Genomic DNA, 56696 nt, shown 5'->3' with positions numbered 1-56696 from the left:
AATGCGTCGGCGGCCTCGGCGACGTCTGCCGCGAAAACCAGATGCGTGTTCAGCAATTCGACCAAACCGGGCGACGCCGCAATGTCGTCGACGTTGAGCTGCACGGCCAGAAACGTGGCTTTGTTCATCCCCAACTCCTCGCTGAATTCAGGCGTTTTGCTTACGGCGCGTTGCGGCAGCATGACTGAGTATAGGCGAGGGCTGAAAGGATTCAATAATCACACTAATGCTCCTGGGCGGCCGCATGTCGGCGGCCATGCTTGCCGCAGCACCTATAATGGGGCCAGTCGAAGCGCGCGATCCTGCCGGGCCGGGCACGCCGGTATGCAGCACGGATAACGTGCCGGCAGCGTAAGTTTCTCAACCAGCTATCCGCCATGAAGATCATCCGCAGCAAGAGCTTCACCGCGACGCGTCCCTGGGGCGCGCTCGATATCGCCAATATGCGCGGCATCACAACGCGTCTGCATTGGACCGATCAGCCTTACAAGTGGCATGTCAACGACGGCGAGGAGGTGTTCGCCGTGCTCGATGGCCGCGTGGAGATGCGCTATCGCGAGGGCGGGGTCGAGCAGTCGGCGATTCTGGAAACAGGCGACGTGTTCTACGCGTCGGTGGGCACCGAACATGTCGCGCATCCCATTGGCGTGGCGCGCATTCTGGTGGTCGAGGCCGAGGGCAGCGTCTGAGGGACGTCTCACCCATGCCCATGGCGGAGCCTTAGCCGGCGCACACGGCGGCATAATGGACAGTCGCCGTGACGCCCGCACCGTGCGGCACGGCAAATGCTTCGGGCTGATCGAATCCGGTTGAATCAAAATGTCGAGGAAAATCACATGACAAGACAATGGCAATTCACGGCGACCCGGTTGCTGATCGCGGCGACCCTCGGCGTACTGATCAGCGGCTGTACGACGATGCCGTGGGAAAGCACGCCGTTCTACAGCAGCGCGCCGTCGCGGCCGACCACGCTTGCCACGGTCCCGGTGCCGGCCGGTTACTACCGCGTCAATCCAGGCGACTCGCTGGCGGCCATTGCGTCAGCATACGGCCGTAAGCCGCAGGAGATTGCGGCGTGGAACGGTCTCGCAGCGAATTCGCCGGTCAATCCCGGACAAGTTCTGCGGGTAGCTCCGCCGATGGCGTCGGGTAGTGTCGTGACACCGCCGGTCAATGTTGCCGGTCAGAATAGTGCGACCGCGACACCGGGTGCGCCCGGCGAAGCCGACGTCGCGCAGCAAGGCGTGCTGCAATGGCCGTTGCGCGGTCCCATACTGAAAGCCTTTGCGCCGGGCAAGTCGAACGGCATCGTGATCGGCGGCCATCCGGGCGACCCGGTCAAGGCGGCCGCGACCGGCCGGGTGGTGTATGCCGGTACGGGGATCGAAGCGTACGGCCCGCTTATCATCATCAAGCACGACGACTCGCTGATTACCGCCTACGGACAGAACAGTACACTGCTGGTCAAGGAAGGCGACGCTGTCGCGCAAGGGCAGACCATTGGCGAAGTCGGCGTGGATAGCCGGGGCGTGGCGTCGATCCAGTTCGAAGTGCGCCATAACGGCCAGCCGGTCGATCCGCTTGCCTGGCTGCCGAAGTCGGGCGGATAAGCTAATTTTTTGATACAAACTCGGGACACCTCGGGACACACAAGGCTCTCACCATGATCGATTTGCGCAGCGATACCGTAACCCGTCCCACCCCGGCCATGCTCGCGGCGATGTCGGCCGCCGAAGTGGGCGACGACGTCTGGGGCGACGACCCCACCGTGCTGCGTTTGCAGGCAACGGTCGCGGAGCGCGCCGGCAAGGAAGCCGGCCTGTTCTTCCCGAGCGGCACGCAAAGCAATCTGGCTGCGTTGATGGCGCATTGTGCGCGTGGCGACGAATACATCGTCGGCCAGTTGGCACACACCTATAAGTACGAAGGCGGCGGCGCGGCGGTGCTGGGCAGCATCCAGCCGCAGCCGCTCGAAAATGCCGCCGACGGGTCGATCCCGCTCGAGAAGATCGTCGCGGCGATCAAACCGATCGACAACCACTTCGCGCGCACGCGGCTGCTGGCGCTGGAAAACACCATTGGCGGCAAGGTGCTGCCGGCGGGTTACGTCGACGAGGCGGTGCAGTTGGCGCGTCAGCGCGGCTTGTCGGCTCACCTGGACGGCGCCCGGGTCTACAACGCGGCAGTTGCGTCGGGCAAGCCGGTCGCGGCGCTGTGCGCACCGTTCGATTCGATCTCGATCTGTTTCTCGAAGGGGCTGGGCGCGCCGGTCGGCTCGGTGCTGGTCGGCAGCCAGGCGCTGATCGAGGTGGCGCATCGCTGGCGCAAGGTGCTGGGCGGCGGCATGCGTCAGGCCGGCGTGCTGGCGGCGGCTTGCCTGTACGCGCTGGACCACAACGTCGAGCGTCTCGCCGACGATCACGCGAACGCCGCGCATCTGGCGGCCGGTCTGGAAGCGATCGACCACGTCAAGGTGCAGTCGATCGCGACCAACATGGTGTTCGCGCAGTTTCCGCAGCAGGATTGCGCGCCGCTCGAGGCGTGGCTCAAGGAGCGCGGCATCCTCACGCAGATGCTCTACGCGTCGCGTTTCGTCACGCACAAAGATGTGTCGCGCGCGGATATCGATACCTTTATTGCCGCCGTGAAGGGGTACTTCGCCGCGCGCTGAGCGGTTGCTCAGGCAGAGGCAGGTAGCTGAAAAAACGGGCGCGCTGCCACCGCAGCGCGCCCGTTCTGCTTAGTCCGCCGAGTCCACCTAATCCGCCGACGCCTTTGCATGCACGCCCGCGCGATGCGACGGCGCGAACAGCCGCAGCCCGCTCGCGAGGCTCGCCGCGCCGGCGAAGAAGGCGCCGGTACTGAGCGCGAGCGTCGGTCCATGCCGGCCCGCAATGCCGAAGCTCAGCGCGACCAGCGCGGCGCCGGTAGTTTGCCCAAGCAGCCGCGCGGTCGCGACGATGCCGCTGGCGCCGCCGCTGCGCTCGGGCGGGGCGCTCGCCATCAATGCCTTCAGGTTAGGCGACTGGAAGAAGCCGAAGCCCGCGCCGCAAATCGCCATGCGAATGCCGATGTCGAGCACGTGCGGATGCACCGGCAGCAAGGCCAGCGACGCCATCCCCGCCGACATCACCGCGAGGCCGATCGCGCCGAGCAAGCCCGGCGGGTAGCGGTCGGACAGACTGCCCGCCAGCGGCGCGGCCAATGCCACCACCACCGGCCACGGCGTCATCAGAAAGCCGGTCTCGACCTGGCTGCGATGCAGCACGTCCTCGAAATAGAAAGGTAGCGACACGAACGCCAGCCCTTGCGCGGCGAACGAACACACCGCGGTCACCGCCGACAACGCAAACACCGGCCGCTTGAATAGATCGACCGGCAGCATCGGCGCAGGGTGACCCGCTTCGCGACGAATCAGCAGCACACCGAACACCACGGCGATCGCCGCGGCGCTCAGCACCAGTTGCGTCGACGCGCGCTGGGCCGCTTCGCCAAGCGCGAAGATCAGTGCCGCGAAAGTGATGACGTTGAGGAGCGCCGCAACCGGATCGAAGTTGTGGGTGCCGCGCTCGGTGTGCGGCAGCGCGGGCCACGCGAAGGCCAGAGCCAGCAGGCCGAGCGGCACGTTGACCGCGAACAGCCACGGCCATGCGGCCACCGACAGAATCAGCGACGCCACCGTCGGCCCGACTGCGAACGACACGCCGACGATCAACGCATTGGTGCCGAGACCCCGTCCGAGCCGATGCGGCGGATATAGATAGCGGATCAACGCCGTGTTTACGCTCATGATCGCGCTTGCGCCGAGACCTTGCAGCACGCGCGCGGCGGCCAGCATCGGCAGCGTCGAGGCGAGCGAGCACGCGAGCGATGCCAGTGTGAACAGCGCAATGCCGCCGATATAAATCCTGCGATGCCCGACGATGTCGCCGAGTGCGGCGAGCGGCAGCAGTGTCGCGACCATCGCGAGCTGGTAGGCGTTGATGATCCACACGGACGCCGCGGGCTGCGCATGCAGATCCGTGGCAATGGCGGGCAGGGCGGTATTGGCGATCGCGGTATCGAGCGTGGCGAGCGCGACCGCGAGCATGATCGCAGCCATCGCGCGGCGGTTGGCCGCGCTCATCGGACCGTCTGCCGGCAAGGTCTGGTCAAGTGTCGCGCTGCGGGCAGTGCTGGGTTTGTCGGACAAGGCGTGGCTCGTCGGGTTAGGCATGGCGCAGCACCGGGCGCGTCCGAAGGACAGCGCGGCGCGCCAGTGGCAGGGTTGCATGGAATGAAGCGCGCAGAGGCCGAGTGCAGTGTTCCAGGCGGCTCGCGCGGCGAATGAAGCGATTGTTACAGAGACGCGGAAATCGTGCTGGGAGCCTGGCGGGGCGGAGGCGCTTTGTAAGCTGCCTATGACGCAGCGAAACTGCAGCTAACACGCAACTAACGGTCACCCCGGCCTCGCGTCTTCGAACTGACGCGCGTTTCACCTTGTCACACCTCACTTCACATAACCGTTCAGCAGACGAGGTGCTCCGATTTGACCACGCATCGAATCAGTCAACGCATTCATCGGCCAGTCACACATCGAAAAAATAATCGTGCATGCTTCTGCGACGCAGGGGGCCTTCACCCCTCGCCATCGCCTGCCTGTTTTGCGGGCCGATGCACGCGCGCAGTGCCGCGTGCGGGCGGTTTGCACCGCGTCCGTGCGCAAAATCCGTGAAGCGCCACCTTCCAGTAGGCATGGCATGTGCGTGAACCCCCGCTCTGGCTCGCCGATGTTCACGGGCCGTAAAATGTCCTACTCTGCTTATTAACCCGCCAGACCGGCACGCGCCTCCCGTCCGTCATCCATGCGGTTTGCGTAGGTCGTGTCGCTATTTCCCGGAGGCTTCGATGACAGCCGTCGATCTGGAATTCGACCAGCTCAACAGTACCGTCGACGCGCTACGGCGCTCAATTTCCAATCGCATGATGTACGGTGTCGGCAAGGACGCCGTTACCGCTCACCCGCATGACTGGCTGCACGCCGCCGCACTCGCCGTGCGCGACCGGCTGGTCGCGCGCTGGATGAAGACCACGCGCCTGCAATATGAACAGGACGTCAAGCGCGTCTATTACCTGTCGATGGAGTTCCTGATCGGCCGAACGTTTACGAACGCGTTACTCGCGCTCGGCATTCACGATCAGATGAAGGAAGCGCTCGCGAGTCTCGGCGTCGACATGGAGATGCTGGTCAACATCGAGCCGGACGCTGCCCTCGGCAACGGTGGCCTCGGGCGGCTCGCGGCCTGTTTTCTCGATTCGATGGCGACGCTCGGCATTCCGGGTTTCGGTTACGGCATCCGTTACGAATACGGCATGTTCCGCCAGGAGATCGTCAACGGCGAGCAGGTGGAGGCGCCGGACTACTGGCTGCGGGCGGGCAATCCGTGGGAGTTTCCGCGGCCTGAGATCAAGTACATGGTGCACTTCGGCGGACGTACCGTGCAGCGCGGCGAGCATGTCGAATGGATCGACACCGAGCATGTGAATGCCACGGCCTACGACACGGTGATCCCCGGTTACGCGACCAGTGCAACGAACACGCTGCGCCTGTGGTCCGCGCGTGCCACCGAAGAGCTCGACCTGGGTGCATTCAATCGTGGCGACTACCGCAACGCGGTCGACACCAAGAACATGTCTGAGAACGTCTCACGGCTGCTCTATCCGGACGATTCGACACCGGCCGGCCGCGAGTTGCGGCTTCGTCAGGAATACTTCTTTGTTTCCGCGACGATGCAGGATCTGATTCGCCGCTATCAGCGCACGCACAGCACGTTCGGGCGTTTCTCCGAAAAAGTCGCGGTGCATCTGAACGATACGCACCCGGTGCTGGCGATTCCGGAGCTCATGCGTTTGCTGGTGGACGTTCACCATCAGCCATGGGACAAGGCATGGCAGCACGTTACGAAAATTTTCTCGTACACGAATCACACCTTGATGCCCGAAGCGCTGGAAACGTGGGACGTCGAGATGCTTGCGCGGCTTTTGCCGCGTCATCTGGAGATCATCTTCGAGATCAATGCGGGATTTCTCAAGCATGTCAGCGAGCAATCGGGACATGACGGCGAGATGATCCGCCGCATTTCGCTGGTCGACGAATATGGCCAACGGCGTGTGCGGATGGCGTATCTGGCGATTGTCGCGAGTCACAAGGTGAATGGCGTATCGAAATTGCATTCGCAACTGATGACGCGCGATATCTTCGCCGACTTCGCGCGCATCTATCCGGACCGTTTCACCAACGTCACCAACGGCATCACGCCGCGGCGCTGGCTGGCGCAGGCGAATCCGTCACTGTCATCGCTGATCGATCAGCAGATAGGCAAGGATTGGCGCAGCAATCTGCTCGAGCTGGACCAACTGCGCACGCTGCGCAACGACAGCGCGTTTATCGACGCTTTCCGCGAAGCCAAACGGCAGAACAAACTGCGGCTCGTGCAGCGGCTCGCGCATCACACGAAGCTGCATTTCGATCCCGATGCGTTGTTCGATCTGCAGGTCAAGCGCATTCACGAATACAAGCGGCAGTTGCTGAACGTGCTGCACGTGATCGTCCGCTACAACCAGATTCGTGCGAATCCGGAGCGCGATTGGGTGCCGCGCGTGGTGCTGTTTGCCGGCAAGGCCGCTTCCGCCTATCGCATGGCGAAGACGATCATCAAGCTGATCGGCGACGTCAGCGAGAAGGTCAATCACGATCCGTTGATCGGCGATCGTCTGAAGGTGGTGTTTGTGCCGAACTACGGCGTGAGCGTGGCTGAGTTGATCATTCCGGCGGCCGATCTGTCGGAGCAGATTTCGATGGCCGGCACCGAAGCCTCGGGAACCGGCAACATGAAGCTCGCGCTGAACGGCGCGTTGACAATCGGCACGATGGACGGCGCCAACATCGAGATCTGCGACGCCGTAGGGCGCGACAACATCTTTATCTTCGGCCATACCGCTGACGAAGTGGACAGCCTGCGCGCCACCGGCTACCGGCCGCGACAACTATACGAGGAGAATCCGGAACTGCGCATGGCGCTCGACCAGATTCGCACGGGCTTCTTCTCGCCGGACGATCCACTGCGCTTCTCGGATATCTTTCACACGTTGGTGGATTGGGGTGACCACTATATGGTGCTTGCCGATTTCGCCGCGTTTGCGAAAGCACAGGACGAAGTGGACGCGCGGTTCATTGACCGGCGCGCATGGGCCGAGAGCGCGATCGAGAATGTCGCGGGCATGGGGCAGTTTTCGTCGGATCGCACCATCGGCGAATATGCACGCAACATCTGGCACGTGAATCCGCTCAATATGGCGTGATACGAACGCGGTTGTGGTGCGTGTTTAAAAGAAAAAAGGCCGTGCGATTTTTTTCGCACGGCCTTTTTATCGAGCGATGAATCTCACGGGGCGAATCGTTCGCTTTGCTGGGCCGCATACAAACCGAGCTGCCGGTTCGCGAAGTCGAATAGAACATCGATATTTTGCATAGCCATCAAACCGACCACGATCCGGTTCGCATCCGGCTTCGCCTTGACGATCGTGACTTGCGCTTTTTCGTAACGATGCACCCATGAACCCGTGCCGATAGCCGCTTCATAGTTGCCCTGGTCGAGCACGCTGCCCGCTTCACCGTCGCCGGTCCAGTTGGGCGCTTTGTCGGTTTCGATGCGGATCATGCCCGTGCTGCCGGTGGCGAACACCAGCGGCGCGCAGAAGGTCATCTTGCCGCCTACGTTCACGCAGCCCCGCGGCCATTGCGCCGTACCGTCTTTCGAGACTGTCATCGGCGCCATCGTGTAGTCTTTGGTAAGCGTATTCGACGGGCTCAACACCATATACGGCTTCGCGAAGTTGGCGTGCACCAGATAGCGTTGACCGATGTTGCCGGGCAACGCGCGCAAGGGTTGAGTGCAGCAACTATCGTCCGGCTGCGCGGCGCCTACGCCGACGATGCCCGAAAACGCCCAGCCGAATTCGCCGGTGTAGCCATCCATCCCGGCGCATTTGCGAGCGTTCGGCAGGCAGCGCACGACGTCCACCGCCTGCGCGGCGATCAGCGCTGGCTTGGTGCCGGCCACGCTGAACGGCAGCTTGATGGACGAGCCGAGAATTTCCACGCCGTTCGCGAACGACAGCGAGCTCACCCCGCCGGCACTCGGATAGTTCGAACCGGGCAGCACCGATTTCAGCACCCGCGTGCCTTGCGTTCCGGTGTCGAGCGCCATGTACAACGCCTTGCCGTCGAGTTGGATCGGCAGGCCGAGACGCGCGTGATCTTCGTCCGCGCGCTCCACATGCAACGGAATCAGCATACCGTCGTTGCCGCCGTTGATCAGCGCGGCTTGAGCGGGCGGCGGTGTGGGGGTAGGGAAGGTGACGGAGCAGCCGGTCAGTGCGGCGAGCGCGCCCACTGCGATCAGCGCTGCTGCGGCTGAACGACGGAGTTGAGCAAGGAAATCAGAACCGGCATGCCGGCGTGCGGCATCGAGAGACGACAAGGACATAGGATCACGCTTTGCAAAAGGCGGGTCCCTGGCGAAGGCGATGCATGGTGAGCTGCGGGGTGGACAACTCGAACAGCACTGATGGCAATCTCACTGGATTGCCGTGGCGTGGGCGGGGAAACCGGGACGCTTGCGAGGGCCTGCGGGAGGGGACACGCGGTAACAGGAGCGGCGACTCTACATGGCCACTCGCGGGCAATTGCAAAGATGTGTAAAGATCTGCGGACGACTAGCCAGTCGTCCGTGCAAACTTTGATCTATGTCAAAAGACGCGCGGGCGGCGGATCACGGTGGCTTGCGCGCGACCGAGCGTGGCGCGATCGAGGGTGGCCGCCAGCAGGCCGATCACGTCGTCGAGCGAGCGCGAGGTGACTTCGACACGAAAAGTCACGCGCTCGTGCTGCCGATCGACGGTCACGATGTAGAGACGCAGATCGTCTCCGAGCGCGGCATGCAACGCGCGCCGTCCATTGGCCGACGAGGTGCCCGGCACGGTGACGTCGATGATGACGAGCGGCACGACGATATGCGTGCGGCGGGGAGTGTGTAATTCGCGCGGTGCACGGGGTGCGCGAGTGGTGGAGATTTCAGGCGTTGCTACTGACGTGAGCATCATGGTTGCGCCGATTCGGCGAGGCGGCGCGCGTTGTTGATACCCAACCACTCTAGCGGCGCGCACCTCAACGACGCGCAAAAGCTGCCGCGCCGCGAATCAAAATTGTGTTAACGCGCGCCGGCGTTCTGCGTGCGTCCGCGACTCAGGCCTTTGGCGCCGCAGCGGCTGCCTTCGCCTCGTGCACGGCCGCCGCAACGCGTTCGACGAACTCGCGGTCGATGCTCATAAGGGCTTCACGTTCTCCATTGCCGGTCTGCACCATCAACCGGTGCGTGACGTCCTGGGTTGCCCACGTGAGCCAGCCAACCACGATCAGCATCGTGCCGCACACCATGCCGACGGGCGAGCGCCATATGCCGCCGACAATCGCGCCCGCGAGTCCGAAGAGCGAGATCGTGTATGGCAGGACCTTGTTCTTCTGCACGGTGACGACCTGCACGTCGACAATGTCGCGTAGCGGAAAGACCTGGCCGGCCGATGAAAGTGCGTTACGCGTGACCGACACGCCGCGATCGTTGAAAGGGGTATCCATCGGGTCCAATGCAAGCGGTAGCAAAGGGCGCAGCGTACCAGACTTTGGCTGACTAATATTATGGATTTGAAGCCGGCCTGATGGGCGTCCGATTTCAAGAAATTGGCTGCCCGCATCGGGTCGGAATCGCCCCTTCAGATGCATATGTCGACATAGTGAACTAGACTTAACCGCAAGCCAGTCAATCCGCGCAATTTTGTAGAAGCGTTTCCCGAGTCCTTAGGTGTGTAAAGCGAAAGAAATGTGGAGGGAGTATGCGGTCTCTTATCGGATTGTTGGCTGTTTGCTTCATCAGTGCCGGCGCGTTGGCGGATGAGGGCGAGGCGCTAACGCGCGAGCAGGCGCTTTCTACGGTGCCGGGATCGACCATGAGTCGCATCGGGCAGAACGGTGGCGTTCGTGAATGGACCAATGGCGCGGACGGCACCGCGACAGTTAGCCGACTTCCAAAGCCCGGGTCGAAACAGGGAGTACGCAAAGCTGCGGCCCGTTGGTCGATTGCCGATGACGGGCGGTATTGTCTGGACGAAGACTGGTCTACGGAGCAGGGTGGACCGCTGCATTGGTGTTCACGCATTGCGCAGGACCCGGACGGGCGGTTGCGGTTACTCCACTGATCATGTACAGGGAACATCGCGTTCGCGGGCGTCGGCTGGAAATGACAATGGGTGAAGTCAATCTTTCGGAAGTGTACCGAGACTATATTGCCTGCCTGAACGCGCAGGACTGGTCGAAGCTCGGACGTTTTGTCAGCGACGACGTGAGATACAACGGGAAAACGATCGGCGCATCAGGGTATCGCGAGATGCTTGAAAGAGATTTCCGCGAAATTCCGGACTTGTTCTTCGAGATTGAACTCCTCGTTTGCGAGCCGCCGCACATTGCCAGCCGTTTGCATTTCGACTGTGCTCCCCTCGGTGCGTTTCTCGGACTTCCCGTGAACGGCAAACGGGTTGCGTTCGCCGAAAACGTCTTCAATAAGTTTCGCGGCGACAAGATTCAGGAAGTCTGGTCGGTCATCGATAAGGCTGCAATTGAAAAACAGCTGTAACGTCATGTAGACGCTGACGTCGGCACGAGTCAGCGCTCGTCTGTTGGGCGTTCAGCGCCGGATCGATGGAGCGACTAGCGGCGGAATAGGTATTCTCGACTGACGCATGTTCCTTCTGCTACGCGAGTCCCGGTGACAGCGGAATGAAAAAAATAAAATGTTGACATTTTTGTGGCGGCTCCCTAGACTGCATTTCATGGAAACCGACCACAATCCTGCCACCGTCTCTCTGGCTGACTTTCGGGCGAACACGCTGACCGGTGTCGTCCAGCACGAGATCGAGCGAATGATCCTGAGCGGTGAGCTCAAACCTGGACAACGGCTGAACGAAAAGGCTGTTGCCGACAAGCTTTCCGTAAGTCGCGGTCCTGTACGGGAAGCGTGTCGGTCGCTAGCCGAATTGGGACTCGTATACCTGATCCCGCAACGAGGCGTATTCATCCAGCGCGTAACGCGCGACGACGCGATCGAAGTCTACGATCTGCGCGCGGGGCTTACGGCATTGGCAGCGTCGTTACTTGCGCCGATTCTGACGCAAGAAATGGCAAATCAACTCGATGCGTATGTCGACCAGATGCAGGAAGCCGCGGAGAAAGGCGACTTCTCGCGCTTTGATCCGCTGAATCTGGAGTTCCATGATTACATGGTGCGCTCGACCGGCAATTCGCGGCTGACGAAGCTGTATCGCGGCTTCGTCAAGGAATTTCATCTGTTCCGCGTGCACGGACTGGTTCAGCGCGGTGCGCTGTTGCAGTCGAATGAAGAGCACCGCGAAATCGTCAGTGCCTTGAAGTCCGGGAATGCGACCCTGGGCTATGAAACGAGCTTCAGTCACGTGTCGAAAGGCAAGGAGCGGATGCTTATGGCGCTGGACGGAATGGCGACCGCCGGAGCGGATGGGGATCGCCGGGAAACCAGTAGCGCAACGCCTTGACGAAGTGGAGCGGTGCAAGTCGATAGTGATTCACAGGACCTGACGGATACATATGGCTGCTCTAGCAACGGTCAAGTGCAAGCGGATTAATTTGTACTCCATATTGGTAGTAGTGCAAAAAATACTTTGACGGCTGTGCTCGGGTTTCACATCAACCTACGGCAATTTTTCCTATGCTTGAACTATCACTGGCTTGCCAGGTTACCGATCGAACGCGCGCTCTGCTTGACGGAAAGGTCGTGATCGAAGGTTGCAAGATCAATTTTATGAGCGGCCCTGCTGAAGCGATTTTTCAGCGCGCATTTCGGCACGCCGAATTCGACATCTCCGAGTTATCGCTCGGCACGCATCTACTGACTACGGCGCGTGAAGAAAGCCGCTATATCGGTGTGCCAGTGTTTTTGTCGAGATCGTTTCGCCATTCAGCGATCTATGTGCGCACCGATCGCGGTATCGATTCTCCGCAAGCGCTCAAGGGCTGTCGCATCGGCGTGCCGGATTTCCAGCAAACTGCCGGAATCTGGGTGCGCGGCATGCTCGGTGACGAATACGGTGTTGATAGTCGCGATGTAAGCTGGATTGTCGGGGGGCTGGAACAGGCGGGCCGTGAGGCGCGTGTCCCGTACAGCGTGCCGGAAGATATCCGTATCGAGCCGATAGGCGCCGAGCAGACGCTCTCAGGAATGCTTGATGCCGGTGAGATCGATGCTGTAATCGCGCCGAAGCCGCCGTCGTGCTTCGGTCGCAACGAACGCGTACAGCGGCTCTTTCCAGACTTCAGGAGTGACGAGGAAGCGTGGTTCGGCAAGACAGGCCTTTTTCCGCCCATGCACATGCTCGGCATCCGTCGGACGTTAGTCGAGCAGCACCCATGGCTGCCGGTCAACGTATATGCGGCGTTCAGGAAGTCACGGGATCTGGCGTTGGCTGAACTTGCGGTCACCGACACGTTGCGCGTCATGCATCCGTGGATCACTTCCGAATTCGAGCGTGTGAAATCGGTGATGGGTAACGACTACTGGCGCTACGGCGTAAAGGAGAATCGCGCCGATCTCGATACATTGCAGCGTTACGCCAAAAGCGACGGTCTGATTCGCGAGGAGGTGCCGATGGAGCGGCTTTTCGCTGCCAGTACGTTTGACTCATTCAATTTCTAAGCGACTACAGAGCGCCAAAAAAACAGGAGACGATGTAATGAGAAGGAGACTTGGAAGAGCTGGCGTCATGTGGGGGGTCTGCGCGGCGCTGATCTCAATCTATGCCGCACATGTCCGCGCGGCTGACGCGTGGCAACCGCATCGGCCGATTGAGATTGTCGTGCCGAGCGCGCCAGGCGGTGGGCTCGATCTCGTAGCCCGCACGCTTCAGAGCGTCATCCAGCAGGAAAAGCTGTCGAGTAAACCGGTAACCGTCATGAACCGGCCAGGTGGCGGCGGCACGGTCAGCATCGCTTACATCAATTCACACGAAGGCGACGGCCATTACGTCTCCGTCCAGGCGCTGCCCCTGATCACGAACCGCATCACCGGACTGAGTACCGTCGGCATCGACGATGTAACGCCGCTGGCCGTGTTGGTCACGGAGCAGGTGGTGTTCTCAGCGCCCGGCGATTCGCCGATCAGGTCAGGCGCGGATCTGATCCAGATGCTGAAGAAGGACCCCTCGTCGGTCACGATGGGGGTGTCGAGTTCCCCGGGCGGGCAGAGCCACGACGCGGCGGCGCTTGTCGTCAAGAGCGTGGGTCAGGATCCGAAGAAGATGAAAGTCGTGTTCTTCGACTCGGGTGGCGAGGCAATGACCGCGCTGATGGGCGGGCACGTCACCGTCTCCGCGACTCCGGCTGGGGTTGTGCTCGGGCCGAGCCAGGCGGGCCGAGTGCGCCTGATTGCAATCTCCGGCGACAAACGGGAAGACGGCGCGCTGGCGATGGTGCCGACCTGGAAGGAGCAGGGCGCGAACGTCGCCTTCACGACGTGGCGCGTACTGGTCGGTCCGAAGAACATGACGCCCGCGGAGATTGCATGGTGGGATAACGTCCTTCAGAAAGCGACTGCGTCGCCGCTGTGGGCCGTGGCCGTCAAGCGTAATCTATGGACTGCAGACTATCAGAGCAGTACGCAGACACGAGCTTTCCTTCACGGCGAGCGTGATCGCCTCAGCCCGCTGCTGACCGATCTCGGCCTCGCCAAATAACGCGCTTTCCCTTAACCCGTAGCACCTACCGACATGGAGAACCATATGTCACGCATCGTTCACCTCGCAGTCAAGGTCGATGACCTCGAGGCGGCCACACGTTTCTACACGGAAGTATTTGGTTTCACGGAAGTGAAGACCGGGCGTAATCGCGAACACATCTCGCGCCACATGACCGACGGCCACATAGACTTCACCCTCATGAAGTACGACAGCGAGGATTCGCATGAGGCTCAACTAGCCGGAGCCGGTCCGCGTCTGCATCACTGGGGCGTCACAGTCGACGACCAGGAAGCTGCCGCTGAGCGGATCAAGCAATACGGCGGCGAAATTCTGTCCGCGAAGGGCGAGGGTGCGCTCAAGTTCCGCGCGCCGGACGGCACGATCGCTGAAGTCGTGAGGCCTGGCCGCTACAACGAAAAGTGAAGCGCCGGATATAAGGCGCGAATGGCACTGGCAGCACGCAGTGGATGACAGGTAATCTGCAGCGGCTTGCGCGGCCCCGCTTGCTATACGAACCGGCGGCGACTGCCTTTCTGGCTGTCGTGCCGGGATCGAATCGGAGGAGACATGAAAAGCATCAAGGGCGACGTGTGGCTCGCATTCTGCGTGATTACACTGGCCGTCGTCTATCTTTACATGGACATGCGATTGCCGGAGGTCAGACTGAGCGACCCGCTCGGCCCTAAGGCGTTTCCGGCACTTGTCGGTGTGGGGCTCATTGCGTCCGCACTAACGTTGCTGCTTGAAGGGCGTAACAGGCATCGCTCGCATTCGCATATCGATACGCCCGTGAGACCTGCGTCCGCAGCGTCTGCCGAAGTACAGCACGCTAGTAGTGCGCGTGAATCGAAAAATCATCCGCTCATCCTGATTGGAATGGTGGCATGGACGGCGCTTTACTACCTGGCTTTCGAACGCGTCGGATACCTCCTTGCTACGTCGATCTTCCTGTTCGGCCTGCTCATCTATTTCAATCGCAACCGTCTAAAGACGAATCTCGCGATCGCGCTGGGTGTTACGGTGTTTTTTGACCTGCTGTTTTCCCAGCTTCTCGGTGTTCCGATGCCGACGGGCTTCCTCCCTTTCTGAGGCGCTCGCATCATGGACAGTTTGCATGGCATTTTGCATGGACTCGCGGTCGCCGCGACGCCTATGCATCTTCTCTACACGCTCATAGGCGTATTCATCGGTACGATGATCAGCCATCTGCCGGGCATCGGCCCGTCTGCCGGCATCGCGCTGCTGATTCCGGTCACGTTCGGCATGGACCCGACCTCCGCGCTCATGATGCTCACCGGCATCTACTACGGCTGCATGTATGGCGGCGCGGTCACAGCCATTCTGTTAAATACGCCCGGCGACGCGGCCGCGGTGATGACTGTGCTCGACGGCTACCCGCTCGCCAGAAAGGGCCGCGCGGCTGCGACGCTGGCGATTGCGGCTGTCAGTTCGTTCATCGCGGGGATGATGGGCGTGACTGCGCTCTCGTTCGTTGCCGCCCCGCTTGCAGCCGTCGCGTTGCATTTTGGTCCTGCGGAGTACTTCGCGTTGATCTGTTTTGCGCTCTCGACCGTTGGCGCGCTGACTGGCGATTCACTAGCCAAGGGCATGATGGCGGTGTTCATGGGTCTCGGCCTGGCGACGGTCGGTATCGATCTGCAAAGCGGTGTACCGCGCTTCACGCTCGGTTTGACACAGTTGCAGGACCGCGTGAACTTCCTGGTCGTTGTGGTTGGCCTCTTTGCGATTTCGGAGGTCAGCCGGATGGTTGAAGGGACGCTCGGCGGTACGATGCATACGGTGCGGGTGGAAGGCAAGTTGTGGTTCACGCGCAAGGAGTGGCGCCGCGCTCGTCCGGCGATCTTCCGTGGCTCGATTGTGGGTTTCATCTGCGGTGCGGCGCCCGGACTCGGCGGCACGTTGGCGGCGATGCTCTCGTATGTGCTCGAGAAGAAAATCTCGAAGCATCCCGAGGAATTTGGTCAGGGCGCGATCGAAGGCGTCGCGGCGCCGGAGGCGGCGACCAATGCGGATACGTGTGGCGCATTCGTGCATCTGTTGGCCCTTGGCGTCCCCGGTTCCGGCGCGACCGCGGTGATCATGGGTGCGTTCATCATGTACGGTATCCAGCCCGGGCCGATGCTGTTTCATACCCAGCCGGATCTTGTGTGGGGACTGATAGCGAGCATGTATATCGGCAACATCATGCTGCTGGTACTCAATTTGCCACTCGTCGGGATCCTTTCGCGCATTCTGTATGTTCCGCCTGGCGTGCTTCTTTGTGTGATTTTGGTCATCGCTTCGGCTGGGGTTTACTCGTTCAACACTGATGTATTCGATCTGTTTCTCGCGCTTTTCTTTGGCATCGTCGGCTACGCGTTCCGCAAGTTCGACATCCCGAAGGCGCCGTTGCTGTTTGGCCTGATTCTCGGTCATACGCTTGAACAGTCGTTCCGTCAGGCGCTGACGATTTCAGGGGGCGATCCGAGCACGTTCGTACGCAGTCCCATCGCGGCCGGCCTGTTTGGTTGCGCGGCAATTAGCGTCATCGCATCGATCTGGAGCCGTCGTAAGCGGTCGACGAAGCTGCTGCATGAAGCTGAGGAGCAGATGGCGGAGCATCGACTCGCCAACGAGCGGCATTGAATGAGTTCCGGGTGCGCTGCGCACCCGGTCTGAGTCCCTCTCCCGGACAACAAAGGTAGACAAACGTGCAAGCAGCGACGAGACGTGATGCGACCGATGCTTCGTTGCTGCAGATCCTGCTGCTGTTTGCGCGTGTCGGCTTGACGAGCTTCGGGGGCGGCCTATCCGCGTGGATCTATCGCGAAGTCGTCACGCAGCGTGGCTGGATGAACGAGGAGGAGTTTCTCGGCGCGCTGACGCTCGGGCAGATCTTGCCCGGATCCAATGTCGTGAATCTGTCGATCTACGTGGGTTACCGAATGAAGGGTGCCATCGGCAGCGTGGTGGCGGTTACCTCGTTGCTCGTCCCGCCTATGGGTGTAATCGTGTTGCTCGCGACGATATTTCACGAGTTTTCACAGCTTGCGTGGCTACACCGGTTTCTTGAAGGTGTAGCCGCTGCCGCGGTGGGGATGACCGCGTCGGTGGGATTGCGCACCGCGCGTGCGCTGCTTGCGGATCAGCGCTGGCCGCTGGTGTTGATCCTTGCCGTGTTCCTTGCTGTCGGTATCCTGCGCTTGCCGCTAGTGCCGGTCGCGATCATCGTTGGCACAGTGGGTTTGGTCATTGCTTCGAGGAGTGGGCAGCGTGCGCGATAACCTGTATCTGCAATTGATCGTTGTGTTTGTACCGCTTTCTCTGCTGTCGCTTGGTGGCGGCCAGAGTATCGTCGCCGACATCAACCAGCAGGCGGTGGTGATTCACGGCTGGGTAACACAGGCCGAGTTTGTCGATATGTTTGCCATATCACGGGCCGCCCCCGGGCCTGGCGCGCTGCTCACTACGCTGATCGGCTGGAAAGCGGCTGGCTGGCCTGGCGCGGCTGTCGCTTCGCTGGCGCTTTTTGTCCCGTCGTCGGTACTTGCGTACGGCGCAACGCTTGCGTGGACGCGGCACCAGCAGCACCCGTGGCATCGAACGGCCGAGCGCGGACTTGCACCGGTCGCAACCGGGCTGATTCTCGCCAGTGCGTTTTCGGTGCTGCGTTCGTCGTCCGCAACGTGGACTGTCTGGGGCCTCGCGGCCATTGCGTTGTTCCTATTCGTGGCGCGGCCCAGAATGAATCCGCTCGCCGTGCTGTTTGCGGCAGGGCTTGTGCATGCCGGTCTGGGCGCAATGATTTGATCGGGAGATATCCATGGAACTGTATGGCAGACGTAATTCGATCAACGTCCAGAAGGTCATGTGGTGTCTGGCAGAGCTCGGTCTGAATGAAGGACGTGATTTTCAGCGCATCGACGCAGGCCTGCAGTTCGGCGTGGTAGATACGCCGGAGTTCCTTGCGCTAAATCCGAACGGTCTCGTGCCGACACTTGTTGACGGTGACGTTGTGTTATGGGAGTCGAACACTATTGTTCGTTATCTCGCGTCATCGCGCGAGGAGAGGGCATTGTTGCCGGTCAATCCGGCGGCGCGTGCCGAGGTCGAGCGCTGGATGGACTGGCAACTGGGGACGCTGTGGGCCACATTGCGGGTCGCATTTCTGGGCCTCACGCGAGTGCCGGAAGCCGAGCGCAATTACGACGCGATAAGAGCCTCGCATCTGGAAGCTGCTCGTCTGCTCCGAATTGTGGATGATGCGCTGAGTCACCAACTCTTTCTTGCGCAGCGGCACTTTACGGTTGCGGATATAGGCGTCGCGCTGGCCGCAGTTCGCTGGTTCGACCTGGCGCTGGAGTTCGCCGATGTTCTCGGGACGTACGCCCAACGGCCGTTCCTCGTGGACTGGCTGGGAAGAGTAATTGATCGTCCAGCCTATCGCATCGCCGTGCAGCGATGACGATGTAAGGGCAATGGCGGCACGTACAGCGCTATCGGCCAATTGAACGGTATGTCGCGTCGAATGTATGGTCCTCGAGTCGGCCGGCGCATAAAAAAGTAAAGTGTTGACATTACGCATTTGACAACCTAGACTGAATTTCAGTGATCCTAATAAAAAGCAGGGCTGTTTCTTTAGTCCACGAGGTGGGGAATGGCTTGTGAGTTCTAGTCAATGAAAGGCCGGTGCTGTTCGAGTCCTATGTCGATGCAGCGCAGGCAGCCGAAGGTAAGGACAACACTTCGTGCTTTGAACGGCTAAGCCGTGAGATGCGCGATGGACTCGTGCGCTCAATAACCAATTCACTGCCACGCGAAATGCAAAGAAGTATGGTCGGCGCTTTACCTGCAGGTGCCGTATAGCGAGGAGAACACACCGCGCATAGCCAGACGCGGCACCCGTAGCAATTCAGTGATGCCGTTTCATAAGGTAAGCAGAGAAAAGCCGGACAATAAAAGTAGGCATCCTAATAATCTAACGATTTGAGATTCGAATAAGCCTGTGCAGCCGGTGGGACCATCAAGATCGAAAACAATCAGGAGACATCATGCGTCGTATTTCGAAACTCGCAGTTATTGCCGTCGTAGGAGCAGTTGCATTGACCAATGCTTGCTGGGCGAGCGCGCAGTCCCACTATAAGCTTGTCAAGACAATCGCCCTGCCTGGAAATGGAGGGCATGGCGATTGGGTGACTTTCGATCCCCAGACTCGTACCGCCTGGATCGTGCAGTCGCCCGAGCACAATGTCGTGGTCATTGATGCAGACAAGCTGACCGTCAAGGCGGTGATCGGAGGAATCGAGGATGGTAACGGGATCGCCGTTGGCGACAAGTATGCGTTCGTTGCCGACGCCACGACCAATAAATTGGTGGTTATCGACAAGAACACCTTGAAGCAGATTGCGAGTGTCGATACCGGTGGCAAAAAATCCGATGGCGTGACAATAGACACGCAAAACGGCAAGGTTTTTGTCGCCAATGACGATAGCAATACCGAAACAGTATTCGAGGGTGAAGCGCCATTCGCGCGCGTTGGCAACATTGAGCTGCGTCCTCAACCCGCTAAAGATGGTCCAGACGTCAACCTATACGTACCGGGTCTGGATCGCATTTACCAACCCGTCGACAATGTTGTCGACGTGATTGATCCGAACTCCAGTCAGGTCGTTGCAGTATGGGATTTCCATCTCAGGAAAGCGGCCAAGCCCATGGTTTACGACAGTCAGGCAGGGCATCTGATTATCGGCAGCCGCGACAAGAAAATACTGATCGTCAGCCCGGACGGCAAGCTAGTCGACAGCATCCCATTCGAGGGCGGCGATATCGACCAGATTGCGGTAGACGTAGCGGCCCGCCGGGTTTTCGTTGGCGACAAGATTGGAAGCGCTGAGGTCGTCGATCTCGACGCGAAGCAGGTGGTCGATCATCTGAAGACAGAAAAGAACGCGCATACATTGGCCGTCGATCCGGCCACCCACCGTATCTTTGTATATCTCGACACCAGCAACAAGATCGGCGTGTACGAGCCTGTCTGACCGGATTTATTTGGAGCGAGGCGACTAACCGAACAGGCAGGGAGGCGCTGCCGGCGCCATAGACGAGTAGTAGTTCTCTATCGTCGCTTATTTCTGACGTGTAATTAGTATAACTATATAAATAGGAGATGTTTGATGAAAAATCTGACCGTTTTCAGCAGCGTCGCATTGGTCATGCTGGCTGTTGCATCCACTGCCCATGCGCAAAGCAGAATCACGCTTTACGGTGAACTTGATAACGCGATTGCTTATTACAACAACACCGGGCATGCCTCCCTCGTCGAGTTGCAAGGTGCTGACCTGACGGCCAACGAGTGGGGCATGAAGGGAGTGGAGGATCTGGGCAATCGCTTTCAGGCAATTTTCAACCTCGAGAACGGGTTTAACATTAATACGGGAAAACTGAGTCAAGGTGGCCGGCTGTTTGGGAAAAATGCATGGGTGGGGGTCAACAGCGACGTCTTCGGCAAAGTGACCGTCGGTCGTCAGTTGGACACGACCGTCGATCTGGTTCAACCGCTTACGGCCGATGGCTATGGTCCCGCGTTTACCACACCGGGAGACGTCGACAACAATGACAATACATTTCGCCTGCAAAATTCGATCAAGTACAGCAGTCCAGTATATGCTGGCTTACAGTTCGAGTTGATGTACGGCTTGGGGGGCGTAGCGGGCAATGCATCGTCACAGGAATCCTCTTCAGCATCGATCGCCTATGCTCACGGCGCCTTCAGTGCGGCGGCGGGATATGTCTTTGCCAAGAACGACGGCGCTGGCGGTGTCGGTACGGCGGACCAGACTCAGAACAGTTCGGTTACGCCGTTATTTGGCGACGACCCGTTTGTCGGCTCACGCTTGATAACCCACGTTGCCGTCCAGTATGTCTGGAACGAACTGACTGCCAACGTGCGCTATAGCAATGCGCAATGGAAACCCTACGCGAGTTTTGCTGCTTTTAACCGGAAAGAAACCTTCAATACAGGTGCGGCCTCGCTGGACTATCAGATGACGCCGGCAGTCGCGTTAAACATCGGATACACGTACACGAGGTCAACCGGCGGTTCGTCGGCAACCTACAATAACGTGGCCGCCGGGGTGGAATACAGTCTGTCCAAGCGCACTACGCTCTATGCAATCGGTGGCTATTCACACGCTCACGGAACTACCTTCAGCGAAGATGGTAACCACATCGTATCGGCGGGTGGGACGGTGGGGGACCTGGAATCGAGTTCGGCTACACCCAATCAGGTTGCGCTCATATTCGGGCTGACAACCAAGTTCTGATAGTTTTGAAGGGAAGCGGGCGCAGTACACGCTCGAAATCGTCGTCACCGGTGCCTTATCGATCCGATTCAACTCGTCGCTTCTCGACATCGTTGCCCGACCGATCCGGAAGGATGCCGCTAGTGACAATGTGAACCAGATGATCGGCCCGTGGCGCGAATGACGGTAGGTCGACGAGCCAGCCGAGCGCCGCCATGAGGCCGAACAGGTCGTCCCCATTCATGTCGGCGCGTGCCGTGCCTTCGGCCTGAGCACGAAGCAGTAGTCGCGCGCTCGCTGAGTGCACCGCTGCGCATGAAGCATAAAGAGCGGAGTCCGGATTCGTGTGGGCGGCCGCCATCAGGGCGACGACGCCTTTATAGCTTTGGGCGAAAGCCATCCATTCCCGAAACCAGGACACGAGCGCTTCGTCAGGTGAATGCGACGTTTCGAGTTCGTCTGCCTTCTGCGTCAGTTCGTCCAGATTCGTACACAACAACGCTTCAAACAAGGCTTCTCGCGTTGGGAAATGACGCAGCAGCGTAGCCAACCCGACACCGGCCCGGCGGGCGATATCTCGCATCGATGCGTCGACGCCGTGCGTGGCGACAACGTCGTGCGCGACTGCAAGTAGATGGCTGTAATTTTTTTGTGCGTCGGCTCGCATGGGGTTCCTTGACAAACGGATCACCGATCCGTATATTTGGATCACTGATCCGGATATTGTGAATCATGATCTGGATCGGCGATCCAGATGATACAGCGCCTGTGCACCGGTTGGGGCAGCGGCGCTGCTTTACACCCCAAACGAAAGGCGAAAGATTATGAAAAACCTGGAAGGTAAGGTTGCAGTCATCACGGGCGGAAGCAGCGGGATTGGCCTGGCCACAGCCAGGCGCTTCGTGGAAGAAGGCGCGCACGTCGTGATTACTGGGCGACGGGAGAAACAGCTGAAGGAGGCCGCCGCCGCCATCGGGAAAAACGTTACGACGGTCGTTGGCGACGTGTCCCGTCTGGAAGATCTGGACCGGCTCTACGCTGTCGTGAAGGAGAAACGTGGTCACATCGACGTTCTGTTCGCGAATGCGGGCGCAGGGACAATCGCACCGCTCGCGGTAGCTACCGAGGCCCATTTTGACCAGACCTTCGACGTGAACGTGAAGGGAATGTTCTTTACGGTGCAGAAGGCCCTTCCCCTCTTCAAAGACGGCGGTTCGATTATCCTGAACTCTTCGGTCTCGAACGTGCTCGGGCTTCCAGGATTTACGGCTTACGCCGCGAGTAAGGCGGCTGTGCGCAACTTCGCGCGCGGTTGGGCGCTGGAATTGAAAGACCGCAAGATCCGCGTTAATTGTATGAGCCCCGGAGCAATCGACACCCCGGCCCTGGCGACTACGACAGGCCTTACCACTGAACAGGCCGAGCAGGCAGTCGCACAGTTCACCACGCAGATCCCAATGGGCCGCAGGGGCATGCCCGAGGAAATCGCTGCAGCGGTCACGTTCCTTGCCTCTGACGAAAGTTCGTACATCACTGGTATCGATCTTCCCGTCGATGGGGGCATGGCGCAGGGCTGACCCGAAGCGCTCCCGTGGCTGGCCCGCCGGCCCCGCCAGTCGTGGGACCACGTTTCACACACTTTATTCGCGCGCGCTCCGATCCAGGAGAAATGGAGAAATTCCTATGGATACCGATAAGAACGTCCAGACCGTGAAGGACTTCTTCGCTGCGATCGGCCGCGGCGACAGGAAGGGTCTGCTGACGCTGGTTGCCGAAGACATCGAGTGGATCATCCCGGGCGAGGATTGGCCATTGGCCGGAACGCGCCACGGACACGCGGGGCTGACGGATTTGCTTGAGACCGCATCCAGGTCGATAGAAACGTCAATGGAACCGCGGGAGTTCATCGCGCAAGGAGACAGGGTCGTCGTCGTCGGCTTCGCCAGGGGGACGATCAAAGCCACGAACAAGACGTTCGAAGACGACTGGATCTTCGCCATCACGGTCCGTGACGGCAGACTGACGAGCATCCGGGAGTACATCGACACGCAAGCACTGGCGCGGGCCTCGCAGATGGACACGTCCGGTCCGGCGTAGCGCTGGCCATCTGCGGCCGGGTTTGCTGTGGCCCGGGCGCGACTGATACTGTGATGCGCGGCGCGGTTAGCCGTTACCGTTGCAAAGTTGACGAAGTGGCGGGGCGCCATCAGACGGCGTTGCCTCAACACAGGGAGTTGAAAAAGCCGCTTCCGCAAAAGAAAAACGCCCCGCAGGGCGTTTTCCGGAACCTCAGGACGGCAAGGAACTTGCGCTCCTCGCCGGCAAGCCAAGAGCCGCTTAGAACTTATGACGGATACCGACGCGGAAGGCCAGCTGGTTGTCCGAACCCGTGCCCGACGTGTTGAAGTAGCTCGTGCTGGAGCCGATCTGTGCCTGCAGATCCTGCGTGCCGTTGCGGCCCGCTGCGATCTGGTAGATGCCCAGTGCGTAGACGTCCGTGCGCTTGCTCAGCGCGTAGTCGACGCTCAGGTCAGCCTGGTTCCAGTGGCCCTTGTTGGCGCCGCTCAGGTGCATGTACGTATAGCCCGCACCCGCCGTCAGTGCCGGCGTGAATGCGTACTTCGCGCCTGCTTCATACGCGGCGAACGTGGTCGAGCCGCCCGTGACCGGCGTGAAGTGCGTGTTCGTGTACAACGCCCACAGCGTCGCCGCGCCGATCGAGTAACGGCCGCCCACGCCGAACGTGCGCAGATCGCGGACAGAGCCCGTGGTCACGTTGGCGATGCTGGTCGAGAACGCCGGGGTTGCCTGGCTCGGGTAACGGATGTCCGTGTACGCTGCGCCAATGCCGAACGGGCCATTCGCGTAGTTCACACCCAGGCTGTATGCGCGCGACGAACCTGCGACCGGTGCCGCGGTCGTGCCGGTTGCCGGCGCGCCGGCGAATGCGCCAGCCTGGTTCGAGAAGCCGTACATCGCGCCGAAGGTCAGGCCCGCGAAATTCGCGCTGCTGAACTTGACCGCGTTGTTGATACGGCTCGAGGTCAACTGGTCGACGTCGTTGATGTGGTAAGCGTAGTTACCCGCGACGGTCTGGCCACCCGTCGAGTAGTTGCCGCCCAGATAGTCCGTCGAGAACGAATACTGGCGACCGAACGTCAGCGAACCGACGTTGTTCTGCGAGAGGCCGACGTATGCCTGACGGCCGAACAGCGCGCCACCCTGGCCGAGGGTGCCGTTGCCGCTGTTAAAGCCGTTTTCCAACACGAACAGCGCCTTCAGGCCGCCACCCAGATCTTCGGTGCCGCGCAGGCCCCAACGGCTGCCCTGTGCCACGCCGTCGTCGTACTTGACGAGGTTGTCGTGACCGGTGGCGGTCTTTGAATTGTTCACGTAGCTGATACCGGCATCGATCAGGCCATACAGCGTGACGCTGCTTTGCGCGTGAGCGGCGCTGGCGAAGACGGCGAGAGTAGCGGCGGTCAATACTTTCTTGTTCAAGACTTTCTCCGATTAAAAATTAAGCGATCGCCCCGCCGTGCTCTTTGGCTCGGTCGCGGGATGGCCCGAAATTTAAGGGAATGCAGAGTAAGGTATGTGACAGCTTCGGTTTTTTTAGAAACTGTCGCGCCCGCGCGACACTCCTGTTTCTTTGCTGCCTGGAATCGCACAAGGACTCGCACTCATAAGCTTTTTCCTGACCGTGCATATAAGCGTGTGAAAAACGATTGGTTTTCGGCGGTCTCGGCTGCATGCGACGATCCGCGCCTATCAATCAGAATCGCTCGAGGACACACGCATGCAACGCCGCAAAATCATCCAGAATCTGCTCGCTATAGCCGCCGTTTCGCTCACGGCAACGTTTGCGCATGCCGACGACAAACAACTCAAGGTCGGCACGATGAGCGGCCCGGACGCACAGATCTGGTCGGTCGTGACGAGAGTCGCGGCGCGTGAGGGGTTGAACGTGAAGGTCATCGAATTCAACGACTACGTGCAGCCGAATGCGGCACTCGACGCAGGCGACCTCGACGCCAACGGCTTCCAGCACCAGCCGTTTCTCGATAGCCAGATCAGGCAGCGAGGCTACAAGATCGTCAACGTCGGCCTGACCTACGTTTCGCCGATGGGCTTCTATTCGAAGAAGCTCAAGTCGCTGAAGGACTTGCCGGAAGGCGCGAAGGTCGGCATCCAGAACGACCCGTCGAATGGCAACCGCGCGCTGCTGCTGTTGCAGAAGTACGGCGTGATCAAACTGAAGCCGGGCGTCGGCACCAACGGCGTCAATGCTACGCCGCTCGACGTTGCGGAGAATCCGAAGAAGATCAAGCTGATCGAACTCGACGCCGCGCAATTGCCGCGCTCGCTCGACGACCTCGACGCGGCGTCGATCAACACGGATTACGCGGTGAAGGCCGGCTTGCAGCCGACCAGAGACGCGATCGCGATCGAAGACCTCAAGGGGCCGTACGCGAATCTGATCGCCGTACGCGCGCAGGATCGCGACAAGCCGTGGGTCAAAAAGCTGGTCGCGGCCTACGAATCGGATGAAGTGCGCAAGTACATCGACACGCAATTCAAAGGCGCGATCATCCCCGCTTTCTGAGTAACCGGTTCTTTCGCAACAGAGGCGTAAACGCAAATCGCCCGCTGAAGTAGCGGGCGATTTGCATGGCGGGAAGCGCGCCTAGTTGCTCAACAACGATCCGCTGCGGAACGCCTTCGCACCGGCAATGCGCGCGAATTCCAGCCCGGCCGTCGCGAAGCGCGTCAGATGCCGTGCGTAAAGCACGCCGGCCACGCTGCTCTTTAGCGTGACGACGCGATCGGTCAACGGATCGACGATATCGGCGATCTCGTGGCCGACATCGACCCAGGTGCCGACTTCACAGCGGTAAACCAGCACGCCGCTCATCGGCGCGACGATCGGCTCGGCGCCGGCCAACGGCGTCGCGGCGAATTCGAGCGCCGGCAGCGGCGCCGGCGTGCCGTCGATCACGCCGCGCGAGGTCAGGTACTCGATGATCGCCTGAGCGTCCTGCTCGGCGTACTCGTACGACACCTCGCGCTGGCCGCGCAGTTCGATCGTGACCGAGACCGAGCCGTTCGGAATCGGGAAACGGTCGCCGTAACGGCCGCGCAGATCCGACCAGCAGAAGCTGTGGATTTCGTCGAACGGATTGCCCACCGAATTCAGCGCCAGCAGCGACGCCTTGGCGTCCAGGTAGCGGGCGAGCGGCTCGACTTCCGGCCACAGGTCGGGATTCGTGTATACGTGCATCGCGGCTTCCCAGTCGCAGTGCAGATCGAGCACGACGTCGGCGTCATACGAAAGCTTTTGCAGCGCCAGCCGTTGCGATTCGAGTTCGGTTGCGGGCGCTTGCGCGTCGAGCGCTTCGCGCATCGCCGCGCGGATTGCGGTGCGATTGGCGTCGATGTCGCCGCTCAGGCGCGCTTCGATGCCAGGCTGGATCAGCGCCGACAGCTCGTAGAAGTTGCGGTTGAAGTTCTGCGCGGTGTTGGTCTCGAAGCGGCCCGTCAGATGGCCGAGAAAATGCTGGTTCAGACCGATCGGATTGGCCACCGGCACGATCACGACCTCGCCGCGCACCTTGCCGGCGGCTTCCAGCGCGGCGAGCTTGCGGCGCAGCGCCCACGAGACCAGCATGCCAGGCAACTCGTCGGCATGCAGCGACGACTGGATGTAAATCTTCTGCCCGCCGCCGGGACCATAGTGAAAACTCGTCAGATTACGGGCGGTGCCGAGCGTCGGGGCAATCAGCGGATGGGTTTGGGTTTGCATGGTTTTCAAATCCGCGGGCATGGCGAGCGTGCCGCGCTATGTCGTTGATTACAGGAGGAAACGGGGTGCTTCTTGGCCGGTCATGAGCAGCCCGGTTGGTGGCGCCGCCGTCGCACGATCTTAGCCGATATGACGCGGCGCGTGGTTTTCCGCGGCGCCGTGCGCGATTCGCACGGCGGCCGCGGCAATCGGAGTGCAAAGCGCGCCGCCAAACAAAACGGGCTCCGTATGCTGCGGAGCCCGTTCCTTGCAAGCCTGAACAAGCGCGCCTTCAGGCGCGCATGGCCGGCTTAGCTGCCGTACACGTCGAAGTCGAAGTACTTCTTCTCGAGCTTCTTGTACGTACCGTCCTTGATGATGTCGGCGATTGCCTTGTCGACCTTCGCCTTCAGATCGGTGTCTTCCTTGCGCATGCCGATACCCGCGCCGTTGCCGAGGATTTTCTCGTCGACCAGATCCTTGCCCGCGAACTCGTAGCCCGCGCCGCGCGGCGTCTTCAGGAAGCCGATTTCAGCTTCAACCGCGTCCTGCAGCGATGCGTCGAGACGGCCCGACAGCAAGTCTGCGTAGACCTGGTCCTGGTTCTGATACGGCACGACCTTCACGCCCTTCGGTTCCCAGTACGTTTTCGCGTAGGTTTCCTGGATCGTGCCTTGCTCGACGCCAACCGCCTTGCCCTTCAGCGAATCGGCGGTCGGCAGGATGCCCGAACCCTTCTTCGTGACGAGGCGCGTCGGCGTATTGAACAGCTTCGACGAGAAAGCGATCTGTTCAGCGCGTTGCGGCGTCATGGACATCGACGACAGCACGCCGTCGAATTTCTTCGCCTTCAGGGCCGGAATCATGCCGTCAAAGTCGTTTTCGACCCACACGCATTTGGCCTTCAGGCGCGCGCAGATTTCATTGCCGAGGTCGATGTCGAAGCCAACGAGCTTGCCGTCCGAGCCCTTGGACTCGAACGGGGGGTAGCTGGCGTCAACGCCGAAACGGATAGTCGACCAATCTTTAGCGTGTGCGCCAATCGAGACGGTTGCAAGCAGAGCAACCGTCAAAGCCGCTAGCAGTTTTTTCACTGTTTAACTCCTCGGTGGTAGTTCAAATACTCCCGTATGCGGTTGTGCCGCTGCGGGATGCCTGACGCGACTTATGGTCAGGCTTGGGTTGAAGCTGCCGGCCGGGGCGGCCAGCAGCGCGCGCCAAGCTTATCAGTTCAAAAAGATTGGGTAGCTAGTGAAACACCGGATGGCGCATGGCAATAGCTTTTAAGGCTTGAATGTGGTGAGGGTTCAACAGTGTCGCCATGCGAATTGCATTGATTCGATGCGTTGCTACGGTCTTGTAACGATGTCGTAAACAAGTTGGTCAATCGCGGTCGGGGATGGTCGATGGAGAAACTCGGCGGATAGTTCGCAGGATGCGTGGTGCCGACAAAACCGGTATTGAATGGCGTTTATTTTCCAATGATTATTGCGGATTATTACAGCGCTCGCGATTGTTTCAATTGACTGTCGATGAGTTAAAGATTTCCCCTGAAGTACCGTTAAATACAGTTGGGCGTGTTTGTTAAATTTGTCAAATGAAGCCCGGCCGATTGTTTTTATCGATTGGGTCTCGGCTGGGACCAAAAATGCATTACTTGGCGCTATTATCAACGCTTTGCACAGCAGCCTTCGCAGCGTGCGAATGTATCGATTTCTGTCTGAACAAAGTCAGCGGGTACGACGTATAAGGTTAAAGGCCGTGTGCCTGTTTGCGTTCGTCTTAATGACATTCTGCTAAGCGGTGTTGTATATGCTAACGATTTCGATGGCAGATGAAATGCGCTGTTTCAAACCATCGCTGCGGTGTCGATTTGCAGTCGCGGCGGCGCGCCTGAATTCGTTGGGCAGCCGCGGCTTTTCCGGTTTTTTGACGCTGCTGATAAATGCCGCTATTTGCGCTAGCCTTTTGTCGTCAGCGCCCGTCGCGGCGGCCGGCAACGTTTTGCGTGTGCTGGCATGGCCAGGTTATGCCGACGCCGACGTCGTCAAGACTTTCGAAACACGCTACAACGCGAAGGTTGAAGTCACGTGGGTGGATTCCGACGAGGCGCTGTGGGCGCAGATGCATGCCCAGGATACGCCGCCGTTCGACGTGCTCGCGGCCAACACCGCCGAAATCGAGCGCTATACCCGCGCGAATCTGCTGGCGCCGCTCGATCTGACCAGTCTGCCCAATACGAAGAAACAGTTGGCGCGGTTTCAGGCGCGCTCATCGATTGAAGGGCTGACCTCAGCGGGCCAGGTGTACGCGATTCCATTCACGTATTCGTCGATGGGGCTGATCTATGACCGCAAGCAGTTCGCCGTTGCGCCGCGCTCGATGCGGGAATTGTGGAACCCGCGTTACCGCGGCAAGGTGCTGGACTTCAATAGCGCGCAGCATAATTTCTCGTTCACCGCGCTGGCGCTCGGATATCCCCATCCGTTCCAGCTCGATGCCACGCAGATGCGCGTGATTGCCCGCAAGCTCGTCGATCTGCGCCGCAACCTGCTGACCTATTACACGGTGCCGGAAGAAGCGACCGCGTACTTCGTCCAGCATAAAGTTGCCTTGATGTTCGGTAACTATGGCACCCAGCAGGTTGAATCGTTGCGCCGCGCCGGTGCCGACGTGGGCTACGTGATCCCCGACGAAGGGGCGCTCGCCTGGCTCGACTGCTGGGCGATGACGCGTTCGGCCAGGGATCGCGAGCTCGCGCTTGCCTGGATCAACTATATGATCGAACCGGACGTCAGTGCATTGCTCACGCAACGTCAGGGGCTCGCCAACACGTTGACGGCGCCAGCCGAAGGCAACGACCAGGCGCACATCGTCTGGATCGGTCCCGTGGAAGATATTCAGCGGCGCGAAGAACTATGGACCCGAATCGTGTCCGGTGACAGGTCGGAGCGCTTTTGATGATACGTCCCGGCTTGACGTTCAAGTTATCGATTCTGCTCGCGTGCATTGGCGTGCTCGCATCCGGCGCAACCGGTTATTACACGTATCGTGCCAATCGTACGATGCTGGTGAACGAAGCCGAACAGAGCCTGCTGACATCCACCGAGCTGCTGGGCCAGCGCTTTTCCATGGCGATCGACGACGTCGGCGCGGACGCGCTGGTCCTCGCGAGCCTGCCGTTTTCCGCGGAAGTCGTGCGCACGGACAACGGCATGGGTGCGAATGCGCCGCGCGAGCAGTTGGCGAAGGTGTATGCCAGCTTCATGGTTCACCATCCCGAGTATCTGCAAATCCGGTTGATTACCCGCAAGCACTACGGACTCGAACTGATCCGCTTCGACCGCGATGGGGACGGCCTCGTGCGGGTCGAGGGCGACAGCTTGCAGGAGAAAGGCCAGTTCGCCTACGTGTTCGATACGCTGGCGTTCTCGCCTGGGCGCATTTACACCTCGCCGATCCTGGTGAATCACGAGTACGGTACGCATGCCGCCGAGGGCAAGCCCACACTGCGGCTCGGCACGCCGGTGGCGGACGCGAGTGGAGCGGTGGTGGGCGTGGTCATTATCGATATCGATCTGGGCCGCCTGCTCAACCGTTTGCAGAGCGATTTGCCGAGTGATTACCAGGTCTATCTTGCCAACGAATGGGGCGACTTCCTGGTTCATCCGGATGTATCGAAAACGTTCGGCTTCGATCGGGGGCGCCGCGTGCTGATGCAGGATAGCTTCTCCGCCACCAAGCCGCTCTTCGATCAGACAGAAAGCGAAGTTCTGCTGAACGGTCTGGTGCGGCCGCGGCAGGCGACCGGTCAGGTGCTGGCTTTCGTGCGCAGGCCGTTCGGCGACTCCGAGGGCAACCGCTTTATCGTGATCGGTCTCGGCAAGCCGCTTGATAACGTACTGTCCGGCGCGACCCAACTGGGTAATAGAATCATTCGCATGGTGTTGATCTTCAGCGTGTTGGCGCTGTTCCTGGCAATTCTGTTTGCGCGTGCCCTGACCAAGCCTCTGCACATTCTCGCGCACGCCGCAACGCATCTGTTCGCCGAGCACGCAATGGAAACACTGCCGCTCAAACGGACCGACGAGATCGGCATACTGGCGCGCTGCTTCGATCGTCTACGCCGGGAAATCAAGTCGCAAATGGACGCGTTGCATGCCAAGCAACGCGAGCTCGTGCATCTCGCCACGCACGATGGCTTGACCGGCCTGCCGAACCGCATGTTGTTCATGCAGAAACTCGAGACCGCTATCGAAGAGGCCACGCGGCGTGAGGAAGGGATCGCAGTCTTGTTTGTCGACCTCGACCGCTTCAAGCAGATCAACGACCAGTTCGGCCATTCGATTGGGGACAAGGTATTGGCTGCGGTGGCTCGCCGGCTGAAGCAGGTGCTGTGCTCGGCGGATGTGGCCGCGCGTCTGGGCGGTGACGAGTTCATCGTGTTGGTCGAGGGGCCGCGTTCCGCCGAGGCCGCACCGGGGATCGCCTCGCGGATCATGGACGCGTTGAATGAGGAATTGGTGATCGACGGACAAAGGATGACGGTGGGCGCGAGCATCGGCATTAGTCAGTTTCCGGACGACAGCGCCACGGTCGAGGAGTTGCTGCTCAACGCCGACGCGGCGATGTATGCGGCCAAATCCGGTGGACGGTGCGGGTATCTGCGCTATCAGGACGTGCTCGATGCACGCAAGCTGGAACAGGCGCGCGAAGGGGCAACGGAAGGCCGTGAGGCAGAGCCGACGGCCTGAGGCGCTGCTCGGTTGCCGGTAATGCGGAGCGCCGACGAGCCGCGAGGGTCATTGCGAGGCGAACCCGCGCCGCATCGAAAGAGGCCGCTTGCGCCGATGCCGGCCCAGGACCATAGGGCGCCGCCGACGCCGGTTGTGCGGCTCGTCGTGTCCGACGCTTCACATGCTTATCTCGACGCCGTGCAACGGCAGATCGAGCAGGCGCTGCTCAAGTAATTTTGCCGGCGCTGCGCCGCCCCCAATTTTTGTCGCGGCGTAGATGGTCAAGTACGGCAATACCTGGCGCGCCATCGGCGCGTATCACCCGGAAACGCCGAAGCAGCGCGATGCGTACGCCCGCAGCATCCAGCGAGTGCTGGTCGACTGGGGGCAATTGCCGCCTGCCCGTCAGCCGCTCATAGCGAGCCGCTGATTGTTGGCCGTTAGCTAGTCGTTAGCGAGTCGTTAGTCACGAAACCGCAGCGTCGAGTGGTTATCATGAGGCCTCGGACGGCCTCGATTTCACACGCGAAGCAGCGCTCGCCTTGCTTCGCGCGCGGAAAACCGGGCCTTGCCGCACTTGCCGGGGCCCTCGTTGATCAGATCTCATACGCGTAAAGCAGCAGTGCTGGTGGCGCTGGCCGGTATCGGCCTCGCCGTCGGCGCGCCATTCGCTCTCAATTCGCATGCGGCCTTCGCGGGGCTGGGCGGCGTTCCTCTCTATGTGTTTCTCGCGCTTGCCGCGAGCGCTGCGCTAAGCGGCCTCGCCAAGGCCGGCAAACTGCAACTGATACAAACCGCGCTCGGATTGCGCGTGAGTTTCCTGCGCACGGTCGGCATCACCTTGCTGGCCGATTTCGCGTTTCTGGTTTCGCCGTTGGGCGCGGCAGGCTATGGCGTCAATATCGGCTTGCTGCAGCGCGCCGGGGCGTCGTGGTCGCTGGCGACGACGGTGGTCAGCGCGGATCAGGCGCTCGATCTCGCGTTCTTCGCAACCGCGGTGCCGGTCTCCTTGCTGTTCGCGTTCGGACCACTGATGCAATTGATGCCGCATGCGAGCGCGCCGCTCGTGCTGGGGATTCTCGCAGGCGGTGCGTGTCTCGCGGGCGTCTGCTGGCTGTACCGTCAGCGCGTGGCGACAACGTTGGATGCCACGGGCCGGCGGGTCCGGTGGCTGCACGAGCGCCGGGCGAGGGTGTCGCGCTTTTGCCGCAGCGTTGGCCGGCAATGGCGGGAGCTGGTGGGCGGCCCCAAGTGGCGGCTTGCCGCGCTACTGGTGTTGACTACCCAGCAGTGGCTGCTTCGCTATGGTGCGCTGTGGTTTATTTTGCGCGAGCTTGGCTACCGTCTGCCCTTGGGTTTTGTTCTGGCCGTGCAGGCGGTTGCCCTCCATGCCGCGCTGTGGACCGGCGTGCCCGCAGGCGGCGGCACCGGCGATATTGCGCTTGCCGCCGCGTTCGCCAACTGGGTGCCGCGAGCGAGCATCGCCACGGCATTGGTACTGTGGCGCTTCGCGACGCTCTACTGTCCGTTGATGCTCGGCGCGGCGAGTTTCGCAGCGCTCGCGACGAGAGGGCGCAGCGCATTGCCGGCGGCAACGGAATGAGAGGTCGCCATCCGGCGCTGGGAAGGTCAGCGTTTCAGTGCGGACTAGTCGGGCACTTTTTTCATCCGTGCTGCAAAACTCGCCCGCGGATGATCGTCGATACGCAGGCAGAGTAACTGGAAGGTCTGCGAAATCAGCGCGAGCGGATACACAGCCTTGAAGAGGTCCGCGATCATGCGCCACTCCGCGCGGAGGCCTTTCCAATAGCCGAGCTTCTCGGTTTTACGGGCCTGTGTGACCCGCGGCCAATGCGTGACCGCGATCGGCAGGCGGCGTTCGATGATGCGGCGGTTCATGAACACTTCGACCCCGAAACGTGGCATGCCGTGAACCTCCCGCAGGACTTCGCTCAGCAGCGTTTTTCTGACGACCCGCTCGCCGGAAACAAAATCGAGGCCGATCGCGCGAAATGCCAGCAGGCTGTTCTGGCGCAGGCTCAGACTGACTTGCGCCTTGCCTTGTAAAACGGGAAGGGCGAGCGCGCTGATGCACTCGGCCGTTAGGCCTTTCAGATCGGCGTCGAGCAGCATGAGCCACTCGCCTGTCGCCGCGGCGATTCCGCTTGCCATCGCAGCGCTTTTACCGCGGTTTTCCCCGCCTCGAATCAGCCTCACGGACGGAAAGCGTTCGACTATTTCAGCGGTGCCGTCGGTCGAACCGTCGTCCACCACGATGATCTGGCCGAGCAACGGGTGAGCCCAGGCTATGGCGAGCACCGCGCCGATGCGGGGCGCTTCGTTGTAGGCGCAGATGACGCAAGACATGCGCGGAGAATGCCTGTTTGGAGCGAGATCTGTCATGGAAGCGGGTTAGGTGAATCCATAGTGGACGGGCAATGGTGCGCTGCAGCACAATACAGAATTTTCAGCTATAGTCGGGATACGGCTTATGCCCAGAGAGGTCCAGAATGTACGACGCCGAAATCGCCGCCACCCTCCTGAATCGTTGGGCCACACGTTCATCCACAACTGACTTCGATACCTACCTCGAGCTGTTGCGTGAGGGCAATCTCAGTTTCACCTACCAATCCGGTCACGTGCGCGAAGCCGGTGTTGAAGAGGGTAGCGCCTTCCATATCGAATCCCTCGTTTTCGACGACGGCTCACGCACCCTGCGCGTCGAAGCCCCTGACCGCACGCCCCGCTGGACGCGCTGGGCAGCGGTCGAACCGCTGCTGCCCGTATCCAGCGAGGCCTGAACCCGCTCGTCAAACGATCCGTGCTCCGGCGCGATAGGTTGCGCGCGGCACCGGCAGGGCGTCGAGCATCGTGACCCGCACGAAGTCCGCACGTAAACCCGCTTCGATCGCCCCGCGGTCATGCAAGCCCGCTGTGCGGGCCGGTTCGGCAGAGACCGTCGCCATGGCGCGCGGCAGTGTCCAGCCGGCCTTGCTGACGAGTTCGAACACGGCTGTCATCAGGCTGGAAGGCACGTAATCCGAGGACAGAATATCGAGCAGGTCGGCCTTCGCCAGTTCGAGCGCTGACACGTTGCCGGAATGCGAGCCGCCACGCACGATATTCGGCGCCCCCATGATGGTCGAAATGCCGTGCTCGCGTGCTGTCTCGGCTGCGATACGGGTGGTCGGAAATTCCGCCAGCACGATACCTTCGGCTTTGGCCTGCTCAACGTGTTCGATCAGCGTGTCGTCATGGCTGGCCACCGGAATGCCGAGCCGGTTGCAGCGCGCGACGATCTCGCGCCGGTGCGTATCGGCATAACGTTCCTGTTCGATGGTCAGTTCGGCCAGCGCGGTCGCCACGTGTTCGTCGGTCAGCTTGCCATTACGTTCCTGAAAGCGGCGCCATTGCTCGCGGTCATGCCATTGACGCTGGCCCGGCGTGTGATCCATCACCGAGGCGAGGCGCAGCAACGGATGCCCGCACAGCGAATCGAACACCTCGACCACGTCGGCGGTGGCGATCTCGCAGCGCAGATGCAGAAAGTGCTCGGCGCGCAGCAGCTTGCGCTCCGAGAAGCGCGTGAGGGACTCGGCGCATTGGGTTTGCAGATCGCGGCCGCGCAGCCCGACGTTGGAGCGCGAACCGATCGCGAGGGCGTCGAACACCGTGGTGATGCCGGCTGCCGCCACTTGCGCGTCGTGGATCACGAAGGCGGCGTCGGTATTCCATTGCACGCCCGGGCGCGGCGCCAGATGTTTTTCCAGATTGTCCGTATGCAGTTCGATCAGGCCCGGCAACAGATAATCGCCGTCCCAGTCTTCCGCTTCGCGCGCCGAGGTCGTGCCGCGCTCGACGTCGCGAATCACGCCGTCTTCGATGCGTATCACACCGGTAAATACTTCGTCTCGCGTCACGATGCGAGCGTTCCTGATCAACATCGACTTGCTCCGTAGTCAGTCTTGAGTATTGCACCGCAGTGCTTCGACTCAGTGTTCAGCTCAGTGGTTCAGCTTGTTTGGTTCAGCCTGGCGGCTAAGTGTAGTGCCGCTTCGTGTCAATTAGTGCCGTAGCGGCGGCTGGAGCTCGAGACGGCGCGTAGCGACCTTGTTGCGGGTATCTTCGTCATGAAAGATGCCGACAATCGCCGCGCCGCGCTCGCGTGCCTCGACGATCAGATCGGCGACCACGTCGCGGTTCTCCGCGTCGAGCGAGGCTGTGGGCTCGTCGAGCAGCAACACCGGATGGCCGGCGATCAGGCCTCGGGCAATGTTCACGCGCTGCTGTTCGCCGCCGGAGAAGGTCGCGGGTGCGAGCGTCCATAAGCGCCTGGGTACGTTCAACCTCGCCAGTAGGGTCGCGGCGCGCTCGTCGGCTTCAGCTTGCGCCACCCCGCGCGACAGCAGCGGTTCAGCGACCAGCGTGAGCGTCGGCACGCGCGGAATCACGCGCAGAAACTGGCTGACGTAACCCACTACGCCGCGGCGCAGCCGCAGCACGTCGTGCGGCTCGGCGCCGGTAATCGAGGCCGGCTGCCCGTGATCCGCCGCTGCGTCGCGAATCGCAATGGAGCCCGTACTGGCCAGATAATTGCCGTACAGGCAGCGCAGCAGCGTACTCTTGCCCGCGCCTGACGGCCCGACCAGCACGACACACTCGCCGCGCTCGACCTCGAGCGACACCCCTGCGAGCGCTTCGATCTGCACGCCGCCCTGGCCATGCAGCGTGAAGGTCTTGCCGATACCGACCGCGCGCAGCATCAGCGCGTTGTTCTCGCTGAACGCGCGTTCGGCGGCTTGCGATTGCTTGCTTGTTTCAATGGATTGCATTGTGAGCCTCAAACCGGCAGGACCGAGGAAACCAGCGTTTGCGTGTACGGATGCTGCGGATCGTCGAGCACCTGGTCCGTTAGACCCGCCTCGACCACCTCACCGCCTTGCATCACCATCAGGCGATGCGCAAGCAGGCGCGCCACGCCGATATCGTGCGTCACGATCAGCACCGACAGATGCAGCGTGGAGGTCAGCGTACGCAGCAGATCGAGCAGGCGCGCCTGGACCGAAACGTCGAGGCCGGCGGTCGGCTCGTCCATGAAGACGAGACGCGGCCCGGTGACGAGATTGCGCGCGATCTGCAAGCGCTGCTGCATGCCGCCGGAAAACGCCGCCGGCAATTCGTCGATACGGGTGGCGTCGAGTTCGACGCGCTCCATCCAGCGCGTTGCCGTGTGACGGATATCGCCATAGTGGCGCGCACCGACGGCCATCAACGGCTCGCCGATATTCGCGCCGGCGGAGACGCCGCTGCGCAGGCCGTCGCGCGGATTCTGCTGCACGAAGCCCCACTCGGTGCGCATCAGCAGACGCCGGCGCGGTTCGGACAAGCCGCGCAGATCGAGCTTCTCGCCATGCGTGGCCGTGTAGTGAAGCGAGCCGCTATCGGCTTCGGTTTTCAGCGCGAGCGTATTGAGCAGGGTGGTCTTGCCCGAGCCGGATTCGCCGACGATGCATAACACTTCGCCCGGATACAGATCGAAGCTGACATTCCTGCAGCCGTTACGGCCGCCAAATTGTTTGGTGAGCGAGCGGGCGCTCAACAGCGGCGTCATGCGGTTTCTCCTTTGCGCGCTTCGTACGAGGGCAACTCGAGGTCCTGATCGCCGCGGCGTTCATGGCAGTAGTCGCTATCCGAGCAAACGAACATGCGCTTGCCGGCGTCGTCGACGATCATTTCGTCGAGGAAGCTCTCCGTCGATCCGCACAGCGCGCACGCATGCTGCCACTTCTGCACTTCGAACGGATGATCGTCGAAGTCGAGACTGCGCACGGCGGTGTACGGCGGGATGGCGTAGATGCGCCGCTCGCGGCCGGCGCCGAACAATTGCAGCGCGGGGTTCATATGCATCTTCGGGTTGTCGAATTTCGGAATCGGCGAGGGTGAGCTCAGATAGCGGTGGTTGACCATCACCGGGTAGTCATACGTGGTGGCAATGCTGCCGTGATGCACGATATCCTCGTACAGCTTCACGCTGATCAAGCCGTAATCGGCCAACGCATGCAGCTTCTTGCATTCGGCGACGCGCGGCTCCAGCCGATATAACGGTTCGGGCATCGGCACCTGATAGACCAGAATCTGCCGGTCGGTGAGCGGTGCTTCGGGAATCCGGTGACGGGTCTGGACGATCGTCGCTTCGGTTGTGCGTCGCGTGGTCGCCACGCCCGTGGTGCGTGCGAAGAAGCGGCGGATGTTCACGGCGTTGGTGGTTTCGTCGGAGCCCTGATCGATAACCTTCAGCGTATCGTTCTTGCCGATGATCGCCGCGGTGACCTGAATGCCGCCCGTGCCCCAGCCGTACGGCAAGGGCATTTCCCGCGAGCCGAACGGCACCTGGTAGCCCGGCACGGCAACCGCCTTGAGCAACGCGCGGCGCAGCATGCGCTTGGTCTGCTCGTCGAGGTAGGCGAAGTTGTAGCCGTCCGCGGCGCTGTCGTACGAAGCGGTGGTGAGGGAGGTATCTGGCGCGTTCATGCGGCTTGCTCCTGCTGATCCTTGCCTTGATCGTTATCCTGACTTTTATCCTCTGCGCGATGTTTTTCGCGCAGACGCCGGACGAGTTCGAGTTCGGACTGGAAGTCGACGTAGTGAGGCAATTTCAGATGCTGAACGAAGCCGGATGCTTCGACGTTATCGCTGTGCGAAAGCATGAACTCGATGTCCTGCGTTGGCGAGGCGAGCGTCTCACCGAGTTCTTCGGCGCGCAACGCGCGATCCACCAATGCCATTGCCATCGCTTTGCGTTCCGAGTGTCCGAACGCAAGGCCATAACCTTGCGTGAAGGTGGGCGGCACCGCGCCGCTGCCGGCGAACTGGTTGATCATCTGGCATTCGGTGACCTCGATATCGCCGATCTCGACCGTCTCACCCAACTCGTCGAGTTCCATTTCGACAGCGATCGTGCCGAAGCGGATCTCACCGGCAAACGGATGCGAGTGCGCGTAGCCGCGTTGCGTGGCGTAGCCCATGGCGAGCAGGAAACCTTCGTCGCCGCGTGCGAGATTCTGCAGGCGCGTGGAGCGGTTTGCGGGAAAGGCGAGCGGTTCGCGCGACAGATCGCCGGGTTCGGGCGCGTCCGGCGTGGGGCGTTCCTGCTCGATCAGGCCTTCCTTGTCGAGCAGCGTGACCACGCGCGGCATGGCTTCGGCCGCGCACGGAGTGGTCTGTGGGGAAGCGCGCGTTGCATCGGTTCCGGCATCGCCTTCGGCGAGCAACGCGAAATCCAGCAGACGTTGCGTGTAATCGTAAGTCGCGCCGAGCACCTGACCGCCGGGCACGTCCTTGAAGGTTGCCGAAATGCGGCGCGCCACCTGCATGGCTTCGGTGTCGATCGCTTGCGTGTAGCCGAAACGCGGCAACGTGGTGCGATACGCCCGCAGCAGAAAGATCGCCTCGACCAGGTCGCCCGCGGCCTGTTTGATCGCGAGCGCGGCGAGTTCTTCGTCGTAGACCGAGCCTTCGGTCATCACCCGCGCGACGGCAAGACGCAATTGCTCGCGAATCTGTGCGACGCTGAGTTCGGCCAGCCGCGTGTCGCCGCGACGCGCCTCGTCGAGCAGACGCCACGACGCTTCGATCGCGCGTTCTCCCCCCTTGACGGCAACGTACATTAGTTCACCTTCGCTTCAGTTGTGCGCGGCAGGCCGATCAGCGTGCTGCCGCAGACGAGATAACAATCGATGCCGCACGGAAAGAGCGGCGCGAGGGCGGCGCGTTCACGCCAGAAATGCGCCGGCAAACCGGCCGGTGCGATCGTTGCGGTGTGCTCGATGCCGGGGCCGCTCAGCTCGACCGGCGCGCCGCCCGTCAGCGCATCGACGCGGATCAGCAGGGTCACCGACTGCTCAGGCGATTCCGCTGCGCCGAGAGGAAAACTTTCCAGCGCCGGCATTGCGCTTGCGTCGTGAACATAGGCAAAAGCGGCTAGCCCGGGTTCGTCGACGATTGGCGCGCCGGTGTGAAACCGCAATGCCGACGCCAGCGCCGCGTCGGTTTGTGCAAGCCATACAGGCGTGGCGTAGTCGCACAGCGTCAGCAGCGCGGCGAATGCGGCGAGCGCGGCCGGCGTCTCCCGCACTTCCGGCAAACCCTTTTCGACGACGCCCACCGTGCCGGGACGCGACAGCGCGTCGAGCAGGATGCGGAATACCGCCTGGGTATCGTGAACCGGATCGGCGAAGCCGGGCGTCAGTGTGGCCAATGAAGTCGGCAATGCGTTCTGCGAGTTTTCCATCAGTCGCCTCTGACCATGGTGAAGAATTCGACGCGTGTCGCCGCGACATCTTCGCGGCGCTTTGCGCGTTCGGCGGCCTGCTGTGCGGCAAACGGCTCGATCAATTGCCGATGCAAAGCTGCGTGATGCTCGGGCATTTGCAGCAGCGCATCCGCTAACGCAGCCAGTTCGGCGCGGCGGCGGTCGCGGCCCAGATGGCAGGCAACGCCCACCGCCGCGGCTGCCTCACCCGTGGCGCGCAAGCGCAATGTGGCGCGCGTGACGGTGGCTTCGCCGAGATTGAACGGGTCGCCGCTGCCGCCGACGCGGCCGCGCACCATCGCGAGGCCGATTTCGGGTGGCCGCAGCCAGTCATAAGCGGGGGGCGGGACGCCTTGCAGCGCGCGATTCAGTGCGGCTTCGAGATCGGCGCGGGGCGTGCGGGCCAGTACCGCCATCCATGCGCGCCGCATGGCGGAGGAAGGCGAGGCGAGAGTGGCACTCATCGAATTTCCTGTTGATCCAGCGAGTGGACATTTGAGCATCTATTCGTCTAAACGTCTAGACGTTTAAGCGTATGCTTGCACAGCCCTGTAGCGCATACGCTGCGATTCATATTTCCATCACGGCTTGCGCACTACAATGCATGGCATGACGAATATTTGAACTCAAGGGAATGACAGCACCATGACATCGAACGACAACGCGACGCCGGGCACACTGCTCGAACGCGGCGCGGGCGTTGCCGTCTGGCGGCAGATCGAGCAGATTCTGGCGGCCGAAATCGCCGCAAGCGGCTTTGGCGAAGAAGGCCGTTTGCCGAGCGAGGGCGAACTGGCCAAACGCTTCGACGTGAACCGGCACACCGTGCGCCGCGCCATGCTCGGCCTCGCGGCATTGGGCCTCGTCAGCGTCGAGCAGGGCCGCGGCACGTTCGTGCAGCCCGGCGCGATCGACTATACGATTGGCCGGCGTACGCGGTTTACAGAAAACTTGCGGCAACAGAATCATGCGGCGGCGGGCACGATGTTGTCGGCCGCGCGCGTGAAGGCCGAGCCGAACGTCGCGAAGGCGCTGAGCCTGCGGGCGGGCGCATCGGTCTACCGGATCGAGTCGTTGCACGAATCGGATGGTGTGCCGCTCACCTTCGCGCGCAACTGGTACCCGGCCGCGCGTTTTCCGGATTTGCCGGAGGTGCTGGAACGCACCGGCGGCGTGACGAAGTCGATGGCGGAATTCGGCGTGACCGACTATCTGCGCAAGTGGAGCCGTATCGGCAGTGTGTTGCCTGAGCCGGAAGTGGCGCGGCGTTTGAATATCAACCGGCAGCAGCCGGTGTTGTGGGTCGAGAACGTCGACGTCGATCTGGAAGGCACGCCGGTCAAATATGGCTTTACGCATTTTGCGGCGGACCGTGTGCAGTTGCTGGTGGAGCACGACCTGTGAGCGGCGCGGTGTGGGGCACCGAGGCGCGTTTCGCCGTGTATTACGCACCTTCGCGCGAGTCGGCGTGGTGTCAGGCGGGATCGGCGTGGCTCGCGCGCGACGCGGAAAGCGGCGAACCATGCATCTCGCCGCAACCGGAAGGGTTGGCGCGTCCGCTGGCCGATCTCACCGAAGCGCCGCGTCGTTATGGCTGGCACGGTACGCTGGTTGCGCCGTTTCATCTTGCAGAAGGCGTGACCCAGCAGAATCTGCTCGACGCAGCGCGCGAATGGGCCGGCGCTCAAAGCCGATTTGCTCTGCCTGTCGAAGCCGCGACGCTTGGCGATTTCGTCGCGCTACGTCCCACCGATCCGGACGGCGAAGCGAATATGCGCCGGCTTGCGTCGAGCGCGCTGCAAACGCTCGACGCACTGCGCGCGAGGCCGTCCGCCAGCGCGCTCGCTCGCCGTCTCGCCGCGCCGCTGAGCGAACGGCAGCGTGCATTGCTGATCGAATGGGGCTATCCGTACGTCTTCGACGAATTCCGTTTTCATATGACGCTATCCGGTTCGCTCGCCGATGCAGCTGAGCGCGCGGCGCTGGTCGCATGGTGGCAGGCGCGGACAGCCGCGCTCGGGCCGCTCGCAATCGATCACGCAGCGCTCTTTGTCGAACCCGCGCCCGGCGAGCCGTTCGTTTTGTGGCAGCGTGTGCCGTTCCAGACCCGTGAGGCGAGATAACCATGGCAGGTCGTTTGATCTATGTAATGGGACCGTCCGGCGCGGGCAAGGATTCCTTGCTGAATTTTGCGCGCAGCCGCCTGATGGGCGAGCCGATTCTATTTGCGCATCGCTACATCACGCGGCCTAGCGGCAACGGTGAAGCGCATGTCGCGTTGAGCGTCGAAGAGTTCGCGGCGCGCTCGGTGCTCGGTCTGTTCGCGCTCGAATGGTCGAGCCATTCGCTGCGCTACGGCATCGGCATCGAAGTCAATGCATGGCTTGCGCGTGGTTGCACGGTTGTCGTCAACGGGTCGCGTCAGCATTTGCAGCATACGCTGGCGCGCTATCCGTACGCGGAAGTCGTGCATGTGAACGCAGCGCCCCATATTCTCGAGGCGCGGCTCGGCGCGCGGGCGCGAGAATCGGCGGAACAGGTCGCGTCGAGACTCGCTCGCCGGGCGCCGTTTTCGCTGCCGGCGGGAATCCGGTGCACGACGATCGATAACTCCGGGGCGCTGGAAGACGCGGGGCACGCGCTGATTGCTTTTTTGCAGGCGCAAACAGAGGTTGGCGATATTCGCGATGTGACCAACGTTCTCAACGCCCGATAAGCGGAGGCTACCCGGTGGCAGCCATCCGCTCCCGGGTTGCGTCCTGCAGGCACGACACGAACTGCCGCACCGCCGGTGTGGGCAGCAGATCACGCCGCGAGATGATGCTGAGATCGTAGTTCGGCAGCGCTTCTTCGATCTGCGCGACGCGGATACCGAGTGGCGCGACCATTTGCGCGAGCGGCCGCGTAAAGCAGCCGATCACATCCGTTTGCGATACCAGCCCGAGCGTCACCGCGAATGACGACGGCGCCCGCACCAGTCGCTTTGGCACGGGCAAGCCGTGTGCGTTGAACATCGTCATCATCACGCTATGCGGAAAGTGATCCGCGCCCACCGTCACGATCCACTCCGCGTCGAGCAATTCATGGAGGCGCCTGACGTTCGCGAGCGGATGCCCGGCGCGCATCGCGATGACGAACTGGGTCGAGTAGAGCGGCGCCTGTACCAGATCGCTGTCGAGCGCCTGCACGTGATGAATCGCCGCGATATCGAGCGAGCCGTTACGCAATTGCGCGACGGCATCCGGGATCGTGACTTCTTCCAGATGCAGACTGACCAGCGGCATGGCGCGGCGAAACTTCGATACCGCATGCGGCAACGCGGTCAGCGCGATCGACGGCATCGTGCCCACGCTCACCTTGCCGGCCAGTTCCCCCTTCACCTGCTCGACTGCTTCGACGGCGCGGCGCATATCGCCCAGCAACTGTTCGGCACGCGGCAACAGCGCAAGCCCGCAGGCAGTCAACTCGATGCCGCGCACACTGCGCATCATCAACTCGGCATTCAGCGCGCTCTCCAGTTCGCGGATCGTATGCGTGACGGCCGGCTGCGTCACGCCGAGCTCGCGCGCGGCGGCGCGCAGGCTGCGGTGATGGGCGGCGGCAACGAACGCTTGCAGTTGTTGCAATTTCATGAGGGTAATCCCGTATATAAAGCTTGTTAATCGGGGTGAAAAAAACAGCATCTTATTCGAACAAAACGGCGTGGCTATAGTGCTTGCCTGTTTGCCGCGTGATGCGGCTTGAATTCCCATGGAGCGATAGATGAGCGAAGCCGCGCGTTTTACTGAAGTGTCCGACCTGGTGCCTGCCGCCGAAAGCCTGCGCGAGATCCGCCATCACATTCATCACCACCCGGAACTGGCCTACGAGGAAGTGCAAACCGCCGCACTGGTGGCCGAGAAGCTCGAGCAGTGGGGCTGGCAGGTCACGCGCGGTGTCGGCCAAACCGGTGTGGTGGGCACACTGAAACTGGGCACGGGCACGCGCAGTATCGGCATTCGCGCCGACATGGACGCGCTGCCGATCATCGAACAGACCGGTCTGCCGTATGCGAGCGGCACGCACGGCAAGATGCACGCGTGCGGCCACGACGGCCACACGACCATGCTGCTCGGCGCCGCCCAGCACCTTGCCGCTACCCGCAATTTCTCGGGCACCGTGCATCTGTATTTCCAGCCGGCCGAGGAAAGCGGTATCGACAGCGGAGCGATGAAGATGATCAACGACGGCCTGTTCGAGCGCTTCCCATGCGACGCCGTGTTCGGTCTGCACAATCATCCGGGCGAGGAGCCGGGCGTGATGCTGTTTCGCAAGGGGCCGTTCATGTCGGCGGGCGACAAGGCGATCATCACGATCGAGGGCGTGGGCGGTCATGCCGCGCGTCCGCATCTGACGGTCGATCCGGTGGTGGTGGCGGCGAGCATCGTGATGGCCTTGCAGACGATCGTCGCGCGTAACGTCGACCCGTCGCAGCCGGCGGTGGTGACGGTCGGCTCGATGCATGCGGGCACCGCGAACAACGTGATTTCCAGCAGCGCGAAGCTGGAATTGAGCGTGCGTTCCTTCAGCCCTGAAGTAAGGTCCTTGCTGAAAAAGCGCATTACCGAACTCGCCGAGAGCCAGGCGGCGAGCTATGGCGGCAAGGCGGTGGTGGAGTACATCGAAGGCTATCCGGTGGTGATCAATTCGGATGCCGAAACGGATTTCGCGGTACAGGTAGCGCGCGAACTCGTCGGCGACGACAAGGTGGTCGAGCAGACGGACATCCTCATGGGCAGCGAGGATTTCGCCTTCATGCTGCAGAAACGGCCCGGCACGTTCCTGCGGATCGGCAACGGTGCGGGCGAAGACGGTTGCATGGTGCACAACCCCCATTACGACTTCAACGATCGCAATCTGCCGGTCGGCGCGGCGTTCTGGACGCGGCTGGTGGAGCGGTATCTGGGGCAATGAGGGGGGTGGGGCGCCGCTGAAGCATCCCCGGCGCTCATAACAAGCCGGTCAGCGGGCATGGAGTTCGCACCGCCGGACATACAAGCATAACAACGAGGAAGACCTGTGATGAGCACTGCAACGGATCGAAGCCGCGCTGTGGACACCCCCCGAAGCACCAGCCGCGGCGCGATCGCCGCGGCGGTGATCGGCAACTGGCTCGAGTTTTTCGACTTCACCGTGTACGGCTTTTTTGCCGTGATCATCGGCAAGCTGTTTTTCCCGTCAGCGGATCCCACGACTTCGCTGCTGTTATCCGTGGCGACGTTCGCGGCGGGTTTCATCACACGGCCGCTCGGCAGCGTGATGCTCGGCGTCTATGCGGACCGCAAAGGCCGCAAGGCGGCGCTCAATCTGACCATCATGCTGATGGCGGCCAGCACCGGGGCGATCGCGATTGCGCCGACCTATGCACAGATCGGTCTCGCCGCGCCGCTGCTGATCGTGCTGGCGCGTCTCGTGCAAGGCTTCTCACAGGGCGGCGAGTTCGGCGCGGCAACGTCGACTTTGCTGGAGCAGGGCGGCGGGACCCGGCGCGGTTTTCGCGCCAGCTGGCAACTGGCGACGCAAGGCGGCGCGGCGCTGATGGGGTCGGGCATCGCGGCGGCGCTGTCGGGCGCTTTGCCGAAAGACTCGCTGGAAAGCTGGGGCTGGCGCATTCCGTTTCTGATCGGCGTGCTGATCGCGCCGGTCGGCATCTACCTGCGCCGCCGTCTCGCGGACGATCCGGTCGGCGCGCACGGCCACGCCATCGAGCGCGGCGTGCTACACGAACTCTTCACGGCGCATCTGCGGCCGTTATTGCTGATTACGCTCACGGTCATGGGCGGCACGGTCTCGACCTACATTCTGACCTTCTACATGCCGACCTATGCGATCCACACGCTCGGCCTGCCGATGTCGCTGTCGATGCTGGTCGGCGTCGCGTCGGGGCTCGTCATGCTCATTACGTGTCCGTTATTCGGCATGCTGTCCGATCGTATCGGCAGCCGTAAGCGGCCGATTCTATTCGGGCGCGGCGTGCTGGTGCTGCTGCTGTTTCCGTCCTTCATGCTGATCAACCGCTTCCCGCAGTTGCCCGTCATCATGTCGGCGACCGCGTTGATGCTGCTGTTCTACTCGATGGGATCGGCGTCGGAATTTGCCCTGATGTGCGAGTCGTTCCCGCGGCGCGTGCGCGCCACCGGCATTTCGATCGCGTATGCGCTGAGCGTGTGCGTATTCGGCGGCACCGCGCAGTTGGTCGCGACGTGGCTCATCAAACTGACCGGCAGCAAGCTGGCGCCGGCCGCTTATGTGGCCGGTTGTGTGATCGTGTCGTTGATTGCGGTGTCGATGCTGAAAGAGACTGCCGATAAACCGATCGATTGATCGCGCGGCCCCTCCGTGGGGCTTCCGCCAGGATCGGCGCGCGCGAGAGAAACGCGCGCCCTGATCACAACGCCTGCGTGCAATCAAATCAGCCGCGCCGCGCCACCATCTCCGAGACGGTCTGCGCGGCCTCCTGCAACGGCTCCAGAAACGCCTTCACCATCTGTTTGGCCGAATTACGCTGAGCATTGCCGCTGATATTCATCGCCGCGATCACGCGCCCCTGGCGGTTGCGAATCGGCGCGGACAACGAAATCAGACCGCCCTCCAGTTCCTGATCGACGATCGCCCAACCCTGGCGGCGCACCTGCGCGATCAGCTTTTTCAACTCTTCCTTGTCGGTCACCGTGCGTGGCGTGTGCGCGTAGAGCGGCGCCGAACTCAGGGTCGCGTCGAGCGTTTCGTCGTCGAGCGCGGACAGCAGCACGCGGCCCATCGACGTGCAATACGCCGGCAAGCGGCTGCCGATCGACAGGTTGATGGTCATGATCTTGTGAGTCGGCACGCGCAGCACGTAGACGATCTCCGTGCGATCGAGCACCGCCGCCGAGCAGCTCTCGTGAACCTGCGCCGAGAGGTTTTCCATCACCGGTTCGGCGAGATTCCAGAACGGCATCGAGGTCAGATACGCGAAACCAAGGTCGAGAATCTTCGGCGTGAGACGGAACAGGCGGCCTTCGGCCTCCACGTAGCCGAGCGTCTGTAACGTCAGCAGGATGCGGCGTGCACCGGCGCGTGTCAGGCCGGTGGCCGCGGCGACGTCGGTGAGCGTCTGTTCGGGGCGGCTGGCATTGAATGCGCGGATCACCGAGAGGCCTCGCGCGAACGACTGCACATACGAGTCGCCCGGTTTGTCCGAGGCCGGTTCGGCGTTGTCAGGAACGGCGGAAGACGGCGGCAGGGCTTTGCTCATGGACCTTGAAAGATGCGTTCGAAGAAGGGCGCACGGCACTCGCGTGGCTCGGCCGGCGCGATGCGGTGCAAAGGCGTGACGATAACTTAAGCCTTCTGATTCGCCAAACAAAAAACGGGCCTGGCTCGCCGACAGTATAGGTCGCGGCAAGGCGGCAGTTTCTTGCTCCCGGCGCCTCATCTATTTCCCCTCCATACGCCGATCGGCGACCTAATTTCACCTTGCATGTGTATGTGCCGCCCAACCCCTCGCAAGAAAAGAGCGACTCCACCGCCGTGCGAGAAGCGCTGGCTGATCCGACAGCCTCGTCGCCGTACGTTCAGTCGTTCGAAAAAGCGATGACCGTACTCTTTCGACGGCAGCAAGCGGCAATTGTCGATACGATCGGCACCTTCACCCGCGGTGAATGGGCCGATGCGAGATGCACGCCGGCCGACTCCCGCCCACATCAGTGGAATCCCTTAGCGACGCTTCCCGGATGGTAGCGCTACCATGCATACCACCAAGAAGCTTCGCCGGATTCCGATCCTTGAAGCGCAATGGTATCGCTACCATGGAGATGTCCGTGTCATCGACCCGCAAGACCCCTGAGCAGCTTCGCAGCTACCGCTGGTACGGCGTGAACGACCTGCGTTCGTTCGGCCACCGTTCACGCACCGCGCAGATGGGTTATCACCCGTCTGATTACATGGGCAAGCCGGTAATTGCCGTCGTCAACACATGGAGCGAGATCAACTCGTGCCACACGCACTTCAAGCAGCGTGTCGAGGAAGTGAAGCGCGGCATCTGGCAGGCCGGCGGTTTTCCGGTCGAGATGCCGGTAATGACGCTCGCCGAGCCGTTCCAGAAACCGACCACGATGCTGTATCGCAACTTCCTCGCGATGGAAACCGAGGAGTTGCTGAAGTCCTATCCGTTCGACGGTTGCGTGCTGATGGGCGGTTGCGACAAGACCACGCCCGGTTTGCTGATGGGCGCGATCAGCATGAATCTGCCGTCCATCTATCTGCCGGCGGGGCCGATGCTGCGAGGCAACTGGAACGGCCGCACGCTGGGCAGCGGCTCGGACACGTGGAAATACTGGGCCGAATTGCGCGCCGGCAAGATCACGGAAGAAGAGTGGAAAGGGATCGAAAGCGGCATCGCGCGCTCGCCGGGCCATTGCATGACGATGGGCACCGCGTCGACGATGACCAGCGCCACCGAAGCGCTCGGCCTGACGCTGGCAGGCTTCTCGTCGATTCCCGCCGTCGATTCGCGGCATGCGCAGTTCGCCTCGCTGACAGGACAGCGCATCGTCGAGATGGTGTGGACCGATCAGAAACCGTCCGACATCCTGACCGCGAAGTCGTTCGACAACGCGGTGACCACCGTGCTGGCCATGTCCGGCTCGACGAACGCAATCGTGCACCTCGTTGCCGTGGCGCGTCGCGCTGGCATCGATCTGACGACGGCCCGCTTTGACGAACTGGCGCGCATTACACCCGTGCTCGCCAATCTGCGTCCCGCAGGCCAGTACCTGATGGAAGACTTTTTCTACGCCGGCGGCCTGCGCGCGTTGCTGGTCGAGTTGGGCGACCTGATCGACGGCACGCAGATGACGGTCGATGGCGCGACGCTCGGCGAGAACATTGCGGGCGCGGAAATTTTCAATGACGACGTGATTCGCAAACGTAGCAATCCGCTCGTTGCCAGCGACGGCCTCGCGGTCCTGACCGGCAATCTGGCGCCGGACGGCGCGGTGATCAAACCCGCAGCGATGGAAGCGCATCTGCAGAAACATCGTGGTCCTGCGGTGGTTTTCAAGGACTACGCCGACATGGCGGCGCGCATCGATTCGGAAGACCTCGTCGTCACAGCCGATTCAGTGATCGTGCTGCAGCACGCGGGTCCTGTAGGTGCGCCGGGCATGCCTGAGTGGGGCCAGTTGCCGATTCCGCAAAAGCTGTTGAAAGAGGGCGTGCGTGACATGGTGCGCATTTCCGATGCGCGCATGAGCGGCACCAGTTATGGCGCGTGCGTGCTGCACGTGGCACCCGAGTCGTTCGTGGGCGGTCCACTCGCGCTCGTCAGGGACGGCGACATGATCGAGCTGGACGTGCCGGCGCGGCGTTTGCACGTCGAAGTGAGCGATGCGGAACTCGCGGCGCGCAAGGCCGCATGGCAACCGCCCAAGCGGCCGTTCGAGCGTGGATTCGGCGTGATGCATCAACTGCACGTGACGCAGGCCAACAAGGGCTGCGACTTCGACTTCCTTGAAGAGCCCGTGAACCCGGGCGCGCCGCAAAGTCAGGCACAGGCCGCGCCGTTTGAGCCAGGCGCGCCGGCTGCGACGCGCACCGAACCCGAGATCCACTAACTCGATCGAGACTTCTCATGACCACACCCGACATCGCCATCAGCGAGGCCACGCTCGAACAGCTACGGCACGTCAGCACGGCCACGCTGACCACGCAGCTTTTCAAGCGCGGCTTGCGCAACGCATTCCTGCAAGGCGTCGCGCCACTCGTCAAACCGGCGCCCGGCGCGCCGAATGTGGTCGGCCCGGCGTTCACGCTGCGCAATATCCCGGCTCGCGAGGATATCGACCACGTTGGCGTGTTTCAGGACCCGGATCATCCGCAGCGCAAAGCCGTGGAAACGGCGCCGCCTGGCAGCGTACTGGTGCAGGACTGCCGTGGCGAGCGCGCGGTCGCGTCGGTGGGTTCGATTCTCGCGCTGCGTCTGGCGAAGCGTGGCGTCGCCGGCATGGTGTCGGATGGCCCGGTGCGCGACAGTGGCACGATCGCGGAACTGGGCTTGCCGATCTGGTGTGCCGGCGCGAGTGCGCCGCTGAATCTGGCGAGGCACCATGCGGTCGATATGAATGTGCCGATCGCTTGCGGCGGCGTGCCGGTGTATCCCGGCGATATCGTGGTGGCCGATGTGGACGGCGTGGTCATCGTGCCGCGCGAAATGGCAACTGAAATCGCCCGTGACGCCACCGAGCAGGAGCAACTTGAAGCGTTCATCACGCAGCGCATCGAAGACGGCCGGCCGCTGCGCGGCACGTATCCGCCGAACGAGGAAACACTGGCTGCTTACGCGCAATGGCGCGCACAAAAACAATAACGCGCTGACGCTGGTTCGAGCCGTCAAATAGCCATTGCTCGCGCGAACGGCGCGAGCGCAGGAGACATAGTGAATATCACGACACCGGCGATCGACGAATCGCGTCTGATCAATCGCCTGGCACTCCGTTTGATGCCGCTGCTCGGCGTGCTCTATCTCGTAGCCTATATCGACCGCTCCAATATCAGCTTTGCCAAGCTGCAGATGCTCGGCAGTCTCGGACTGTCCGAAGTCGCGTACGGGCTAGGCGCGTCGCTGTTTTTCATCGGCTATCTGTTGTTCGAAGTGCCGAGCAATGTGTTGCTGCACAAGTACGGCGCGCCTCGCTGGATGGCGCGCATCATGTTCACGTGGGGCATCGTCACGATACTTCTCGCGTTTACGCAGAACGCAACCATGTTTTACGTGCTGCGTTTCCTGCTCGGTGCGTCTGAAGCGGGTTTGTACCCGGGCGTGATTTACTACCTGACGTTATGGTTTCCGTCGCGGCATCGCGTGCGCATGCTCGGCTATTTCACCGTCGGCAGCAGTCTGGGCAACATGGTAGGCGCGCCGATTTGCGGCTGGCTGCTCGACAAGGGCGGCCTCGCGGGACTGCACGGCTGGCAGCTTGTGTTCATCGTGACGGGTCTGCCGTCGATTCTGCTGACCTTCATTGTGCTGCGCCTGCTGCCGGCTTCGCCGAAACAGGCTGCGTTTCTTTCCGCCGACGAAAAACAATGGCTCACCGATACGCTCGACGGGGAACGCGCGCAGATGAAGGCACGCTACGCCGGTCACGCCTCGTTGCTGAGCGTGTTGACCGAGCCGCGAGTGATCGGCATGGCGCTCTACTACATGATGCTGTCGATTTCCGTCTATGGCGTGAGCTACTGGCTGCCGACGCTGGTGAAAGGCTTCGGCGTCAGCAATACGACTAACGGCTTGCTGAACATCATTCCCTGGCTGATGGCGACTGTCGTGCTGGCGTGGCTGCCGTCGAAGCTGCGCGGCGGCAATCGCGCCATCGTCGCGATGCTTGTGTCCGCGTTGCTTGGCGTCGCGTGTTTCCTGAGCGCCGTGTTTCTGCCCACCAACACCCTGCGGTTTGCCGCGCTCTGCTTCGGCGCGCCATGCATGTATTTGCTGATCCCGTGTTTCTGGACGCTGCCGCCGAAGTTCCTGTTCGGCGCGCGTGCCGCGGCGGGCATCGCGGCGATCAATTCGCTGGGCAATATCGGTGGCTTCATTGCGCAGAATCTGGTGCCGTGGGTGCGTCAAACCACCGGCAGCGTGAAGACGCCGATGCTGATTCCGGCGACCTGTCTGCTGGTGTTTGCCGTCGTCACGTTGTTTATCCTGCGTCGTAATCGAGGCGGCTCCATCGCGCAAAGCCATCTGCCCGTGACCGAGTAGAACTGCTTTGGGTCCTTCCGGTCCAGTACGCCCGGCACGTTGGAGCGTTTCGCTGCGGACGCTCTATCGCGGTCTACAATACGCGCGAACCATCATCTAGCCACCTAGCCACCGAGCCATGCCGAATCACAAGCCTCCCGCCGCTGCCAGCCCCGAGATGACCGAGGCGGCGGCGCCAGCGAAACGCTTGCGTGGCGGCGCCAAGGGTCTGCGCATCACGGATGTCGCCGCGCAAGCGGGCGTCGCGCCGATTACGGTGTCGCGCGTTTTCAATAGCCCCGAAACGGTCGCGCCCGAGACGCTCGAACGCGTGCGGCAGGTCGTGCAGAAGCTCGGCTATGTACCCAATCGCCTTGCGGGCGGTTTGTCGTCGGCGCGTTCGCGGCTGATCGCGGCGATCGTGCCGACCATTTCCCATTCGCTGTTTTCCACCACGATCCAGGTGTTCAGCGAGACCATGTCGCGCGCGGGTTATCAGGTGTTGCTGGCCTTGAGCGGCTATAGCGATTCGAGCGAAGAGGCCTTGCTTGACGCGGTGCTGAGCCGGCGTCCGGAAGGTGTGTTGCTGACCGGTGTTGCCCATACGGATTCTTTGCGTGAACGCTTGCGCAATGTGGGCCTGCCGATCGTCGAAACCTGGGATATGACCGATACGCCGATCGACATGCTGGTCGGCTTTTCGCACTATCAGATCGGCGCCGCCGTGGCCGGGCACTTTCTGCAACGCAATGTGCGGACACCCGGCCTCGTGTCGGCGAACGACGAGCGCGCACGCGCTCGCCGCGACGGTTTTCGCGACCGGCTTGCACAGGCGGGCATTCACAACGTCGCCGAGGTGCTGGTGTTGCCGCCGAGCTCGGTTGCGCTCGGCAAAGCCGCACTGCCGACGCTGCTCGAACAGGCGCCGCAACTCGACGCGGTATTTTGCGGTTCCGATCTGCTGGCGCTCGGTGTGCTTGGCGCGAGCAAACAGCTCGGCTTGAGCGTGCCGTCGCAACTGTCGATCTGCGGTTTCGGCGACCTCGAATTCGCCGCCGAAACCACGCCGCAACTCACCACCGTGCGCGTGGACGGTACCCGCATCGGACTCACCGCCGCGCGCTGCCTGCTCGATCGTCTGGGCGGCGAGAGCAACGCCAGGGTGACCGACGTCGGTTTCCAGATCGTCGAGCGCGAAACGGTCTGATTCCGCCGCGCCACGGTGGCGGGCGAGACACCCGCGCGCCGGCCGCTTGGGCCATCGAGCCACTATCCATGATGGGCAGCGAACCGAGGGTTTGCATGGATGCCGCCAGGTTCGTAAATTTGTATGATGACCCGACAACATGATCTATCGGGACATCCCATGTTCGAGAAGATTCCTGTTCGCGCACTGAGCGATACCGTCGCGCAGCAGTTGCTCAGGCAGATCGACAAAGGCACTTTCGCGCGTGGCGGCAAGTTGCCGACCGAGGCGGTGCTGGCGCAGCAGTTCGGAGTGAGCCGCACGGTGATCCGTGAGGCGATTTCGCGGCTGAAGAACGAAGGCGTGGTCGAGCCACGCCAGGGCAGTGGCGTGTTCATCGCCGCGCACGGCGCGATCCGGCCGCTGCGCATCGACTATGCGGAAGCGGTTGAAGCAGGCTCGGTGCTGCAAATCCTCGCGCTGCGGCGGGCGATCGAGGCGGAGGTGGCGGCGGAAGCCGCTCTGCACCACAGCCACGCGGACCTGGTGTCGATCGATTCCGCCCTCGCGAAGATCGACGAAGCGGTGGCCGAAGGCGAGAACGGTGTCGCCGAAGATGTCGCGTTCCACCGCGCGATCGCCGTCGCCACCGGCAATCCGTATTTCCTCAAGACGCTCGTCTTCCTGAACCAGTACCTCGAAGCCGGCACCGTGGTGACGCGGCGCAACGAGGCGCTGCGCGACGATTTCTCGCGTCAGGTGCGTGAAGAGCACGCGGCTATCGTCGCGGCGATCCGGGCGGGCGATCCCGCGGCGGCGCGTAATGCTGCGAGCACCCATATGAACAATGCCGCACGGCGGCTTGCGGAAGCGGGTATCTGCTGAACCGAACTGAGGCACCCCGGACTGGGCTCTTGCGGGGTGCATAGGGCTAACCAGGTTAGAGGTCAAGCATGTCCAGAAACGTCGGCGTTATCGGTCTCGGAGCGATGGGTATGGGCGTCGCGCGCTCGCTGTTGCGCGCGGGCTTTCGGGTTCACGCGTGCGACCTGCGCAGCGAAATCCTGCAAGTGTTCGTTGCGGCAGGCGGTGTCGGCTGTGCGTCGCCGGCCGAGCTTGGCGCGCAATGCGAGGTGGTCGTCACGCTGGTCGTGAATGCCGCCCAAACCGAAGCGGTGCTGTTCGGCGCGCAAGGTGCGGTCGCCACGATGAAACCCGGCAGCGTGGTGATCGCGAGCGCGACAGTCGCACCGGACTTCGCGATCGCGCTCGGCAAGCGTATCGAAGCGGCTGGTTTGCAGATGCTCGACGCGCCGGTGTCCGGTGGCGCCGCACGCGCCGCATCCGGCGAAATGACGATGATGACGTCGGGCCCCGACACGGCCTATGCCGCATGCGAGGACGTGCTGGCCGCAATGGCCGCCAAGGTCTATCGGCTGGGTTCGGCGCACGGCGCGGGTTCGAAAGTGAAGATCATCAATCAGTTGCTGGCGGGTGTGCATATCGCCGCGGCCGCCGAGGCGATGGCGCTCGGTTTGCGCGAAGGGGTCGATCCCGATGCGCTGTACGAGGTCATCACGCATAGCGCGGGCAATTCGTGGATGTTCGAGAATCGCGTGCCGCATATTCTGAATGGCGATTACATGCCGCTCTCGGCAGTCGATATCTTTGTCAAGGATCTCGGTTTGGTGCTCGATACCGCGCGCGGCTCGAAGTTTCCTTTGCCTTTATCCGCGGCGGCGCATCAGATTTTCATGATGGCGTCGAGTGCAGGGTATGGTGGCGAAGACGATTCCGCGGTGATCAAGATTTTCCCCGGCATCGACTTGCCGGCGGCGAAGTAAGCGCGGAGTCTGCCATGGCCACTTCGCCCAGACGCGCGCTGCTCGGCTGCATCGCCGACGATTTCACCGGCGCCACTGATCTCGCCAACATGCTGGTGCGCGGCGGCATGCGCACGGTGCAGAGCATCGGCGTGCCCGCGTCGAACGATGTCGTTGAAGCCGACGCGCTGGTCGTCGCGCTGAAATCGCGCACGATTGCGCCCGCCGACGCCGTCGCGCAATCGCTCGCCGCATTGGACTGGCTGCGCGAGCAAGGGTGCCGCCAGTTCTTCTTCAAATACTGTTCGACGTTCGATTCGACCGACGCCGGCAATATCGGTCCGGTCACGGATGCGTTGCTCGATACGCTGTCCAGCGAGTCCGGCGCAACGGCTTTCACGATTGCCTGCCCGGCGTTTCCCGAGAATGGCCGCACGATTTATCGCGGCTATCTGTTTGTCGGCGATACATTGCTGAACGAGTCAGGGATGGAGAACCATCCGCTCACGCCGATGCGCGATGCGAATCTCGTGCGCGTGCTGCAAAGGCAAACCGGCTCGAAAGTCGGCCTCGTGCGTTACGACACCGTAGCCAAAGGCGTGTCGGCAATACGCGAATGTTTCGGCGCATTGCGCAGCGACGGTGTGCGCATGGTGATCGCCGATGCGGTATCGGATGCCGATCTTCACGTACTCGGCGAGGCATGCGCCGACCTGACGCTGATCACGGGCGGCTCCGGTATAGCGCTAGGTCTGCCCGGCAACTTTCGTCGCGCCGGCCTGCTCGCCGAACGCGGCGATGCCGCGCAATTGCCGAGCGTCGAAGGATTGTCGGCGGTGCTGGCCGGCAGCGCCTCCAAAGCGACCAATGCGCAAGTGGCGGCCTGGCGCGAGAGACGGCCGGCGTTCCGCATCGATCCGCTTGCGGCGGCGCGCGGTGAAGCGGTGGTCGACCAGGCGCTGGCCTTCGCGCAGCCGTATCTGGATAAAGACGAACCTGTGCTGATCTACGCGACTGCCACGCCCGACGAAGTCAAAGCGGTGCAGCGTGAACTCGGTATCAACGAAGCGGGGCACCTGGTGGAATCCACGTTGGCGTCGATCGCGCGTGGTTTGCGCGAGCGCGGCGTGCGCAAGTTCGTGGTGGCGGGCGGCGAAACCTCGGGTGCCGTGGTGCAGGCACTCGACGTGCGCACGTTGCGGATCGGCGCGCAGATCGATCCGGGTGTGCCGGCCACGGCAACGACGGATGCCGAGCCGCTCGCGCTCGCCTTGAAATCGGGCAACTTCGGCACAGTCGACTTTTTCGAAAAGGCGCTGCGCCACCTCGATGGAGCCACGCCATGACCGGCACACCCGCACTTCATACGACGAACGAAGCACGCGTGCGCGAAGAAATCTGCGTGACCGGTGCGAGTCTCTATCAGCGCGGCTATACGGTGGGCAGCGCGGGGAACATCAGCGCGCGCCTTGACGACGGCTGGTTGATCACGCCGACGGATGCCTGCCTCGGCCGGCTCGATCCGGCCGATATCGCCAAGGTCGATTTGCACGGTAACGCGGTATCCGGCGGCAAACCGTCGAAAACGCTTGCGCTGCATCGGAGCATCTATGCACGCAACGATGAAACGCGCGGCATCGTCCATACGCATTCGACGCATCTGCTTGCCTTGACGCTCGCCGGCGTCTGGCACGACAACGATGTTCTGCCGCCGATCACCCCGTACTACGTGATGAAAGTGGGCCACGTCCCGCTGATCCGTTACCGACGACCCGGCGACCCGCAAGTGGCCGAGCAGATCGCCGCGCTCGCGGGCACGGTTCGCGCGGTCCTGCTCGAGCGGCTCGGTCCGGTGGTGTGGGAGCGCTCAGTGGCGCATGCATCGTATGCGCTTGAAGAGCTCGAAGAGACCGCGCGTCTCTGGCTGATGACCAACCCA

General features: G+C 61.9%; 55 protein-coding genes and 1 pseudogene (2 of these 56 running past the window's edge). 37 read left to right on the top strand and 19 right to left on the bottom strand.

All coding sequences use genetic code 11. The features are described from left to right. On the bottom strand, window positions 1-128 hold the start of the coding sequence (locus HWX91_RS10305; protein WP_028198298.1) for a hypothetical protein. It extends 193 nt beyond the left edge of the window; only the first 128 of its 321 coding nucleotides appear in the window; the start codon lies at window positions 126-128; its stop codon lies beyond the left edge, outside the window. Window positions 129-377: 249 nt separating this feature from the next. Between HWX91_RS10305 and HWX91_RS10300 the strand changes: the two genes are divergently transcribed. The 3 genes from HWX91_RS10300 (at window position 378) to ltaE (ending at window position 2671) form a co-directional block, all read left to right on the top strand. Then, complete coding sequence (locus HWX91_RS10300; protein ID WP_028198297.1) at window positions 378-689, top strand: cupin domain-containing protein; 312 nt, start codon at window positions 378-380, stop codon at window positions 687-689. Between the two features lie 147 nt (window positions 690-836). After that, a complete protein-coding gene (locus tag HWX91_RS10295) occupies window positions 837-1610 on the top strand; it encodes a peptidoglycan DD-metalloendopeptidase family protein (protein WP_028198296.1) in 774 nt (257 codons plus the stop codon). Window positions 1611-1663: 53 nt separating this feature from the next. Next, on the top strand, window positions 1664-2671 hold the full coding sequence (gene ltaE / locus HWX91_RS10290) for a low-specificity L-threonine aldolase (protein WP_028198295.1): 1008 nt from the start codon (window positions 1664-1666) through the stop codon (window positions 2669-2671). A gap of 87 nt (window positions 2672-2758) precedes the next feature. Here the strand turns inward: ltaE and HWX91_RS10285 are convergent, their stop codons facing one another. Continuing rightward, window positions 2759-4126, bottom strand: coding sequence for an MFS transporter (locus tag HWX91_RS10285; RefSeq protein WP_028198294.1), 1368 nt, complete (start codon window positions 4124-4126; stop codon window positions 2759-2761). Window positions 4127-4887: 761 nt separating this feature from the next. Here HWX91_RS10285 and HWX91_RS10280 point away from each other — a divergent pair. After that, window positions 4888-7341 carry a glycogen/starch/alpha-glucan phosphorylase gene (locus HWX91_RS10280; protein ID WP_028198293.1) on the top strand — a complete coding sequence of 818 codons (2454 nt, stop codon included), beginning with the start codon at window positions 4888-4890 and terminating at the stop codon, window positions 7339-7341. A gap of 83 nt (window positions 7342-7424) precedes the next feature. Here HWX91_RS10280 and HWX91_RS10275 read toward each other — a convergent pair whose 3' ends face one another. From HWX91_RS10275 to HWX91_RS10265, 3 genes are all read right to left on the bottom strand, one after another. After that, window positions 7425-8528 (bottom strand): hypothetical protein, encoded by a 1104-nt coding sequence (locus HWX91_RS10275; protein WP_028198292.1) that lies wholly within the window; start codon window positions 8526-8528, stop codon window positions 7425-7427. Window positions 8529-8790: 262 nt separating this feature from the next. Beyond that, window positions 8791-9144: a hypothetical protein gene (locus HWX91_RS10270; RefSeq protein ID WP_028198291.1), complete on the bottom strand. Its 354-nt coding sequence runs from the start codon at window positions 9142-9144 to the stop codon at window positions 8791-8793. Window positions 9145-9286: 142 nt separating this feature from the next. Beyond that, on the bottom strand, window positions 9287-9676 hold the full coding sequence (locus HWX91_RS10265; RefSeq protein WP_028198290.1) for a DUF6232 family protein: 390 nt from the start codon (window positions 9674-9676) through the stop codon (window positions 9287-9289). 664 nt (window positions 9677-10340) lie between these two features. Between HWX91_RS10265 and HWX91_RS10260 the strand changes: the two genes are divergently transcribed. The 12 genes from HWX91_RS10260 (at window position 10341) to HWX91_RS10205 (ending at window position 21179) form a co-directional block, all read left to right on the top strand. Continuing rightward, window positions 10341-10727 carry an ester cyclase gene (locus HWX91_RS10260; RefSeq protein ID WP_028198289.1) on the top strand — a complete coding sequence of 129 codons (387 nt, stop codon included), beginning with the start codon at window positions 10341-10343 and terminating at the stop codon, window positions 10725-10727. Window positions 10728-10923: 196 nt separating this feature from the next. Next, entirely contained in the window at window positions 10924-11661 is a 738-nt protein-coding gene (locus tag HWX91_RS10255; protein WP_025495944.1) for a GntR family transcriptional regulator, read from the top strand. Window positions 11662-11927: 266 nt separating this feature from the next. Continuing rightward, entirely contained in the window at window positions 11928-12818 is an 891-nt protein-coding gene (locus tag HWX91_RS10250) for a substrate-binding domain-containing protein (protein ID WP_235430047.1), read from the top strand. Window positions 12819-12885: 67 nt separating this feature from the next. Continuing rightward, entirely contained in the window at window positions 12886-13854 is a 969-nt protein-coding gene (locus HWX91_RS10245; RefSeq protein WP_244144038.1) for a tripartite tricarboxylate transporter substrate binding protein, read from the top strand. A gap of 45 nt (window positions 13855-13899) precedes the next feature. Further along, window positions 13900-14280 carry a VOC family protein gene (locus HWX91_RS10240; protein WP_025495947.1) on the top strand — a complete coding sequence of 127 codons (381 nt, stop codon included), beginning with the start codon at window positions 13900-13902 and terminating at the stop codon, window positions 14278-14280. Window positions 14281-14424: 144 nt separating this feature from the next. Next, window positions 14425-14946 carry a tripartite tricarboxylate transporter TctB family protein gene (locus HWX91_RS10235; protein ID WP_025495948.1) on the top strand — a complete coding sequence of 174 codons (522 nt, stop codon included), beginning with the start codon at window positions 14425-14427 and terminating at the stop codon, window positions 14944-14946. Between the two features lie 12 nt (window positions 14947-14958). After that, on the top strand, window positions 14959-16503 hold the full coding sequence (locus HWX91_RS10230) for a tripartite tricarboxylate transporter permease (RefSeq protein ID WP_028198288.1): 1545 nt from the start codon (window positions 14959-14961) through the stop codon (window positions 16501-16503). A 65-nt stretch (window positions 16504-16568) separates the two neighbouring features. Further along, window positions 16569-17141: a chromate transporter gene (locus HWX91_RS10225; RefSeq protein ID WP_025495950.1), complete on the top strand. Its 573-nt coding sequence runs from the start codon at window positions 16569-16571 to the stop codon at window positions 17139-17141. Further along, window positions 17131-17667 (top strand): chromate transporter, encoded by a 537-nt coding sequence (locus tag HWX91_RS10220; RefSeq protein ID WP_028198287.1) that lies wholly within the window; start codon window positions 17131-17133, stop codon window positions 17665-17667. The genes HWX91_RS10225 and HWX91_RS10220 overlap by 11 nt, the downstream gene beginning before the upstream one ends. A gap of 13 nt (window positions 17668-17680) precedes the next feature. Then, complete coding sequence (locus tag HWX91_RS10215) at window positions 17681-18322, top strand: glutathione S-transferase family protein (RefSeq protein ID WP_025495952.1); 642 nt, start codon at window positions 17681-17683, stop codon at window positions 18320-18322. Between the two features lie 586 nt (window positions 18323-18908). Next, entirely contained in the window at window positions 18909-19895 is a 987-nt protein-coding gene (locus HWX91_RS10210; protein ID WP_127837994.1) for a YncE family protein, read from the top strand. Window positions 19896-20030: 135 nt separating this feature from the next. Next, complete coding sequence (locus HWX91_RS10205) at window positions 20031-21179, top strand: porin (protein WP_028198285.1); 1149 nt, start codon at window positions 20031-20033, stop codon at window positions 21177-21179. A 55-nt stretch (window positions 21180-21234) separates the two neighbouring features. Here the strand turns inward: HWX91_RS10205 and HWX91_RS10200 are convergent, their stop codons facing one another. Beyond that, the gene (locus tag HWX91_RS10200; protein ID WP_025495955.1) at window positions 21235-21825 is read right to left on the bottom strand and encodes a TetR/AcrR family transcriptional regulator; all 591 of its coding nucleotides are present in this window, start codon (window positions 21823-21825) and stop codon (window positions 21235-21237) included. A gap of 157 nt (window positions 21826-21982) precedes the next feature. Here HWX91_RS10200 and HWX91_RS10195 point away from each other — a divergent pair, with 157 nt between their 5' ends. Then, the gene (locus HWX91_RS10195) at window positions 21983-22735 is read left to right on the top strand and encodes an SDR family NAD(P)-dependent oxidoreductase (RefSeq protein ID WP_028198283.1); all 753 of its coding nucleotides are present in this window, start codon (window positions 21983-21985) and stop codon (window positions 22733-22735) included. A gap of 106 nt (window positions 22736-22841) precedes the next feature. Then, the gene (locus HWX91_RS10190) at window positions 22842-23255 is read left to right on the top strand and encodes a nuclear transport factor 2 family protein (protein WP_028198282.1); all 414 of its coding nucleotides are present in this window, start codon (window positions 22842-22844) and stop codon (window positions 23253-23255) included. A gap of 240 nt (window positions 23256-23495) precedes the next feature. Here the strand turns inward: HWX91_RS10190 and HWX91_RS10185 are convergent, their stop codons facing one another. Next, window positions 23496-24659 carry a porin gene (locus HWX91_RS10185; RefSeq protein WP_028198281.1) on the bottom strand — a complete coding sequence of 388 codons (1164 nt, stop codon included), beginning with the start codon at window positions 24657-24659 and terminating at the stop codon, window positions 23496-23498. A 298-nt stretch (window positions 24660-24957) separates the two neighbouring features. On the opposite strand from HWX91_RS10185, the gene HWX91_RS10180 reads away from it, so the two are divergent. Beyond that, window positions 24958-25764 (top strand): MetQ/NlpA family ABC transporter substrate-binding protein, encoded by an 807-nt coding sequence (locus HWX91_RS10180; protein ID WP_028198280.1) that lies wholly within the window; start codon window positions 24958-24960, stop codon window positions 25762-25764. An 81-nt stretch (window positions 25765-25845) separates the two neighbouring features. On the opposite strand, the gene HWX91_RS10175 is transcribed toward HWX91_RS10180, so the two are convergent. Both HWX91_RS10175 and HWX91_RS10170 read right to left on the bottom strand, forming a co-directional pair. Continuing rightward, on the bottom strand, window positions 25846-26961 hold the full coding sequence (locus tag HWX91_RS10175) for a succinylglutamate desuccinylase/aspartoacylase family protein (RefSeq protein ID WP_028198279.1): 1116 nt from the start codon (window positions 26959-26961) through the stop codon (window positions 25846-25848). A gap of 290 nt (window positions 26962-27251) precedes the next feature. Further along, window positions 27252-28034, bottom strand: coding sequence for an ABC transporter substrate-binding protein (locus HWX91_RS10170; RefSeq protein ID WP_028198277.1), 783 nt, complete (start codon window positions 28032-28034; stop codon window positions 27252-27254). 718 nt (window positions 28035-28752) lie between these two features. Between HWX91_RS10170 and HWX91_RS10165 the strand changes: the two genes are divergently transcribed. The 4 genes and pseudogenes from HWX91_RS10165 (at window position 28753) to HWX91_RS10150 (ending at window position 33279) form a co-directional block, all read left to right on the top strand. Next, window positions 28753-29901 (top strand): ABC transporter substrate-binding protein, encoded by a 1149-nt coding sequence (locus HWX91_RS10165; protein WP_025495962.1) that lies wholly within the window; start codon window positions 28753-28755, stop codon window positions 29899-29901. Continuing rightward, the gene (locus tag HWX91_RS10160) at window positions 29901-31694 is read left to right on the top strand and encodes a diguanylate cyclase domain-containing protein (RefSeq protein WP_028198276.1); all 1794 of its coding nucleotides are present in this window, start codon (window positions 29901-29903) and stop codon (window positions 31692-31694) included. The genes HWX91_RS10165 and HWX91_RS10160 overlap by 1 nt, the downstream gene beginning before the upstream one ends. 259 nt (window positions 31695-31953) lie before the next feature. Beyond that, window positions 31954-32106, top strand: a pseudogene (locus HWX91_RS10155) (hypothetical protein); the annotation flags it as partial. Window positions 32107-32268: 162 nt separating this feature from the next. Continuing rightward, window positions 32269-33279: a lysylphosphatidylglycerol synthase transmembrane domain-containing protein gene (locus HWX91_RS10150; RefSeq protein WP_162181304.1), complete on the top strand. Its 1011-nt coding sequence runs from the start codon at window positions 32269-32271 to the stop codon at window positions 33277-33279. A 44-nt stretch (window positions 33280-33323) separates the two neighbouring features. Here the strand turns inward: HWX91_RS10150 and HWX91_RS10145 are convergent, their stop codons facing one another. Beyond that, entirely contained in the window at window positions 33324-34043 is a 720-nt protein-coding gene (locus tag HWX91_RS10145; protein ID WP_052660793.1) for a glycosyltransferase family 2 protein, read from the bottom strand. A gap of 143 nt (window positions 34044-34186) precedes the next feature. On the opposite strand from HWX91_RS10145, the gene HWX91_RS10140 reads away from it, so the two are divergent. After that, the gene (locus tag HWX91_RS10140) at window positions 34187-34477 is read left to right on the top strand and encodes a hypothetical protein (RefSeq protein WP_035519556.1); all 291 of its coding nucleotides are present in this window, start codon (window positions 34187-34189) and stop codon (window positions 34475-34477) included. Between the two features lie 9 nt (window positions 34478-34486). Here the strand turns inward: HWX91_RS10140 and HWX91_RS10135 are convergent, their stop codons facing one another. From HWX91_RS10135 to phnG, 7 genes are all read right to left on the bottom strand, one after another. Continuing rightward, window positions 34487-35620: an alpha-D-ribose 1-methylphosphonate 5-triphosphate diphosphatase gene (locus tag HWX91_RS10135; protein WP_028198274.1), complete on the bottom strand. Its 1134-nt coding sequence runs from the start codon at window positions 35618-35620 to the stop codon at window positions 34487-34489. A 120-nt stretch (window positions 35621-35740) separates the two neighbouring features. Continuing rightward, the gene (gene phnL, locus HWX91_RS10130; RefSeq protein WP_028198273.1) at window positions 35741-36508 is read right to left on the bottom strand and encodes a phosphonate C-P lyase system protein PhnL; all 768 of its coding nucleotides are present in this window, start codon (window positions 36506-36508) and stop codon (window positions 35741-35743) included. A gap of 8 nt (window positions 36509-36516) precedes the next feature. Next, window positions 36517-37287, bottom strand: coding sequence for a phosphonate C-P lyase system protein PhnK (gene phnK / locus HWX91_RS10125; RefSeq protein ID WP_025496558.1), 771 nt, complete (start codon window positions 37285-37287; stop codon window positions 36517-36519). Then, the gene (locus tag HWX91_RS10120) at window positions 37284-38207 is read right to left on the bottom strand and encodes an alpha-D-ribose 1-methylphosphonate 5-phosphate C-P-lyase PhnJ (protein WP_025496559.1); all 924 of its coding nucleotides are present in this window, start codon (window positions 38205-38207) and stop codon (window positions 37284-37286) included. Before HWX91_RS10120 ends, phnK begins: the two co-directional genes overlap by 4 nt. Then, the gene (locus tag HWX91_RS10115) at window positions 38204-39343 is read right to left on the bottom strand and encodes a carbon-phosphorus lyase complex subunit (RefSeq protein WP_028198272.1); all 1140 of its coding nucleotides are present in this window, start codon (window positions 39341-39343) and stop codon (window positions 38204-38206) included. The genes HWX91_RS10120 and HWX91_RS10115 overlap by 4 nt, the downstream gene beginning before the upstream one ends. Then, window positions 39343-39966 (bottom strand): phosphonate C-P lyase system protein PhnH, encoded by a 624-nt coding sequence (gene phnH, locus HWX91_RS10110; protein ID WP_028198271.1) that lies wholly within the window; start codon window positions 39964-39966, stop codon window positions 39343-39345. The genes HWX91_RS10115 and phnH overlap by 1 nt, the downstream gene beginning before the upstream one ends. Then, window positions 39966-40451: a phosphonate C-P lyase system protein PhnG gene (gene phnG / locus HWX91_RS10105; RefSeq protein ID WP_028198270.1), complete on the bottom strand. Its 486-nt coding sequence runs from the start codon at window positions 40449-40451 to the stop codon at window positions 39966-39968. Before phnG ends, phnH begins: the two co-directional genes overlap by 1 nt. Before the next feature lie 181 nt (window positions 40452-40632). On the opposite strand from phnG, the gene phnF reads away from it, so the two are divergent. From phnF to phnN, 3 genes are read left to right on the top strand one after another with little or no spacing between them, the layout of a single operon-like run. Then, window positions 40633-41391, top strand: a complete 759-nt coding sequence (phnF, locus tag HWX91_RS10100; RefSeq protein WP_025496563.1) for a phosphonate metabolism transcriptional regulator PhnF — start codon at window positions 40633-40635, stop codon at window positions 41389-41391. Further along, window positions 41388-42110, top strand: coding sequence for a DUF1045 domain-containing protein (locus tag HWX91_RS10095; RefSeq protein ID WP_028198269.1), 723 nt, complete (start codon window positions 41388-41390; stop codon window positions 42108-42110). Before phnF ends, HWX91_RS10095 begins: the two co-directional genes overlap by 4 nt. A 2-nt stretch (window positions 42111-42112) precedes the next feature. Next, window positions 42113-42703 (top strand): phosphonate metabolism protein/1,5-bisphosphokinase (PRPP-forming) PhnN, encoded by a 591-nt coding sequence (gene phnN / locus HWX91_RS10090; protein ID WP_042275889.1) that lies wholly within the window; start codon window positions 42113-42115, stop codon window positions 42701-42703. 7 nt (window positions 42704-42710) lie between these two features. Here the strand turns inward: phnN and HWX91_RS10085 are convergent, their stop codons facing one another. Then, on the bottom strand, window positions 42711-43619 hold the full coding sequence (locus tag HWX91_RS10085; RefSeq protein ID WP_028198268.1) for a LysR family transcriptional regulator: 909 nt from the start codon (window positions 43617-43619) through the stop codon (window positions 42711-42713). 130 nt (window positions 43620-43749) lie between these two features. Between HWX91_RS10085 and HWX91_RS10080 the strand changes: the two genes are divergently transcribed. Further along, the gene (locus HWX91_RS10080) at window positions 43750-44940 is read left to right on the top strand and encodes a M20 aminoacylase family protein (protein ID WP_028198267.1); all 1191 of its coding nucleotides are present in this window, start codon (window positions 43750-43752) and stop codon (window positions 44938-44940) included. A 108-nt stretch (window positions 44941-45048) separates the two neighbouring features. Then, the gene (locus HWX91_RS10075; RefSeq protein WP_028198266.1) at window positions 45049-46350 is read left to right on the top strand and encodes an MFS transporter; all 1302 of its coding nucleotides are present in this window, start codon (window positions 45049-45051) and stop codon (window positions 46348-46350) included. Between the two features lie 88 nt (window positions 46351-46438). Here the strand turns inward: HWX91_RS10075 and HWX91_RS10070 are convergent, their stop codons facing one another. Next, complete coding sequence (locus HWX91_RS10070; protein ID WP_028198265.1) at window positions 46439-47263, bottom strand: IclR family transcriptional regulator; 825 nt, start codon at window positions 47261-47263, stop codon at window positions 46439-46441. 559 nt (window positions 47264-47822) lie between these two features. Here HWX91_RS10070 and araD point away from each other — a divergent pair. The 8 genes from araD to otnC all read left to right on the top strand — a co-directional run. Further along, entirely contained in the window at window positions 47823-49622 is a 1800-nt protein-coding gene (gene araD, locus HWX91_RS10065; RefSeq protein ID WP_028198263.1) for an L-arabinonate dehydratase, read from the top strand. A 17-nt stretch (window positions 49623-49639) separates the two neighbouring features. Next, the gene (locus HWX91_RS10060; protein ID WP_028198262.1) at window positions 49640-50374 is read left to right on the top strand and encodes a ribonuclease activity regulator RraA; all 735 of its coding nucleotides are present in this window, start codon (window positions 49640-49642) and stop codon (window positions 50372-50374) included. 69 nt (window positions 50375-50443) lie between these two features. After that, entirely contained in the window at window positions 50444-51769 is a 1326-nt protein-coding gene (locus HWX91_RS10055; RefSeq protein WP_028198261.1) for an MFS transporter, read from the top strand. A 118-nt stretch (window positions 51770-51887) separates the two neighbouring features. Next, window positions 51888-52955 (top strand): LacI family DNA-binding transcriptional regulator, encoded by a 1068-nt coding sequence (locus tag HWX91_RS10050; protein WP_028198260.1) that lies wholly within the window; start codon window positions 51888-51890, stop codon window positions 52953-52955. A gap of 159 nt (window positions 52956-53114) precedes the next feature. Continuing rightward, window positions 53115-53819: a FadR/GntR family transcriptional regulator gene (locus HWX91_RS10045; protein WP_028198259.1), complete on the top strand. Its 705-nt coding sequence runs from the start codon at window positions 53115-53117 to the stop codon at window positions 53817-53819. Window positions 53820-53887: 68 nt separating this feature from the next. After that, window positions 53888-54778 carry an L-threonate dehydrogenase gene (gene ltnD / locus HWX91_RS10040; RefSeq protein WP_028198258.1) on the top strand — a complete coding sequence of 297 codons (891 nt, stop codon included), beginning with the start codon at window positions 53888-53890 and terminating at the stop codon, window positions 54776-54778. Between the two features lie 14 nt (window positions 54779-54792). Beyond that, entirely contained in the window at window positions 54793-56103 is a 1311-nt protein-coding gene (otnK, locus tag HWX91_RS10035; protein ID WP_028198257.1) for a 3-oxo-tetronate kinase, read from the top strand. Beyond that, window positions 56100-56696, top strand: partial view of a 3-oxo-tetronate 4-phosphate decarboxylase gene (gene otnC / locus HWX91_RS10030; protein ID WP_028198256.1) — the 5' portion only. Its footprint extends 66 nt past the window's final position; the window shows 597 of its 663 coding nt (coding positions 1-597); the start codon lies at window positions 56100-56102; the stop codon falls past the right edge of the window. Before otnK ends, otnC begins: the two co-directional genes overlap by 4 nt.

It is taken from the genome of Paraburkholderia fungorum (genome assembly GCF_902833645.1).
In the GTDB taxonomy this organism is placed as follows: domain Bacteria; phylum Pseudomonadota; class Gammaproteobacteria; order Burkholderiales; family Burkholderiaceae; genus Paraburkholderia; species Paraburkholderia fungorum.
This window is presented reverse-complemented; position numbering and strand designations above follow the sequence as displayed.

Coding starts and splice junctions, on each gene's coding strand:
- HWX91_RS10135 (WP_028198274.1), bottom strand. CDS start 35,620: ATGTTGATCAGGAACGCTCGCATCGTGACGCGAGACGAAGTATTTACC.
- HWX91_RS10115 (WP_028198272.1), bottom strand. CDS start 39,343: ATGTACGTTGCCGTCAAGGGGGGAGAACGCGCGATCGAAGCGTCGTGG.
- HWX91_RS10085 (WP_028198268.1), bottom strand. CDS start 43,619: ATGAAATTGCAACAACTGCAAGCGTTCGTTGCCGCCGCCCATCACCGC.
- HWX91_RS10300 (WP_028198297.1), top strand. CDS start 378: ATGAAGATCATCCGCAGCAAGAGCTTCACCGCGACGCGTCCCTGGGGC.
- HWX91_RS10265 (WP_028198290.1), bottom strand. CDS start 9,676: ATGGATACCCCTTTCAACGATCGCGGCGTGTCGGTCACGCGTAACGCA.
- HWX91_RS10060 (WP_028198262.1), top strand. CDS start 49,640: ATGACCACACCCGACATCGCCATCAGCGAGGCCACGCTCGAACAGCTA.
- HWX91_RS10260 (WP_028198289.1), top strand. CDS start 10,341: ATGGGTGAAGTCAATCTTTCGGAAGTGTACCGAGACTATATTGCCTGC.
- phnN (WP_042275889.1), top strand. CDS start 42,113: ATGGCAGGTCGTTTGATCTATGTAATGGGACCGTCCGGCGCGGGCAAG.
- HWX91_RS10285 (WP_028198294.1), bottom strand. CDS start 4,126: ATGAGCGCGGCCAACCGCCGCGCGATGGCTGCGATCATGCTCGCGGTC.
- HWX91_RS10280 (WP_028198293.1), top strand. CDS start 4,888: ATGACAGCCGTCGATCTGGAATTCGACCAGCTCAACAGTACCGTCGAC.
- otnK (WP_028198257.1), top strand. CDS start 54,793: ATGGCCACTTCGCCCAGACGCGCGCTGCTCGGCTGCATCGCCGACGAT.
- HWX91_RS10255 (WP_025495944.1), top strand. CDS start 10,924: ATGGAAACCGACCACAATCCTGCCACCGTCTCTCTGGCTGACTTTCGG.
- HWX91_RS10270 (WP_028198291.1), bottom strand. CDS start 9,144: ATGATGCTCACGTCAGTAGCAACGCCTGAAATCTCCACCACTCGCGCA.
- HWX91_RS10250 (WP_235430047.1), top strand. CDS start 11,928: ATGAGCGGCCCTGCTGAAGCGATTTTTCAGCGCGCATTTCGGCACGCC.
- HWX91_RS10080 (WP_028198267.1), top strand. CDS start 43,750: ATGAGCGAAGCCGCGCGTTTTACTGAAGTGTCCGACCTGGTGCCTGCC.
- phnL (WP_028198273.1), bottom strand. CDS start 36,508: ATGCAATCCATTGAAACAAGCAAGCAATCGCAAGCCGCCGAACGCGCG.
- HWX91_RS10295 (WP_028198296.1), top strand. CDS start 837: ATGACAAGACAATGGCAATTCACGGCGACCCGGTTGCTGATCGCGGCG.
- HWX91_RS10145 (WP_052660793.1), bottom strand. CDS start 34,043: ATGTCTTGCGTCATCTGCGCCTACAACGAAGCGCCCCGCATCGGCGCG.
- HWX91_RS10070 (WP_028198265.1), bottom strand. CDS start 47,263: ATGAGCAAAGCCCTGCCGCCGTCTTCCGCCGTTCCTGACAACGCCGAA.
- HWX91_RS10120 (WP_025496559.1), bottom strand. CDS start 38,207: ATGAACGCGCCAGATACCTCCCTCACCACCGCTTCGTACGACAGCGCC.
- HWX91_RS10200 (WP_025495955.1), bottom strand. CDS start 21,825: ATGCGAGCCGACGCACAAAAAAATTACAGCCATCTACTTGCAGTCGCG.
- HWX91_RS10190 (WP_028198282.1), top strand. CDS start 22,842: ATGGATACCGATAAGAACGTCCAGACCGTGAAGGACTTCTTCGCTGCG.
- araD (WP_028198263.1), top strand. CDS start 47,823: ATGTCCGTGTCATCGACCCGCAAGACCCCTGAGCAGCTTCGCAGCTAC.
- HWX91_RS10180 (WP_028198280.1), top strand. CDS start 24,958: ATGCAACGCCGCAAAATCATCCAGAATCTGCTCGCTATAGCCGCCGTT.
- ltnD (WP_028198258.1), top strand. CDS start 53,888: ATGTCCAGAAACGTCGGCGTTATCGGTCTCGGAGCGATGGGTATGGGC.
- HWX91_RS10205 (WP_028198285.1), top strand. CDS start 20,031: ATGAAAAATCTGACCGTTTTCAGCAGCGTCGCATTGGTCATGCTGGCT.
- HWX91_RS10210 (WP_127837994.1), top strand. CDS start 18,909: ATGCGTCGTATTTCGAAACTCGCAGTTATTGCCGTCGTAGGAGCAGTT.
- HWX91_RS10215 (WP_025495952.1), top strand. CDS start 17,681: ATGGAACTGTATGGCAGACGTAATTCGATCAACGTCCAGAAGGTCATG.
- HWX91_RS10245 (WP_244144038.1), top strand. CDS start 12,886: ATGTGGGGGGTCTGCGCGGCGCTGATCTCAATCTATGCCGCACATGTC.
- HWX91_RS10175 (WP_028198279.1), bottom strand. CDS start 26,961: ATGCAAACCCAAACCCATCCGCTGATTGCCCCGACGCTCGGCACCGCC.
- HWX91_RS10235 (WP_025495948.1), top strand. CDS start 14,425: ATGAAAAGCATCAAGGGCGACGTGTGGCTCGCATTCTGCGTGATTACA.
- phnK (WP_025496558.1), bottom strand. CDS start 37,287: ATGACGCCGCTGTTGAGCGCCCGCTCGCTCACCAAACAATTTGGCGGC.
- HWX91_RS10050 (WP_028198260.1), top strand. CDS start 51,888: ATGCCGAATCACAAGCCTCCCGCCGCTGCCAGCCCCGAGATGACCGAG.
- HWX91_RS10140 (WP_035519556.1), top strand. CDS start 34,187: ATGTACGACGCCGAAATCGCCGCCACCCTCCTGAATCGTTGGGCCACA.
- HWX91_RS10045 (WP_028198259.1), top strand. CDS start 53,115: ATGTTCGAGAAGATTCCTGTTCGCGCACTGAGCGATACCGTCGCGCAG.
- phnH (WP_028198271.1), bottom strand. CDS start 39,966: ATGGAAAACTCGCAGAACGCATTGCCGACTTCATTGGCCACACTGACG.
- HWX91_RS10160 (WP_028198276.1), top strand. CDS start 29,901: ATGATACGTCCCGGCTTGACGTTCAAGTTATCGATTCTGCTCGCGTGC.
- phnF (WP_025496563.1), top strand. CDS start 40,633: ATGACATCGAACGACAACGCGACGCCGGGCACACTGCTCGAACGCGGC.
- HWX91_RS10165 (WP_025495962.1), top strand. CDS start 28,753: ATGCTAACGATTTCGATGGCAGATGAAATGCGCTGTTTCAAACCATCG.
- HWX91_RS10240 (WP_025495947.1), top strand. CDS start 13,900: ATGTCACGCATCGTTCACCTCGCAGTCAAGGTCGATGACCTCGAGGCG.
- HWX91_RS10195 (WP_028198283.1), top strand. CDS start 21,983: ATGAAAAACCTGGAAGGTAAGGTTGCAGTCATCACGGGCGGAAGCAGC.
- HWX91_RS10275 (WP_028198292.1), bottom strand. CDS start 8,528: ATGTCCTTGTCGTCTCTCGATGCCGCACGCCGGCATGCCGGTTCTGAT.
- HWX91_RS10075 (WP_028198266.1), top strand. CDS start 45,049: ATGAGCACTGCAACGGATCGAAGCCGCGCTGTGGACACCCCCCGAAGC.
- HWX91_RS10230 (WP_028198288.1), top strand. CDS start 14,959: ATGGACAGTTTGCATGGCATTTTGCATGGACTCGCGGTCGCCGCGACG.
- ltaE (WP_028198295.1), top strand. CDS start 1,664: ATGATCGATTTGCGCAGCGATACCGTAACCCGTCCCACCCCGGCCATG.
- phnG (WP_028198270.1), bottom strand. CDS start 40,451: ATGAGTGCCACTCTCGCCTCGCCTTCCTCCGCCATGCGGCGCGCATGG.